48 protein-coding genes (2 of these 48 only partly in view) are annotated in these 57,671 nt (G+C 63.2%); 18 read left to right on the forward strand and 30 right to left on the reverse strand.

Going from position 1 to position 57,671, the window contains the following annotated elements; translation table 11 throughout:
* The 5 genes from P3R38_RS12700 to P3R38_RS12720 all read right to left on the reverse strand — a co-directional run.
* Positions 1-283, reverse strand: the beginning of a protein-coding gene (locus P3R38_RS12700) for an RHS repeat-associated core domain-containing protein (RefSeq protein ID WP_277686194.1). It extends 698 nt beyond the left edge of the window; 283 of the gene's 981 nt are visible here — the first part of the coding sequence; the start codon lies at positions 281-283; its stop codon lies beyond the left edge, outside the window.
* A gap of 97 nt (positions 284-380) precedes the next feature.
* Positions 381-1,673 (reverse strand): FAD-dependent monooxygenase, encoded by a 1,293-nt coding sequence (locus P3R38_RS12705; protein ID WP_027906926.1) that lies wholly within the window; start codon positions 1,671-1,673, stop codon positions 381-383.
* Positions 1,666-2,343, reverse strand: coding sequence for a S8 family serine peptidase (locus tag P3R38_RS12710; RefSeq protein WP_104883885.1), 678 nt, complete (start codon positions 2,341-2,343; stop codon positions 1,666-1,668). Before P3R38_RS12710 ends, P3R38_RS12705 begins: the two co-directional genes overlap by 8 nt.
* Positions 2,333-4,066, reverse strand: coding sequence for an ABC transporter ATP-binding protein (locus P3R38_RS12715; protein WP_277686195.1), 1,734 nt, complete (start codon positions 4,064-4,066; stop codon positions 2,333-2,335). Before P3R38_RS12715 ends, P3R38_RS12710 begins: the two co-directional genes overlap by 11 nt.
* A gap of 3 nt (positions 4,067-4,069) precedes the next feature.
* The gene (locus P3R38_RS12720) at positions 4,070-5,983 is read right to left on the reverse strand and encodes a sigma-54-dependent Fis family transcriptional regulator (protein ID WP_277686196.1); all 1,914 of its coding nucleotides are present in this window, start codon (positions 5,981-5,983) and stop codon (positions 4,070-4,072) included.
* 522 nt (positions 5,984-6,505) lie between these two features.
* Between P3R38_RS12720 and P3R38_RS12725 the strand changes: the two genes are divergently transcribed.
* From P3R38_RS12725 to alkB, 5 genes are all read left to right on the forward strand, one after another.
* Positions 6,506-7,834 carry a hypothetical protein gene (locus P3R38_RS12725; protein WP_277686197.1) on the forward strand — a complete coding sequence of 443 codons (1,329 nt, stop codon included), beginning with the start codon at positions 6,506-6,508 and terminating at the stop codon, positions 7,832-7,834.
* A 32-nt stretch (positions 7,835-7,866) separates the two neighbouring features.
* On the forward strand, positions 7,867-10,101 hold the full coding sequence (locus P3R38_RS12730) for an Ig-like domain-containing protein (RefSeq protein ID WP_104883883.1): 2,235 nt from the start codon (positions 7,867-7,869) through the stop codon (positions 10,099-10,101).
* Positions 10,102-10,116: 15 nt separating this feature from the next.
* On the forward strand, positions 10,117-10,590 hold the full coding sequence (locus P3R38_RS12735) for a curlin-associated protein (protein ID WP_023380642.1): 474 nt from the start codon (positions 10,117-10,119) through the stop codon (positions 10,588-10,590).
* Between the two features lie 16 nt (positions 10,591-10,606).
* Complete coding sequence (locus P3R38_RS12740) at positions 10,607-12,052, forward strand: curlin (protein ID WP_104883882.1); 1,446 nt, start codon at positions 10,607-10,609, stop codon at positions 12,050-12,052.
* Positions 12,053-12,218: 166 nt separating this feature from the next.
* Positions 12,219-12,863 carry a DNA oxidative demethylase AlkB gene (alkB, locus tag P3R38_RS12745; RefSeq protein WP_104881743.1) on the forward strand — a complete coding sequence of 215 codons (645 nt, stop codon included), beginning with the start codon at positions 12,219-12,221 and terminating at the stop codon, positions 12,861-12,863.
* A 161-nt stretch (positions 12,864-13,024) separates the two neighbouring features.
* Here the strand turns inward: alkB and P3R38_RS12750 are convergent, their stop codons facing one another.
* The 19 genes from P3R38_RS12750 to mnxG form a co-directional block, all read right to left on the reverse strand.
* On the reverse strand, positions 13,025-13,876 hold the full coding sequence (locus tag P3R38_RS12750) for a CsgG/HfaB family protein (protein ID WP_023380645.1): 852 nt from the start codon (positions 13,874-13,876) through the stop codon (positions 13,025-13,027).
* 35 nt (positions 13,877-13,911) lie between these two features.
* Positions 13,912-14,325 (reverse strand): curli assembly protein CsgF, encoded by a 414-nt coding sequence (locus P3R38_RS12755; RefSeq protein WP_023380646.1) that lies wholly within the window; start codon positions 14,323-14,325, stop codon positions 13,912-13,914.
* A complete protein-coding gene (csgE, locus tag P3R38_RS12760) occupies positions 14,322-14,714 on the reverse strand; it encodes a curli production assembly/transport protein CsgE (protein WP_023380647.1) in 393 nt (130 codons plus the stop codon). Before csgE ends, P3R38_RS12755 begins: the two co-directional genes overlap by 4 nt.
* Positions 14,711-15,238: a type II secretion system protein gene (locus tag P3R38_RS12765; protein WP_027906923.1), complete on the reverse strand. Its 528-nt coding sequence runs from the start codon at positions 15,236-15,238 to the stop codon at positions 14,711-14,713. Before P3R38_RS12765 ends, csgE begins: the two co-directional genes overlap by 4 nt.
* Positions 15,213-15,587: a type II secretion system protein gene (locus tag P3R38_RS12770; RefSeq protein WP_023380649.1), complete on the reverse strand. Its 375-nt coding sequence runs from the start codon at positions 15,585-15,587 to the stop codon at positions 15,213-15,215. Before P3R38_RS12770 ends, P3R38_RS12765 begins: the two co-directional genes overlap by 26 nt.
* 5 nt (positions 15,588-15,592) lie before the next feature.
* On the reverse strand, positions 15,593-16,066 hold the full coding sequence (locus tag P3R38_RS12775; protein ID WP_023380650.1) for a type II secretion system protein: 474 nt from the start codon (positions 16,064-16,066) through the stop codon (positions 15,593-15,595).
* Positions 16,063-17,937 carry a secretin N-terminal domain-containing protein gene (locus tag P3R38_RS12780; protein WP_023380651.1) on the reverse strand — a complete coding sequence of 625 codons (1,875 nt, stop codon included), beginning with the start codon at positions 17,935-17,937 and terminating at the stop codon, positions 16,063-16,065. Before P3R38_RS12780 ends, P3R38_RS12775 begins: the two co-directional genes overlap by 4 nt.
* A complete protein-coding gene (locus tag P3R38_RS12785; RefSeq protein ID WP_023380652.1) occupies positions 17,934-18,434 on the reverse strand; it encodes a hypothetical protein in 501 nt (166 codons plus the stop codon). The genes P3R38_RS12780 and P3R38_RS12785 overlap by 4 nt, the downstream gene beginning before the upstream one ends.
* The gene (gene pilO, locus P3R38_RS12790) at positions 18,434-18,985 is read right to left on the reverse strand and encodes a type 4a pilus biogenesis protein PilO (protein ID WP_027906922.1); all 552 of its coding nucleotides are present in this window, start codon (positions 18,983-18,985) and stop codon (positions 18,434-18,436) included. Before pilO ends, P3R38_RS12785 begins: the two co-directional genes overlap by 1 nt.
* Positions 18,972-19,514: a PilN domain-containing protein gene (locus P3R38_RS12795; protein ID WP_023380654.1), complete on the reverse strand. Its 543-nt coding sequence runs from the start codon at positions 19,512-19,514 to the stop codon at positions 18,972-18,974. The genes pilO and P3R38_RS12795 overlap by 14 nt, the downstream gene beginning before the upstream one ends.
* A 1-nt stretch (position 19,515) precedes the next feature.
* Complete coding sequence (locus P3R38_RS12800; protein ID WP_023380655.1) at positions 19,516-20,295, reverse strand: hypothetical protein; 780 nt, start codon at positions 20,293-20,295, stop codon at positions 19,516-19,518.
* Complete coding sequence (locus tag P3R38_RS12805; protein WP_023380656.1) at positions 20,279-22,054, reverse strand: GspE/PulE family protein; 1,776 nt, start codon at positions 22,052-22,054, stop codon at positions 20,279-20,281. Before P3R38_RS12805 ends, P3R38_RS12800 begins: the two co-directional genes overlap by 17 nt.
* 60 nt (positions 22,055-22,114) lie before the next feature.
* On the reverse strand, positions 22,115-22,651 hold the full coding sequence (locus tag P3R38_RS12810; protein WP_027906920.1) for a response regulator: 537 nt from the start codon (positions 22,649-22,651) through the stop codon (positions 22,115-22,117).
* Positions 22,652-22,888: 237 nt separating this feature from the next.
* Complete coding sequence (locus P3R38_RS12815; RefSeq protein ID WP_023380658.1) at positions 22,889-23,530, reverse strand: SurA N-terminal domain-containing protein; 642 nt, start codon at positions 23,528-23,530, stop codon at positions 22,889-22,891.
* 12 nt (positions 23,531-23,542) lie between these two features.
* A complete protein-coding gene (locus P3R38_RS12820) occupies positions 23,543-25,060 on the reverse strand; it encodes an ABC transporter substrate-binding protein (protein ID WP_277687212.1) in 1,518 nt (505 codons plus the stop codon).
* 149 nt (positions 25,061-25,209) lie between these two features.
* The gene (locus P3R38_RS12825; RefSeq protein ID WP_277686198.1) at positions 25,210-25,875 is read right to left on the reverse strand and encodes an SCO family protein; all 666 of its coding nucleotides are present in this window, start codon (positions 25,873-25,875) and stop codon (positions 25,210-25,212) included.
* Positions 25,872-26,537 carry an SCO family protein gene (locus P3R38_RS12830; RefSeq protein WP_023380661.1) on the reverse strand — a complete coding sequence of 222 codons (666 nt, stop codon included), beginning with the start codon at positions 26,535-26,537 and terminating at the stop codon, positions 25,872-25,874. The genes P3R38_RS12825 and P3R38_RS12830 overlap by 4 nt, the downstream gene beginning before the upstream one ends.
* Positions 26,534-28,510, reverse strand: coding sequence for a cytochrome D1 domain-containing protein (locus tag P3R38_RS12835; RefSeq protein ID WP_023380662.1), 1,977 nt, complete (start codon positions 28,508-28,510; stop codon positions 26,534-26,536). The genes P3R38_RS12830 and P3R38_RS12835 overlap by 4 nt, the downstream gene beginning before the upstream one ends.
* Before the next feature lie 16 nt (positions 28,511-28,526).
* Positions 28,527-34,382: a manganese-oxidizing multicopper oxidase MnxG gene (gene mnxG, locus P3R38_RS12840; RefSeq protein WP_027906918.1), complete on the reverse strand. Its 5,856-nt coding sequence runs from the start codon at positions 34,380-34,382 to the stop codon at positions 28,527-28,529.
* A gap of 322 nt (positions 34,383-34,704) precedes the next feature.
* On the opposite strand from mnxG, the gene P3R38_RS12845 reads away from it, so the two are divergent.
* Entirely contained in the window at positions 34,705-35,568 is an 864-nt protein-coding gene (locus P3R38_RS12845) for a GGDEF domain-containing protein (protein ID WP_104881739.1), read from the forward strand.
* Between the two features lie 106 nt (positions 35,569-35,674).
* Entirely contained in the window at positions 35,675-36,010 is a 336-nt protein-coding gene (locus tag P3R38_RS12850; protein WP_023380665.1) for a hypothetical protein, read from the forward strand.
* Positions 36,011-36,067: 57 nt separating this feature from the next.
* Here the strand turns inward: P3R38_RS12850 and P3R38_RS12855 are convergent, their stop codons facing one another.
* Both P3R38_RS12855 and P3R38_RS12860 read right to left on the reverse strand, forming a co-directional pair.
* Entirely contained in the window at positions 36,068-38,875 is a 2,808-nt protein-coding gene (locus tag P3R38_RS12855) for an amino acid adenylation domain-containing protein (RefSeq protein ID WP_277686199.1), read from the reverse strand.
* Positions 38,876-39,073: 198 nt separating this feature from the next.
* A complete protein-coding gene (locus tag P3R38_RS12860) occupies positions 39,074-39,265 on the reverse strand; it encodes a DUF1289 domain-containing protein (RefSeq protein ID WP_023380667.1) in 192 nt (63 codons plus the stop codon).
* A 442-nt stretch (positions 39,266-39,707) separates the two neighbouring features.
* Between P3R38_RS12860 and P3R38_RS12865 the strand changes: the two genes are divergently transcribed.
* Positions 39,708-40,724 carry an IS30 family transposase gene (locus P3R38_RS12865; RefSeq protein ID WP_277686200.1) on the forward strand — a complete coding sequence of 339 codons (1,017 nt, stop codon included), beginning with the start codon at positions 39,708-39,710 and terminating at the stop codon, positions 40,722-40,724.
* Between the two features lie 149 nt (positions 40,725-40,873).
* Here P3R38_RS12865 and P3R38_RS12870 read toward each other — a convergent pair whose 3' ends face one another.
* The 3 genes from P3R38_RS12870 to P3R38_RS12880 form a co-directional block, all read right to left on the reverse strand.
* Positions 40,874-41,353, reverse strand: a complete 480-nt coding sequence (locus tag P3R38_RS12870; protein ID WP_277686201.1) for a DUF4265 domain-containing protein — start codon at positions 41,351-41,353, stop codon at positions 40,874-40,876.
* Entirely contained in the window at positions 41,343-46,040 is a 4,698-nt protein-coding gene (locus P3R38_RS12875; RefSeq protein ID WP_277686202.1) for an RHS repeat-associated core domain-containing protein, read from the reverse strand. The genes P3R38_RS12870 and P3R38_RS12875 overlap by 11 nt, the downstream gene beginning before the upstream one ends.
* Before the next feature lie 229 nt (positions 46,041-46,269).
* Positions 46,270-46,746, reverse strand: a complete 477-nt coding sequence (locus tag P3R38_RS12880) for an isochorismatase family protein (RefSeq protein ID WP_023380672.1) — start codon at positions 46,744-46,746, stop codon at positions 46,270-46,272.
* A 197-nt stretch (positions 46,747-46,943) separates the two neighbouring features.
* On the opposite strand from P3R38_RS12880, the gene P3R38_RS12885 reads away from it, so the two are divergent.
* The 5 genes from P3R38_RS12885 (at position 46,944) to P3R38_RS12905 (ending at position 51,023) form a co-directional block, all read left to right on the forward strand.
* Complete coding sequence (locus P3R38_RS12885) at positions 46,944-47,342, forward strand: hypothetical protein (protein WP_104883874.1); 399 nt, start codon at positions 46,944-46,946, stop codon at positions 47,340-47,342.
* A 102-nt stretch (positions 47,343-47,444) separates the two neighbouring features.
* Complete coding sequence (locus tag P3R38_RS12890) at positions 47,445-47,783, forward strand: hypothetical protein (RefSeq protein WP_023380674.1); 339 nt, start codon at positions 47,445-47,447, stop codon at positions 47,781-47,783.
* 200 nt (positions 47,784-47,983) lie between these two features.
* Positions 47,984-49,225, forward strand: a complete 1,242-nt coding sequence (locus tag P3R38_RS12895; RefSeq protein WP_104883873.1) for an MFS transporter — start codon at positions 47,984-47,986, stop codon at positions 49,223-49,225.
* A gap of 359 nt (positions 49,226-49,584) precedes the next feature.
* A complete protein-coding gene (locus P3R38_RS12900; protein WP_104881731.1) occupies positions 49,585-50,205 on the forward strand; it encodes a LysE family translocator in 621 nt (206 codons plus the stop codon).
* Positions 50,206-50,369: 164 nt separating this feature from the next.
* A complete protein-coding gene (locus P3R38_RS12905; protein WP_023380677.1) occupies positions 50,370-51,023 on the forward strand; it encodes a tetratricopeptide repeat protein in 654 nt (217 codons plus the stop codon).
* Positions 51,024-51,026: 3 nt separating this feature from the next.
* Here P3R38_RS12905 and P3R38_RS12910 read toward each other — a convergent pair whose 3' ends face one another.
* Entirely contained in the window at positions 51,027-51,797 is a 771-nt protein-coding gene (locus P3R38_RS12910; RefSeq protein ID WP_023380678.1) for an IclR family transcriptional regulator C-terminal domain-containing protein, read from the reverse strand.
* Between the two features lie 220 nt (positions 51,798-52,017).
* On the opposite strand from P3R38_RS12910, the gene P3R38_RS12915 reads away from it, so the two are divergent.
* The 5 genes from P3R38_RS12915 to P3R38_RS12935 form a co-directional block, all read left to right on the forward strand.
* Positions 52,018-52,827: a shikimate dehydrogenase gene (locus P3R38_RS12915; RefSeq protein WP_277686203.1), complete on the forward strand. Its 810-nt coding sequence runs from the start codon at positions 52,018-52,020 to the stop codon at positions 52,825-52,827.
* 4 nt (positions 52,828-52,831) lie between these two features.
* Positions 52,832-54,565, forward strand: a complete 1,734-nt coding sequence (locus P3R38_RS12920) for an FAD-dependent oxidoreductase (RefSeq protein ID WP_277686204.1) — start codon at positions 52,832-52,834, stop codon at positions 54,563-54,565.
* Positions 54,550-54,870, forward strand: a complete 321-nt coding sequence (locus tag P3R38_RS12925; RefSeq protein WP_277686205.1) for an NIPSNAP family protein — start codon at positions 54,550-54,552, stop codon at positions 54,868-54,870. The genes P3R38_RS12920 and P3R38_RS12925 overlap by 16 nt, the downstream gene beginning before the upstream one ends.
* A 119-nt stretch (positions 54,871-54,989) precedes the next feature.
* Positions 54,990-56,702, forward strand: a complete 1,713-nt coding sequence (locus P3R38_RS12930; RefSeq protein ID WP_277687213.1) for an FAD-dependent oxidoreductase — start codon at positions 54,990-54,992, stop codon at positions 56,700-56,702.
* A 130-nt stretch (positions 56,703-56,832) separates the two neighbouring features.
* Positions 56,833-57,671, forward strand: partial view of an MFS transporter gene (locus P3R38_RS12935; protein WP_277686206.1) — the 5' portion only. It continues 487 nt past the right edge of the window; the window shows 839 of its 1,326 coding nt (coding positions 1-839); its start codon is at positions 56,833-56,835; the stop codon falls past the right edge of the window.

The following is a 57,671-nucleotide window of genomic DNA, read 5'->3' on the forward strand; positions in this document are numbered from 1 at the left end:
CTAAAAGATCACATGCCGTCATTGAGTCACGGACCTGGCCATTGAATGCCAGTATGGCCCCATGCTTTAACACATCAAAATGGCCATAAGGGGCGTACACGACTGCGCGTGCTGCATGCATGATCGAGTTTGTGGCGCTGGTAGAAAGTAACAGGGTCTTGTCAAGCGCACCCGCCCGCTGCTCAGCAAGGGGGGAAGAATCACTTCGAAAGATTACGCTAATCTGGCCAATGGAACCGATAGCCGAGAGCCGGCCACCTTGGTAAAAACAGTGCTTTTTCATAACGGTTCTCGAAAGATCGGTGTCATATCTGAGCATTGCGAGACCGCTGTCCACAACTGGTAGTTCTGATAGTTTTCCGCGGTATTCCCCAGAAAGGTCAAATGAACCCCTGCTCCCATAGCCAGCGCCTCACCCTGGTCTGCTGCTGATCAGGGTGGCCTTGCAACACGCTCTCAAGTGGTTGGCCAGCCTGCAACGCACTCACCACCGGCGCTAACTCAATCCCCTGCAAATGCCACACCCCCAATGGCTGATCCGCCGTTACCACCACCTCGGTTTCGTCCACCAGCCCATCACGCAGCACTGGCCGCCGTTCGACCCGCACTGCATGCCAGTCTGCCGCCATGTGCAAAGGCTGCGCATCCGGCCAATCTTGCCGCTGAAGCCAGAACGGTTGCCCTGCGCGCCCCTGCTCTTGCCTGTAGAAATCCCGTCCGATCCGGGCAAAGCGCAAGAACAGCTGCTCGACCCGCTGCTGGTGAAACTGCCGCGCCAATCCTGCGCGCTCAGGCTTGCGCAACAATGTATTGATGACCACCGGCGCCTGAAACGCCGAGGACAGTGACTGGAAAATCCCGTTACCCGACAGTGGGTCAACGGCCATCGCTGCATCGCCCACCCGCACCCAGTCTTGACCAACACATGCGCCAGCCAGAATCGCGGTACTGCTACGTGCATGCACCGGTGCCGGAACCAGCGCCTGGACATCGAACAGTTCGGCCACCAGCGCGCTGTGGGACCGCCGCGCCACGCAGTATTCCGCCAATCCGGCCTTGCCTGGCAGGCCGGCCGCGTCAAGGGTGACTTGCCAGTAACAGCGGCCATCCTCTAACCGCGCCATCCACGCCCAGCCATCCTCCAGGCTTTCCACCGCCGACGCAGGCGCCCCTGGGCTGCCTTGCCAGACATTGAGCAGGCTGACCGTCTCCGGTCCGCGCAGCCGGTCCGGGGCCAGTGGAGCCTGACGGCCTCGCGCTTCGACGAGGAAATCAGCCATCAGTACCTGCCCATCGTCCAGACGCACCTGGTGACCGCCCTCATGCGCGACTTCGCGCACCCGCCCCTCGACCACACGCACGCCAGCACGCTGAAGGTCGTCGCGCAGCGCCCGGTCAAAACGCTGTCGATCCAGCAAGAACTCCTGGTTCGTTTGCAGGTGCTGGCCGTTCCAGAGCACCTGTCGGGCTGCGGGCATGGCGGCCTGGCGCAAGGCCCCGCCCAAACCTGCATGTCGCAAGCCGTCCAGCACCCGCTGCGAAACCCCTTCAACTGCTGCGAAACGGCGCCAATCTGACACCACCATCACGGCATAGCCCAGCCGCCGCAGGCCTATGGCCGTGGCGGCACCCGCAGGGCCGGCACCCAGCACCACAATGCGCGGTTCAGGCATGGCCCAGACCTCGTCGCTCGGGGCCGGCATACGCTGCATTGCTGCGCAGCCAGTCGTAAATCTGCTGGCGATCCATGCCCGGTTCGTCGCGCAACAAAGCTGCAATCCTACCGCTCAAGGCCGCGCAGCCCAGGCTCGCGCCCGCCCTGCCGCCCGCGCCCACGTAACCGCCAAAGTCCGCCTGCCGCGTACCCAGCCACGACCACTGACCCGGAGCGCAGCGGGCATCGCCGGTTACCCGAATCACCCCGCTGTAGCTGGCCGGGTACACCGCCCCGCCCTGCGCCGGGCTGGATGCGCATAACAGCACCCCCGCCGCCAACGCTTCAGCGCAGGCCTGGTGTAGCACCGGGCGGTCTTGTTGCAGGCCCAGGCTGAGGTTGACCAGCGTCACGCCTGCCTCCACCAGCCACAGCAACGCAGCAGCCACCTGCAAGGCACTGGTGCTGGCCTGGCTAGCGAATACCTGGGCCAGCAACAGGGGCACCGGCCCGCCCTCGCCCTGCAAAGCGGCAACCACCTCACTACCGTGCCCTAGCTGGTCCGGCAACATCTCACCTTCACGCAACTGGCCGTCCTCCAGCCAGAACCGCCGCCCTTGCAGCAAGTAGCTGGCCTGGTGAGGCGAGCAACCGCTGTCAATCACGCCAACCCGCACGTCAGTGGCCATGCTTGATCACCTCCTGAGGCAGCACCTGCAACTGGCCGTCATCCAGGTACAGGTGCAGGTCAGCATCGGCCAGGGTCGAAGCACGGTGACTGATCAGGATGCGTGTGCGGCCGGCGAACAGCTGGTCGATGGCCGCGATCACTTCGCGCTCGGTGGCTTCGTCCACCGCCGATGTGGCCTCGTCCAGCACCAGGATCGCCGGCGCCTGCAGCACCGCGCGGGCGATGGCAATGCGTTGTTTCTGCCCGCCGGACAGCTGCTGGCCACGCTCCCCCAGCAGGCCGTCCAGGCCCAGCGGCAGGCTGTCGACCAGGCTGTCCAGCCGCGCCAGGCGCACCACACGCTCCAGTTCCTCGCGGCTGGCCTCGGGCACGCCATAGGCCAGGTTCTGTGCCAGGGTGCCGCGGAACAACACGATATCCTGGCTGACCACAGCAATGCGTCGGCGTAGCGCGGCCAAGTCCAGATCGCGCAGGTCGATGCCGTCCAGCAGGATGCGCCCGGTGTCCGGATCGTAGAAGCGCTGCAACAGGTCGATCAGGGTCGACTTGCCGACCCCTGAGGCGCCGCTGATGGCCACTTTCAGCCCACCCGGCAGGTACACCTGCACGTTGTTCAGCACCGCGCCCTGGCGCCCTTCATGGGCAAAACTCACCCCCTCGAGGCGCAAGTCGCCCGGGCCGTCAGGCATCGGCCGCGGGTCGGCCACCGGTCGCACGGCCACGGACTCCTGCTTCAACTCCATGACCCGACCCAGGCTCACCGCCATGCGCTGCACCGCCACGTACAGGCCCAGCAGGCTCTGCACCGGCCCTACCGCCATGCCCATGTAGGTGGAAAAGGCGATCAGTGCACCCAACTGCCAGGTACCCTGGATCACCCACCAGCCGCCGACCAGGAACGCACAAGCGCGGCACCAGGAGGTCAGCGTGCCGGGAATGGCCTGGGTGAAGAATTCGGTCACCTGCACCTTGAGTAGCTGGCGCATGTAGCCCTGGCCCAGCTGGTCCAGGCGCCCCGCCTCGCGGCCTTGCTGGCCGGCTGCCTGGATGAACTTCATCGCCGGCAGGGTTTCGACCAGAAACGACGACACATCCGCCGAGCGTTCGCGCAGGTTGCGTACTTCGCGCTCCACCTTGCGCCGCATCCAGCGCAGCCAGAGCACTTCGATGGGCACCAGCAACGCCAGCAGCAGCGACAGTTGCCACGACAGCATCAGCATCAACGCCACCGCGCCTACCAGGCCGATCACCGCCGACACCGCCGAAAACAGCGAATCCACGGCAAAGCGCTGGATTTCCGCCACATCGCCATCCAGCCGCGAAAGGATGTCACCTATGCGCCGCCGTCCGTAGAACGTCGGCGACAGCTGCTGCAGGTGGCGGTAAAGGTCATCGCGCAGGGCAAACAGGATGCGCCCCGACAAGCGCGTATGCAGGTAGCGGTTGACCCCGGCCAGCACGGTGCCCAGCAGCCCCGCAGCGATCATGATCGCCGCCATGTGCCAGAGGGTCTGGTAATCCTTGGCCAACAGGCCTTCGTCGATCAGGGTCTTGACCAGCCAGGGCTGCGTCAGGGCCAGCAGCGATGCCCCCAGGGACAGCCCCAGCAACACCGCGATGGCACGTCCGTGTGGCCGCACGAAACCATACAGCCAGGCTAACGCCTGGCGCATGAGCACCGGGTCGCTGGACTCCACCAGCCTTGCGAACAATCGCCCCATGATTCAGCTGCGCAACTGCTTGAGCTTGCGGTACAACGTCGCCCGGCTGATGCCCAGCGCTTCAGCGGCAGCCGAAACGTTGCCGTGGTGCCGGGCCAAGGCGCCGCGGATCAATTCCAGCTCGTTGTCCTTCAGGCTGCCCGACGGTGCACCGCCCGTTGCGAGCTCATCGAGCAGGCAGTCGGTGAGGTGATCGAGGGTCAGCACCTGTTCACCCTCCTCGCGCATGGCCAGTGCGGTGCGCACGACCATTTCCAATTGGCGGATGTTGCCTGGCCAGTCGAAACCTTCAAGCAGCGCAGCCAGCGCCGGGTCGAGGCTGACGCCCTTGGCGCCGGCCTTGTGCAGCAGGGCTTCGATGATCCTGGCCAGGTCATCGCGCTCGCGTAGCGCTGGCAAGCGCAGTGACACGCCATTGACCCGGTAGTAAAGGTCTTCGCGAAAATGCTGCTCCTGCACCAAGCGCTTGAGGTCGCGGTGGGTCGCACAGATCAGCGCGACGTCGATCTCTTGCTCATCGCCCGCACCCAGCGGCGCCACCCGGCGCTCTTGCAAGACGCGCAGCAGACGAGCCTGCAAGGCCACCGGCATATCACCGATTTCGTCGAGGAACAACGTGCCGCCGTGGGCCTGCATCAAGCGTCCGACCATGCCGCCTCGGCGCGAGCCGGTAAAAGCGCCCTCGCGGTAGCCGAACAGCTCCGACTCGATCAAACCCTCGGGAATGGCGGCGCAGTTGACCGCCACGAATGGCTTGTCGGCCCGGGGGCTCGCCTGGTGCAGTGCGCGGGCCACCACCTCCTTGCCGGTGCCGGTTTCGCCCAACAGCAGCACCGGCAGACCATTGCCCAAACCCTGGCGCGCCATGCGCAGGTTGCGCGCCAGGCGCGGGTCGCCACCGGCCAATGACTCCAGCGCCTGCGAGCGGGCGGCCGGTGCAGGTTTGTTCGTCGCCACGCTGCCATTGAGGTGCCCATGTCGCGGCACCTGCAAGGCACGGAAAAAGAACTCACCCTTGGCGGTCTGTACGCTGCTCACCCCACCCTGCCACAGGCGCGCGATGAAGGCTGGCGAACGCTCCCCCAGCAGGTCGCTACTGCGCCGGCCGATCAGTCCCTGGCGCGGCAACTGCAGCAGTTGGCAGGCGTTGTCGTTGGCCGCCAGTACTTCGCCGTCCAGACTCAGCGCCAACAAGCCATGCCAGGCGCTGTTGAGGTATTGCGGACGGCTGTGGAAGGCCAGGACAAGGTGTTCGGGGTGGCACAGGCCGAACATTCGGCTTTCGATGTTGCCTGCCGCCAGCATCAGGGTCGACAAGCTGTCCTGTGGCTGGGCCATGACCCCCTCGCGGGTGATGTCGAGCACACCGATCACCTCGCCACGCGGGTCACGCAGCGGCACCGAGGTGCAGGAAAACGGGCTGAGTCGGTCCAGGTAGTGTTCGCCGCAATTGATCAAGGTCGGACGGCCCTCCACCACGGCGGTGCCGATGGCGTTGGTGCCGCGCAATGACTCGCTCCAGCAGCTGCCTGGGTGCAGGTCGCGCAGTCCTTCGCGCTGGAGCACATGCTTCTGGCCTTCGATGGCCAGCACATTGGCCTGGGCATCGCCGAGGATGATGATGCCAGCTTTGCCCTGGCGGGATACCAGGTAATCCAGTTCAGGGGTGACCGCGTCCAGCAACAAGCGATTGCGTTCGAGCAGTGCCTGCAGGTCGTGGCCGTGTTCAAGGCCCAGGCCGACTTGTTCGCCCTGTAGGCAATCGAGGCCATGGCCAAGGCTGCGCCGCCAGGAAGCGTCGATTTCGTCGCGCAGCATGCCCAGTGGCAACTCGCCTTCGCTGGCCAGCTTCAAACGGGCCTGGCGGGATTCGTGAAGCGTGTCCTGGGCGTTTGTTATGGGTATGTGTCGCGCCATCTTTTGCTCCAGCTGTTCCCCCTGCCGGGGGTCGCATGCTTGGTATTTTTTCCGCAGTGTGCGGGAGAAATTTCTGGGCGTCGAGGTGATTGTCTTTAGGAGGGCGGTGCGGTATGGATCGAGCGCCGCCCGCGCGGCGCATCGCGAGCAAGGCTCGCTCCTACGTCTGTTTCGGTCCAATGAGTTCTGCGGGATTTGCGCATGGCGCACTATCGAGTCGTACACTGGCGTTACTGGCCGGAAACCGATGTAGGAGCGAGCCTTGCTCGCGATGCGCCCGCGCGGGCGGCGCTCGATCCATACCCCACCCCCACCCCATAGCCATCCACCTCCCGACCCCACCCCTAACCCCAACCTTGGGGAACCCACCCCACCACGCCATCACCCCCCACCCTGCCGCGATTCAGCAGAACCCAGGCCCCACGGGCCCTCCAGCCCGATTTAGGAGACTTGGCACGGCTGTTGCCGACTCCTGCACAGACGCCCCAAGTCCATGGGCTCGTTCGCAGGAGGAATTGACTCATGCTCCGACCGATACCCCACCCGCTGGCTGTGGCGATCTTCGCCGGCATGCTCCAGCTTCCCGCACAGGCTGCGCTCAACGCTGTCGATACCGGCACCTACACCGAAAACAACGGCAAATTCCCCGCCTGGTACCAGGACAGCCATGGTCGCACCCTCGACCTGTGCCTGACCAAGGCAGTGAGTTCGCGGGTTGCCGGTGCACCCGGCGCGCCTTCGTACATGTGCACGCTGTTGCCGACACCCGGTGTGTTCGACGACACACAACCCATCGCCTTCCCGACCAACTTCCCGGATGAAGCCTTCTGGTTCACCGCCGACGCGGCTATCGTCGATGCTGCCCGTGGCATCGACCTGAGCTATGGCACAGCGATCGAAGCGGCCTTCGGTGCTGGAGGTCCGCTCGATGGCGACCAAGTCAGCTTCGCCCGGGTGCGTATCCGCGTCGACGTACCCGCGGCAGGTACCTATGTGATCACCCATCCCTATGGCGTCGAGGTGTTCGATGTACCTGCCGCCGGGCGCCGGGCAATCAACATGACCCGCGATATCGGTATCGGCAGCCCAGGCGACTTCAGCGGTGCGCTCAAGGGCGATGTCGGCCCGTTCCTGCGCAGCGTCAACGGCCCCTACACCGAGGGCAGCGAGCGCTTCATCGGCGACCCCAATATCGAGGAACGAGTCACCGGCAGCCCGTTCAACACCAACTTCGTACGCATCGAAGGCCCCAACGGCATCGACTTACGCACCGAACTGTTCGCCGTGTCGGGCAAGCTCTCCGACGTCAGCCTGCCCACGCCCTTGATGCCCCAGCGCAGCACGTATTCGCGGCGTACCGAGAATGGCGACCTGCATGCCCAGCAGGACATGTTCGTGCTCGCTCCCCCGCCACCGGCCACCGTCACACTCACCAGCCAGGACCCTAACCTGCCGCTGACCGAGGCCAATGGCACCGGCACCTGGTACGCCCAGTCGGTGGTCAACCCGGCGCCTGGTACCAACCTGCTCATCCACGCCGACAACAGTGTGGCCATCCCCACCAGCACCGTAACCACCGCCACCCTGCCGCTGATCGACCTGGTGACCATCGCCCGCGCCGAGTACAGCCTGTCCAATGGTCTCTTGACCCTGGTCGCCAGCAGCAGCGACGAAACATCGCCACCCGTGCTCACCGCCCACACCGGCAACGGTGCATTGATCGGCAACCTCAGTGGCGATGGATCGCTGAAGTCGCTGACCACCAACCTCTCGCCCATTCCGCCAGCCAAGGTGCAGGTCACCAGCGCCCATGGCGGCAGCGACAGCGAAGACGTGGTGCTGGTGCCATGAACAGACAAAGGTTTCGCCTTCAAGGAGGCACCATGAACACTTGGTCTCGCCGGGCGCTGTGCGCCGCTGGTTTCACCCTGACCATCAGCAGCGCGGCCTGGGCCGCGCTGTCCGAAGTCGACCCCGGCCCCTATACCTTCGCCACCGGCGGTTACCCCATGTGGTACAAGGACGCGGACGGCCTGTCCCTGGAGTTGTGCCAGTCGCGGGCCACAAGTTCGCGGGTACCCAGCGCACCGGGCGCGCCTTCGTATATGTGCACCCTGCTCCCGGAACCGGGTGTCTACGATGACGCACTGCCGTTGGTGTTCCCCGATAACTGGCCGCCAGAGATGTTCTGGTTCCTGGCCGAGGCCACCATCCCGGCAGTCGGCAACAGCGGCTTCGAGCTTGAGGCTTACGTCGCCGGCGTCGAGGCGGCCTTCGCCGCCGAAAACCCGGTCGATGGCGATCAGCAGAGCTTCGCCCGCATCCGCATCCGCGTATCGGTTCCCACTGCAGGCACCTACAAGATCACCCACCCCTATGGCGTCGAGACGGTCAACGTGACCGCACCCGGACGCCGGGCGATCAACATCACCCGCGATATCGGCATCGGCGCGCCAGGCAACTTCACCGGTGCGCTGAACGGCGCAATCGGGCCGTTCCTGCGCGGGGCAGCCGGGCCGTACGTCGAGGTCAACCCGGACACCGGAGCCAGCGAAACCTTCGTCGGTGATCCGAACCGGACCGAGACTGTGCTCGGCAGCCCGTTCAACACCAACTTCATACTCATCGAAGGACCGAACGGCCTCAGCATCACGACCAATCAGTTCACCGTCTCCGGTAAAGTGCTGGACCAACGCGCACAGACCCCAGTGAGCCTGGAACGCGCCACCTACTCGCGCGACGGCTCCGGCACGCGCGTCGCAGTGTTCGCCAAAGCGCCAGGCGATGCCAACCTGTGCATGCGAAATGGCCTGGCACTGGTCGGTACGCCACCCTCGCCCTGCGAGTTCAACCTGTTGGCGGACAACAACGGACTGTTCTTCGCCCAGCAACTGAGTCAAGCAGCACCGCCTCCGGTAGTGGTGGTCACCGCCAGCAGCAGCACAGCGGCGACCCAACCCACGGCCCTGTCCAGCAAGCTGTCCGATATGGTCAACGTCAGTACTGCACGCTATGACTGGGCCAACAAACGCCTGGTGATCGAGGCGCGTTCCAGCGACGAAGTGGTGATTCCCGATCTGGTTGCCCAGGGCTACGGGCGCATGTCCAAGTCCGGAACCCTGCAGACGTTGACGGTCAACGACCTCAAGCAGCCACCAGCCACCGTCACGGTGAAATCCGCCCACGGCGGAAGTGATGTCGAGCCCGTGCTGGTGGTCGGCAATGCCCCGGTCGAAGCCGCCAACCAGCCGCCGCTGGCCCAGGCCGACACCGGCGCCACCAGCGTCGGCGTACCGATCACCCTCAACCTGCTGCTCAACGACAGTGACCCAGACGGCAACGTGCCGCTGACCCTCAGCGACCTCACCCAACCCGGTACGGGCCTGGGCGGCGTAGTCCTTAACGGCACGACCTCGGTGACCTACACCCCGCCAGCCGGGGCCACTCAGCCGGTGGTGGCCACCTTCACCTACCGGGCCATGGACGCCAAGGGCCTGAAGTCCGAGCCTGCCACTGTCACCATCAACGTTGCGCCCAACCAGGCCCCGACCGCCGTGGCCGACACCGTCAACACCCTGGGCGTCCCCATCACCATCAACGTATTGGCCAACGACACCGACCCTGAAGGCAACTTGCCGCTCACTGTCGCCAGTGTCAGCCAACCCGCTGCTGGCAGAGGCACAGTGACCACCGACGGCGCCACGGTCACCTATACCCCACCCGCCACCGTCACCACAGCCTTCCCGGCCACCTTCACCTATGTGGTACGTGACTCCATCGGCGCTACATCCACCCCTGGCACGGTCACGGTCAACGTGTCGCCACGGCCGGCTGCGGAGACTTTCACGGTCACCACCGCAACGGTCACGGCCCGCTCGAACAACCGTTACAACTGGGACTTCAGCGGTACCTCATCGGTGACCACCGGCAATGTCGTTACTGTCCGGGCGACCACCACCACCGGCGTGCAGACCCTAGGCACCGCCACAGTACCGGCCAACGGTCGCTGGCGTCTGTCGGTCAGCAACAGCACCACGGCGGTGCCGACGGCCAGCCCGACGGCGACGATAACCACCAGCCCCGGCACCACGCGCACCGTCAACGTGGTGGTGCAGTAAGGCAGGGAGAACGCCATGAAACGCCTGTACCTACTGCTGCTGTGCCTGGCCCTCGGCGGCCAGGCCAACGGCGCCGAGGACCTGATGGACAACGCTGACCTGGCGGCCGGCAACGACCTGGGTGACCCGGTGATCATCCGCCTGCTGCCGGCTGGCGCCGGCCAGGTAGCGGTGATCGAGCAGCAAGGCGCGGGCAACCGCGCCGCCCTCGACCAGAACGGCCAGGCCCTGCTGGGCCGCATCGTCCAGGGCGGGGGTGCGCAGGAGGCGTTCATCCTGCAGGAAGGCAGTGACCTGATGGCCAGCATTAGCCAACAGGGATATGGCAACAGCGCCTCGATCCGCCAGAGCGGCAGCAGCAACAGCGCGACCATCGAGCAGATCGGCAACAACAACAGCGCCAGCATCGAGCAGTCCGGCTCGGGACTCAGCAGCGCCGTGACCCAGGCCGGCAATGGCCAGCATGTTCAGATCACTCAATATCGATAGACCTGGAGGCACCACCATGTACAAGCTCGCCCCTTTAAGTGCCGCTATCGTCCTGGCCCTGGCCGGCCAGGCCATGGCCGACGACAGCAACTCGAACCAGTCCCAGAACGGTAACCAGAACATCGCCGAGGTGAGCCAAACCCTGGCTCCCTTCGCCTCGGCGACACAGAACCAGAGCGGCAAGGGTCACAATCACATGGCCCTGCAGGACAGCAGCACCAGTGACATTCAACAGAGCGCCACCGGCTCGTACAACGCCGGATACGGTGAGCAATACGGCGAGAACGGCAGCCAGATCCAGCAACAGGCAGGCGGCAACTACAACGATGCCTTCGCCAGCCAGTCCTACGGCGAAGGCAATCAGACGCTGCAGGTGCAACAAGGCAGCGAGAACCGCTCGACCATCTGGCAGGACATGCAGATGGGCAGCCAGGCCATCACCGGACAGACCGGCCAGCGCAACGAAGCGTTCGTCGAGCAAATGTTCGGTGGCACCAACAACAAGAGCGTGATAACCCAGGACGGTGCCGACAACTATGCGGCCGCCGAGCACCTGAACTACCTCGACGGCAACGTCCAGATCTATCAGGAAGGCAAGGAGAACTGGGCCTACGGCGACCAGCGCGACGGCACCGGTGGTGCCATTGGCATCAACCAATATGGCACTGGCAACTCCGTGGAAGTCTGGCAAGACAACCAGATCGGCAGCCAGGCCAACGTCAGTCAGAGCGGCCAGCTCAACGAAGGCTATATCGACCAGAGTTTCGGCGAGGGCAACGTGGCCAACCTGTATCAGAACGGCAAGGGCAACGCCAGTTGGTCGGATCAGTTCGAGACCACCAACACCGTCGCCACCATTTCCCAGACAGGTAACAACAACCTGCACTTCACCTACCAGGAAGGCGACAGCCACAGCCTGAGCGTGACCACCAACGGTAACGGCAACAAGATCCAGGCGAGCAACTGGAAAGGCGACAAGCTCGGCGGCCAGTTCGGTGCCCGCCAACGCGCCGAGATCAACCAGAACGGCAATGGCAACACCGTCAATCTCACCCAGAACGACTCGGACAACCTGGCCCGCCTGAACCAGAAAGGCACCAACAACTCGATGACGACCGACCAGGCCGACACGTACAACGAGTTGTACTTCGAGCAAAACGGTACTGACAACGTATTGATCGCGTCCCAACGCGGCACCGACAACTATGCCTACGGCGAGACCAAGGGCAACACCAACACCATCACCCTCGACCAGTCGGGTACCGGCAACCAGAGCTACACCTATCAACTGTATGGGAGCGGCAACGAAGCCACCATCAAACAGACCGACACCTACAACGTGGCCTACGTGACCCAGGGTGGTCAGAACAACAAGGCCTTCGTCGACCAGAGTGGCGCTAACCAGAACGCCACCATCAGCCAGTTGGGCAGCGGCAACACGGCTACCGTGAACCAACACTGACCCCTTCCCCCTTTGAACCGCGGTGCTTCCTCTCCCTGGTGCCGCGGTTCCTTTTTTGCAAGCCACCCACACAGCGCCCCCAAGTGTGGGAGCGCGTTTACCCGCGAATGGTCCAGCCGCACCAGCAGCGTTAGAATGACCACTCCCAACCGCCGATACCAGCGTAATGATCCAGTCCGATCTCGACCTGTTCGGTCCCCAGCCGCAACGCCTGGCCGCCCACACCGTGCTGCTGCCCGGCTTCGCCTTGGCCGAGATGGAGCCTCTGCTCGACGCCTTGCGCCCAGTGCTGCGTGCCGCACCCTTCAGGCACATGCAGACCCCAGGTGGCCAGCACATGGCGGTGGCCCTGACCAATTGCGGGGCGCTGGGTTGGGTCAGTGATGCGAAGGGGTACCGTTATACCCCGACCGATCCGCAAAGTGGCGAACCCTGGCCGGACCTGCCCCAGGTGTTACTAGGCCTCGCCCGGCGCGCAGCCGAGGTCGCGGGGTTCGAAGGTTTCGTACCGGATGCGTGCCTGGTCAACCACTATTTGCCCGGCACCCGGCTGAGCTTGCACCAGGACAAGAATGAACGGGATTTCAGCCAACCGATCGTGTCTATTTCACTGGGATTGCCCGCGGTGTTTCTGCTGGGCGGCTTGCTGCGCTCGGATCGGACCCAACGGGTACCACTGAGCCATGGCGATGTGATGGTCTGGGGTGGGGAGGACCGGCTGCGGTTTCACGGGGTGATGCCGGTCAAGCCCGGGGTTCATCCGCGAATGGGCGAGCGGCGGATCAACTTGACGTTGCGCAAGGCGGGTTGACGCCGCTGGTCGAACCCCGCTTTGGCAGACCTGTGGAAGGATTGGCACTGCTGGATGAAGCGGCACACACCCGGGTCGGTGCCAGGGTCAGCGTCATCCCTGTGGGTGCGGCCTTGGGCCGCTCCACAGCTGCAGTGCACGGCACTCGCCTGCATGCCGGCTCACTGCTGCTGATACTGGCTCAGGTACTTGTCCACCTCAGCCTTGCCATTGCCGGCCTCCCCCGCCACCTGCCACAAGCGCCGCTCGATCCCTTGCGCCAGCAGGTGCCCCACCGCCGCTTCGATCGCCGACAACACGCACAACTGCGCCGGTTCGTTGGTGGTGTACCCCACCTCTGCCTCGAGCAGCTTCTTGAATTCGATGAACTTGAACACTCCAGCATTGCGCCCGACCGAATAGATCGTCTTGCTGGTCATCACATTGGCCAACACTTGCCCGGTACGCACATCCACCGCCCGCAGGTTGACGGTCACCTGGTCGACCCGGTACTCGCGGGAGATGTCGATGCCCAGGTAGCGCGCGCCCTCGCCGCCGCTGCGCACGTTGGTGTCGTAGGCGATGATGCCGCCTTCGAGCATCAGGTTGGCAGCCTGCAGCGGTGGCAGCTCACCCTGGATGTTCTCGGGCACGTCCGCCTTTTTCTGCGAGGCGCGAATGATCTTGCGCTCGGTCAGCAAGTTCTGCAGGCCTTCACGCTCCAGCACCACGAACCAACCACTGGCATTCAGGGCATCCATCAGCATGCTGGCGGCTCCCTGGGTCACGCTGGTGGAGAACGAACTGGCCGGGGTTGGCTTGTACTGGCCCGTCTGGTCACGGAAGCCGTATACCACAGCCATCAGCCGTCCTTTGGGGCGCGGCATGTTGATCAGATCGTAGTAGGTCGAGGCCCTGGGCGTCAGGGTCGGGGTCTCGGAGTCCTGTTCGGCCGGCATCGGCTCGCGCAGGCTGCAACCTTGCAAGCCTTGCAGGGCGGCGAGAATCAGCAGTGTGCTCAGAAATCGTTTCATGATGCGCTCTCCCCAAAATCGAATACCTGTCCCTCTCAGGGGTTCAGGCCGCTGACCTCGATGATCGACGTCTCTCCCGTGGCGCGGTCGGTGACCTTGATGCTCAGGGCACCCGAGTCGTCGATCACGTCGATCAGGAAGGAATCGGTGGACATGCTCCCGGTCTTGCCGTTGCTGATGTTGTCCAGCAGTTGCGACAACATCCGCGACTCCAACTGGTTGCTGAAGCGTTCCAGGGCCGAGGTACCGCCGAAGGCTTTGCTACGGTCCTTGAGGTCCGGGTCTTCGTAGTCGTTCTGGGCCTGGGCATTGTTCAACAGCCAGGTGCCGTTGAGCGGGTTGCCGCCGAACGCGGGGTTGACCGGGGTGTACACCAGCTCCGTGGCCTGGCTGGCCAAGGCACAGGCCGCCAGGCACATGGCGACGCAACGGGGAACATGGGTGTTCATAGCTCATCCCTCTCCAGATCAGTGGTGTCCTGCAGCAGGCGTTGCAACTTGCGTTGGATGATCTGCTGCTTGACCAGGTCGGCGGCCGCGACGGCCTCTTCTTTGAGTTGGGTGGTATTGGGTGGCAGAAAACGCCGGTACAGCACCTCCCGTTCGTACTCCACCGTGACCAGGCTGCCCCACCGGGCATCCGGGCGTTCGCGCACCACCAGGTTGAAATCCAGGCGGCTGGTAGCGCGCAGCCGGTCGGTGAAGTCGTTGTAGAAGTTGTGGCCGATGTGCGAGATGGTGTTATCGACGATGAACCCCATCATCTCGTCCTCACCACCGGCCTGAGCCAGCGGGCCTGCCAGCAGCAGACTCAGGTACACGGCTGCCAGGCGGGTCATGGCGCTTCTCCCCCACCGGCGTGGGTACGGCTGCCGCCAGCGCTTTCACCGAAGGACTGTTCGGCGACGAACTGCCAGTCGCTGTAATGTTCCAGCCCTTCGAAGGCTGACCATTGGCTGTCGAAGCCCGAGCGCTTGAAGGGGGTCGCATCCGAACGACTGAACACACCGGTGATGCGCCCATCGATCGAGCGCAGCAGGCCCCAGTCGGCGGTGCCGGTCACTGGGTCGGGGTACAGCTTGCGGATGTGCCGCTTGGCTTCGGGGAAGCGGTTGTCCTGCAGCAGGTCGGCCAATTCCTGTGGGTACTGGGCCAGGCCAGGAGACGCCCGGTAGTAGCTGCGCAGGGCCTGGGCGTATTGGCCACCGACCCACAGCAACTGCCGTTCGCGCTCACGCTGGGCGGCGCTGGACCACACCGTGCCGGTAGCGGCCAGGGCCATGCTGCTAACGGCAATCAGCAACAGTACGCCCAGGTAGGTGAAGCCTGCGCAGGCTTTACCATTCGGCATAGAGGCTGCCATCACGCGCCCTCCCTGTGGCACCACTCTTGATATCCGCCACGCCGCCCGCGACGCCCTCCGGAGGGGGCACTAGCTGCCAGGCATCGCTGCGTTCGGTGATCGGGTCGACCGGGGTGTTGCGCAGGTAGCGTTGCTCCACCAGTTGCTCCAGGGATTCTGGGTAGTGCCCTGTATCGCCGTAGTAGTGATCCAGCGCCTCGCGGAGCACCGCCAGGCTCTGGCGCAATGTTGCCTCGCGGGAGCTCTCCAGGCTGTTGAAGTAACGCGGCATGGCGATGGTCATCAACGTGGCGATGATCGCCATCACCACCAGCAGTTCGATCAGGGTGAAGCCGCGGCTGCGTTTCATGGCGTTCACCATTGCCCGTAGGGGATGTCGTTGAGGCCTTTGCCACGGGCCTTGGAGTACACATCGAACACGTCCTCGCCTGGGCGGGGGTTGTCCGGGTCGCTGTCGTAGGCTCGCAGGCCCCAGCCACCTTGGTCCTGATCCTTTGCCGCGAGCATCGGGTCGTGGGGGATGCGACGCAGGAAGTAGAACTTGGCCCCTTTGGCGCTGCGCACATCGCGCACGCCGTCCACCAGCACCTGCAGGCTCGGCGGATAGCCGCTGGCATTCAATCGCTTCTCGATATAGCCGGCATCGAAGGCGCGCTTGTAGGCGTCGATGCCGTCGCGGATCTGGTACAGCGCTTCGCGCAGTTGCTGCTCCTTGCCACGGCGCACCACGGTTTCGGTCAAGGGCGCCGCCATGCTGGCGAGCAGCCCGAGCAGTGCCAGGGTCAGCACCACTTCGATCAGGCTGAAACCTTGCTGATGGCGTTTCATGGCCGTGGGCTCGCCTTGGTTGGCATGCCTGCCATTTGGCTGTCGACCACTGGTGCATCGTCATCCTCGGCCGGGGTCTCGCTCGGCGCTTCGCTGGACGGCAGTGGTTGGCGCATCTGGCGAACCTGCATCGCCGACTCAGTGCCGGTGCCGAATTCCATGTCCGAGGGGCTCTGGTACGGCAGGTTGCGTACGATGCGCGGGGTGATCGCCAGCACCAGCTCGGACTTGCTCATGTCATCTTTGTTGCTGCCGAACAAGCGGCCCAGCCCCGGAATGTCGCCAAGGCCCGGGATCTTGTTACCGCTGGCGTTGTGGTCGTTGCGCACCAGACCGGCCAGCACCTGGGTTTCACCGTCGTGCAGGCGCAAGCTGGTCTGGGCGTTACGGGTATCGACCTGGACCGGAATGGTGCCCTGACGGGTGGCCTCCAGCGGCGTGGCGTTGCTGACCTCGAGCGCCACCTTGATCGCCACTTCGTTGTTCAGGTGCACTGTCGGCTGGACTTCGAGCTTCAGGCCCACATCCAGGTAGGTAACGCTTTCGGTGATGACCGGGCCTTGGGTGGACGGCACCGAGGTGGCGCTGATGATCGGTACCCGCTGGCCGATGTGGATACGCGCCTGTTCGCGGTTGCTCACGCGGATCACCGGGCTGGCCAAGGTGTTGATGTCCTTGTCCTGGGCATTGATCTTGGCCTGGGGCGCCGGCGAGATACTGATGCGGCTGGAGTCGATGCCTCGCAACTGGTCCAGCACGCTGACCGACTTGCCGTCATCGGTCAGCACGCCGAACGTGTTCGGCCATTGCAGGCCGAGATCGAGGATGCGTGACCGGGCCACTTCCATCACCTCCACTTCCAGCACCACCTCTGGGTTGGACTGGTCCTGGGACTGCAGCAGCTTCTCGGCCATGCGGATGGCGTCCGGGGTGTCACGCATGGTCAGGGTGTTCAGGCGCTCGTCGACGAACACGTCGCGGGTCTTGAGCATGGTCTTGACCATGTTCAACGCGGTGTTGGCGTCGATGCTGGTCAGGTAGAAGGTGCGCATGACCAGTTCCTGATAGTCCTTGGTCTTTTGTGGCGAGTCGGGATAGACCAGCAGCGTGTTGTCGTTGACGATCTTCTGGCGCAGCTGGTTCTGCTCCAGCAGCAGGGCCACGGCATCCTCGATGCGCACCTCACGAACGAAAATGGTGGCTTTGATGTCCGGGCGCAGGTCTTTGTCGAAGATGAAGTTGATGCCCGCTACCTGCGACAGCACCTCGAAGATGGTCTTGAGGTTGGCATCGCGAAACTCAAGGGTCACCGGGCGTTCGAGCTTGCTGCGCAGCTGCGGGAACGGCTGGGCGGTGCGGGCCTGGACGTTCTCGATGTCGCTACGCAGCATGATGCCCTTCTGGTTCTGTGGGTCGAGGCGCAGCACTTCACGCATGTAGCGCTCGGCGCCGAACAGATCGCCCTGGCGCAACGCGGCCTGGCCCAGGGCCACGCGGTCATCGAGGGTACGCATCAACTCCAGCTGGCGGATGCCTTCCTGGGCGCGGCGGTTGTTCGGCTCGATGGTGAGCACCCGGCCATACCCCAACCGGGCGCCAGCGAAATCGTGGCGGATGCGGTCGGAATCGGCCTGGCCAAGCAGCGCCTCGACCGCGGCCTGGCGCCCATGGGCCAGGGCGATGTTCAGCTCGGTGTCGCGCGGGTCTTCGCGCAGCGCCTCTTCCAGGCGGGCGATACCCGCCTCGTACTGGCCTTCCTTCATCAGCTCGGCGCTGTCCTTGCGTACCGCACTGGAGCCACACCCTGCGATGGCCACGCACAGGGCCAACAGCAAGAACGGAGCAGGCTTGCACGACTTCGATGGCTTCATGGTGCGCTCCCGACAGACAAGGTCTGCGACTGATGCAAGGGCAGGTAGACCAGGTCCAGCTCGTTGGCCGAGACCCGATCGAGGCGGTAGGTATCGTCAATCACGTCGCCCTGGCGCACGACGTAGAGTTTTTCGCCGCGCTGCAGGAAGATCTGCAGGTCGTCGCGGTCGCCAAGGCGTCCAACGAACTGGAACGGCAGCTCGGGTGCGGTCGGGGCAACGGCCACGACAGGCGCTGCCTGGACAGGCTGTTCGGTGACAATGGCCAGGGCCTGGGGTCGGGTCCATTGCTGGCTGGGGAACAGATCTTTGGAAGCGTGTTCTGGTGTGATCGCCACCCTTTCGGTTGCGACCTGTTTCGTGCCCGTCGTTGGCGCCGGCTTGCCAGCGATGGAGTCTGACGCCTGGTCTTCGCCGAACCAGTGCCCAGGCGCCCAGGCCAGGGCCGCCGACACCCCGAGAAAGCCGATCCACATCACTGCGCGCTGAGTGTTCATCACGACCTCGACAGATAAAGGGTCATGCGCAGGCGGCCATTGAGCTCGCGGTCGCCAATGCGTTTGCGTTGCAATTCAAGGTCTTCCAGCACCAGGGTCGGCAGTTGGTTGAGCAAGCCTTTGAGGAAGCCGCGGATCTGCAGGTAGCTGCCACGTACCGGCAGCACGATCTGGTAGCGTGCCAACTGGGTCTTGGGGTCGATGCCCAGCGCATATTCGCCTCGCGCCAAGCTGATGTGCTCTGCGCTAGCCAGGTGGTACATGCGCTCGATCAATGCGCTGGCCTGGGGCTGCCCTGGCAATTGCTGGCGCAGGCTGTCGAGCGCCTGTTGCTCAGGCTTCACGGCGATTTTCAGTTCGCCACGCTTGACCCGTTCCACCTGCGCACTGGCATCGGCCTCGTCGGCGCGCAGCTCGCGCACGGTTTGCCATTGCGGCAACAGAGCGCCAATCGCCATCGCCAGGGCCAGTGTGCCAAGGGTCATCGCAGCAAGTCCCACAGGACCGAATCGGCGCAGCTGTTCGTGAAGTATCAGACTAGGGACGCGCATGGCCGGTCTCCCAGGTGGCGGTCAGGGTGAAACGCACGGGGTGCTCCGGCTGGCCGGATACCACTTCGTGGTTGAGCAGCGACACGTCGCTGAGCTCGGCGCTGGCTTCCAGGCGCTGGTGGTACTGCAGCATCGCCTCCAGGTTGCGTGCCTCGGCGGCGATGCGCACCTGGCCTTTGCGGGCGTCGGGGGTCAGGGTCAGCAGCGCCACGTCTTCCTGCGGCTGCGCTTCGAGCATGCTGAATAGCTGCTGCCAGGGGCGTTGCAGTTGCTGTGAGACGCTGCGCATCTGCGCCAGGCGTTCAGCCTGCTCGCGGCTGGCGGCGCTGTTCTGCGGGGCGGCGGTGGCCGGACGGCGGCCCAACTGCAGCTCCAGGTTGTGCACCTGGGCCTCCAGGGCGATCTGCTCGGCCTGAAGCTGTTGCAAAACCAGCAGCAGTGCGCTCAGCAGCACACCGCCCACGGCCAGTAGCGACCACGCCAAGGGCCCGCTGCGCCGGGGCTGGAACTCCAGGTCGAGGCGGCGCATGTCAGGCCACCGCCCGCCACATGGCGCACAGCGGGTCGGCCTCGCTGGCCGGCTGGCACAGCTGGACCGCCTCCAGTTGCGGCACGTCGCCCCGCCCCGGCGCGTGCAGGTAGACCCGTGGCGGATGCTCGCCGTACAGCTCGCAAGTGCGCTCGATCAGCGCTTGCAAGGCCTGGTCAGTGTCGGCGCAGCCTTGCGCGAGCACCTGCTGCCAGGCGCCACCTGCGGCCAACAGCAGCACGCTGCGGCGCGGTTCGGCCAGCACGAACAGAAAGTCCCCCTGTTCCAGCCGCGCCGAGCAGCGGTTGTAGGCGGCCATCAAGTAAGGTTGTACCGAGCGCAGGTTCAGGCGGCTTTCCCGACCGAGGGCCTGCAGTCCTTGCAGCAAGGCCTCCGGCAGCGCGGTGGCGATACGGGCGCTGCCGGCTGGCTCTGGCGACAGCACAATGCGCCAATCCTCTAGCGACTGCCCGTAGAGGTTCTCGAAGCACGCCCGGGCGTAGGCATCGAGCTCACGCGGATGGTGGATGGCATCGCTCCAGGGCACCAAGCAGAAGCGGCTGTAGCGGGCCGACAGCAGTACCCGTAACGGTGCTCCACGCACCGCATGCTCGGCCACCAGCCCGGCCAGCGCCTCCAGGGCAGGCACCCAGTTCGGTTGGGCGGCGTCGCAGCTAAACTCGCGGCTGCCGAGCCATTGGTGGTGGTTGGCGTGCCAGCGACCCAGGCCGACACCTTCGGCGCCAAGCACGGCGCAGAAACGATCAGATGAATGTGACACGGTTGATCTCCTCAAGGGTGGTACGGCCCTCGCGGACCAGGTCCAGGGCCGACGCCCGCAGCAGGCGCAGGCCGCGCTGGCAGGCCAGCGACTTGATCTGCGACACGGGGCGGCGTTCGACGATCATCTGCCGCAGGTCGTCGTCCAGGTGCAGTAACTCGGCGATGGCGCTACGCCCGCGATAGCCACTTCCACGGCACTGGCCGCAGCCCTGGGCGCGCACGAACGACCAACCGACGACCGCTTCCCTGGTCAACCCCGAGGCGGCCAGTGTTTCGTCATCTGGTTGATGGGCCGTGGCGCAGTGGGGACAGGCCAGGCGGATCAGGCGCTGCGCGAGCACGGCATTGAGTGCCGAAACGAAGCTGTACGGGTCGACCTGCATCTGGCTGAAGCGGCCGATCACATCGAAGACGTTGTTGGCGTGGATGGTGGTGAACACCAGGTGACCGGTAAGCGCCGATTGCACGGCGATCTGTGCGGTATCCGGGTCGCGAATCTCTCCGACGAGGATCTTGTCCGGGTCATGACGCAGGATCGAACGCAGCCCGCGGGCGAAGGTCAGGCCCTTTTTCTCGTTGACCGGTATTTGCAGCACACCCGGCAGCTGGTACTCGACCGGGTCCTCGATGGTGATGATCTTGTCCACCCCGTGGTTGATCTCGCTGATCATTGCGTACAGGGTGGTGGTCTTGCCGCTGCCGGTGGGGCCGGTGACCAGTATCATGCCGTAGGGTTCGGCGGCCAGCCGGCGCAGGGCGCGCAGGGTTTCGTCGGCAAAACCCAGGGCCTGCAACTGCACGCCGCTGACGTGGTCGGACAAGTCTTGCTTGTCGAGTACCCGCAGCACCGCGTCTTCGCCAAAGATGCTGGGCATGATCGAGACCCGGAAGTCGATCTGCCGCTCGCCCACGGCGACCTTGAAGCGGCCGTCCTGAGGGACGCGCTTCTCGCCGATATCCAGCTCGGCCATGACCTTGATCCGTGAGATGACCTGGTCGGCGAACGCACTGCCGCTGGCTTTGCCGGCGCCATTTAGCACGCCGTCGATGCGGTACTTGATCGTCAGGCCCTGACCGGTCATGCCCAGGTGGATGTCACTGGCATGCTGCTTGAGGGCATCGTACAGCGTCGAGTTGACCAGCTTGACCACGCGACTCTGGTCTTCGCTGATGCTGGCCAGCGACAGGCGTTGCAGCGGGTCGCTCTCGTTGCTGGCCTCGTTTTCGTGGCCCAGGGCGTCGACCGCGTGGAAGCTTTCTTCATGGCGGGCCAGAAAAGTGGCCAGGTCGGCAGCGTGGGTCAGGTACAGTGGCGCACCTTGCAGAATGTCGTCGATCCAGGCCAGCCGGGCCGGTTCGAAGGGGTCGGCGAACACACCCAGGCGCTCCCCGCCCTGCTCAATCAGTACGAACTCGCGTTTCAGGCACTGGGCCAGGCTGACCGTGTCGAAGCAGGCGGTGCTGGCCAGCAGCGCCTGGCTGCCCAGCACTGGGTAATGCAGGGTGGCGCCAAGGCGACGGGTGAAGGTATCGGGGGCATCGTTGGCCAGGCGTTCGAGGCAGGTAAGCAGGCGTTCACCGCAAGCTTGCTGGCGGGCCTGGGCCAGGAGCTCACGGGGGTATGCAACCCATGCCGAGGTGTCCGCCGATTCGGCGCCGTCTCGGCGTGCAAAGCCGTCCTGTGGGAGGGGGGTTACCCGCGAAAGGGCCGGTGCAGGCTCAGAGGCTTCCTTGGCTGTATCGACGACATCGGTCATGGCCTGCGACTCCGCTCAGGGGCGCGTCGCTGGCTGCTTCAGTCAGGGCCGCGGGCGCCGCTATTCCCCGGTGAGCAGTTGATCGTCGTCAGGTTCTGGAGGCTTGGCGCCATGACGGCGGCGATCGGCCAGTACCCAGCTGCCATCGTACAACTGCAAGGGGAACGATTCGTTCCTGTTCTGGCGTCGTTCGACGAACCCTTCGGCTGGGTGGTCCGTAGCCCTGCGCTGGCGTTGCATGCCCATCAGGTCGAAGATCACGCGGGCCAGTTCCGCCAATGGGAACGGCTTGAACAGGACATGGGTCACTCCCAGTTCGGCGGCTCGCTCACGGACCTCAACGGTCGGGTGGGCGGTGATCAGCACGAAGTGGCATTGCCTGTTCTTCTCACGCGCGCTCTGCAGAACCTGAAAACCCTCCATATCGGGCAAGCGGTAATCCAGCACGATCACATCCGGCGCCAGGCTCTCAGCCAGGCCAATACCGCTGGCACCGTCGTGGGCAACATGGACTTCCAGGCCTTGCGCCTGCAAATACGACTGCAGGTTCTGCGCAAGGGTCTGTTCGTCATCGACTACCAATACTCTGTTCACCAAGGTCGACTCCCAAGAACTACCCGGTTACCCAGTCTGCGAAGTGCGGCCTCGATAAGGCTTGAGCAGGCTTCGTGCCAGGCGTGAAGGGTCATGTTGCACCACTGTAAGTCATTGATTTGGCAGGCGTGTTTCGAACGCTTCACGCCAAGGATGTGCTCGGTTCCCCACTTCCGGGGGAGGTGATAGCACATTGCCAAGCCGGGTTTCCCCAGCATTGGGGAAACGCTACTGCCGGGCTCAGTCGGCGACCTCCACTGTAGCGGAATCTCGCAAACGTTGGCGCACGGCTTGCCGCGCCTGAGCTTGCAATTGCTCGATGAGCGCGGCCCTGGCCAGTTCCAGCCCTTGTTCCGGTATGACAGAAGGGTTATCACTTTGGTTCTGCGTTCCTTGCAGTCTTTGTCGATTGGCTCGGTAGAACGCCTCTACTTCGGGCTTGCCAGGCTCATCGACGACGCTTAGCTGGGCATAGACCTGCTGCGCGGCCAGTTCGTGACGCACGTAATCAGCGTAATTTGCCCTATCGAACCCCGCCTCTGCCAGCTTTCGTTCGAACACCGCCGGGCTGCCGAACGCCGCTTCCAGCTGGCTGACCTGAGCCGATACCTCCTCGTCGCTGATGACGATGCCGCGTCGTTGGGCTTCCTGCCAGAGCAGTTCCTTATCGATCAATTCATCCAGCGCCTGGTCGCGAAGGCGCTTGTACAGGCCCGGATTGCGGATACTGGTCACAGCCCTGCCCTGGGCATCGAGGTATTCGCTGAAGTAGCGCTCCAGGCGCATTACACCGATTTCCACACCATTGACCCGCGCCGCTGGTTGCTCTGCCCAACCGGTGCTGGAAAGCAACCATAACAGCGCCAGCATCAGCATACGCATGGCCACCTCCACTCAAGGCATTTCCGGCAACGGCCGGTACGGGGCAACGGCGGTGAAGCGCGGCCCAGGCAATGACACGGCCACCACATGAGCGCCCGCCATGCCTTGGCGACGACCGGGGCCGAAGTTGAGGGCCGGAGTGAGGCCCGTGTTGACGTCATGCAAACCTTCCAGCGCCACCACCAGTCGTTCGCGACTAGCGTCGCGACCGATTTGCTTCAAGGCGTCGGTCAACAGGCGCAAGGCGCACAAGGTGTTGACCTGCAGCGAAGCCTGGCGCGGGTCCAGTCCCTGGCGGCGTTGTACGCCGGCCAAGGTCGCCAGGCCGTTCTCGGTCCAGTCATCGGGCACGAACGGATAGGCCAGGAATACACGCTGCGACCATTGCGCTGGCAACTGCGCCACAGCGCCCGCCACCTGACTGGAGGCCGCCAGCAAATAAGGATCGCGACCGGCTGCCTGCAGTGCACTGGCCAGTTCGGTGAAGGCCTGCGCACGACCGACGAACACAACGCCCTGCGCCTCCAGCGCCTGGCCGGCGAACAACTGCGCAGGCCTGGTAGCCCAGCCCTGCTTGTGCAAGCGTTCACGTACCTGCTCGGCCAACGATGCCTGTTCGGCGCCGGCGTAGACCACCTGCAAGCCATCGGCAGGCACACCCAGGGCCGTCCGTGCGTGCTCGGCCAGGCTCAATAACTGCGCGGGCAACCCTGGTAGAGGGTCGAATATCTGCGCGCTGCCGCCGCTGCGTGGTGTGCTGCCCACCAACGGCACACCACGCTGCTCGAGCGCAGCCACCAGCTGTTCATCGAGCATCGGTGCCAAGGGTGAAATCAACGCGAACACCTGCTGCTCGTCCAGCAGGCGTTCGAGTGCCTGGCTGGCGCTGGAGGGATCATTGCCTGGGTCCCGCACCACCAGCTCCAGACGCCGGCCGTGGATGCCACCCTGCTGGTTGAGCTGTGCCAGGCCATCCTCAATGACGGCGCGCACCACATGGCCAGCGTCGGCCAACGGCCCGCTGCCGGGCAACAGCGTGCCCAAACGCAGCACGTCCTCCTCGACACCAGGGTCACGATCGTCGCTCAGCCGCTTTAGGTAGGCGGTCAGGTTGCGCTGGTCGGCCAAGGTCAGTTCGAAGCGTGGCATTGCCGCGTCCAGGCGGTTGCCAGCAGGGTCGATACCCTGCTGGATCGCGCGCGCCAGGGTGCTGTCGGTGTAGGCAGGGTAGCTACGGCCATTGGTTTGGCGCTCGCCTTGGCCAAGCCCCAGACGCGACCAGTCCAGGCTTGGTGGACGAACTCCGCCTTCGGCGCGGCCACGCCCATCGGCACCGTGGCAACTGGCGCAGGGCAGCACGTGGGCCGGCACGGTCAGGCCACTGGCACCGACCCGCGCCAACAGCTGGGCTTCGCTGCTGGAAATGCCTTCGCGGTAAAGGCGCTTGCCGGCCTGCTCGTGCTCGGTCAGATCCAGGGCCTGGGCGCAGAAACTCGATAGCAGGCTCAGGCACAGAACGCCTCCTCGCATCGCGCTGAGCGCGGATGTGGGAGTCAGACGGAACGAGAGCGCGCACTGCGGCCCCTTCGCGGCACAACGCCGCTCCCATAGGGAATGCGCAGGCGTGGCGACCATGAACAGTCGGCGCATGGCCAAGAACACAGGGCCGCACATGGTGTTCACCGACCTGCAAGGGGTTGGGCCAACAGCTGCATACGCTGGGCGATGGCCTCTGGCGGTGCGTCCGGACGGATCTTGCTCCACCGTTTGCCTGCCACATCCCCGGCAATCAACTGGGTCGAATGCTGTTCGGGGCTAGGCAGGAACTGGCCGATACGCCCCAGCACCAGGTCGACACTGGCCTTGTCACCGGTCAGGAACAGCCAGTTGGGGCCATCGACACCTTGCTTACGGGCATAGGCCTTTAGCGCAGCAGGCGTGTCGTTTAGCGGGTCGCTGCTGATGGAGATGAAAGTCACCTGGTTGGCCAGTTCCGGCCCCATGGCGGTTCGTACCTCCTGCAACTTGCGAGTGATCAGCGGACAGGCGTCGTTACAGTGGGTGAAGATTACGTTCAGCATCACCACCTTGTCCTTGAGCACATCACTGTAGAAGCGCAGCGCGCGACCGTTCTGGTCCACCAGCAGGGTGTCGGTGAACCAGGTGTGGGCGTCGCGGGTGCCGCCGCCACTGCTGTACGCGTACGGTGCCGGTTGTGGCGCCGGGGCATCCGGCGCATGGCCGTCGTGAGCCAACGCCACCGAGGTGAGGATCCACAGGCAACCGACAAGCATCAGCCAGTCGAAACTACGCATGCCGCAACGGCGAGAGGTCAGGCTGCTCATGGTTGCACCTCGGACTGCTCAGGGTTGGCGGCGATCGCCGTGCTCTTGGCGTGCACCCGGCGGGCGCTGAGGCGGTTGATTTCCTCGATCAGCACGGCCGGGTCGGTAAAGCCGTAATAGCGCGTCCAGTGGCCGCTGCGACCGTCGCCTACCAGAATCAGGGGCGGATGCTGGCGCAGGTCGGCGCTGAAGCTCCCCAGGCCCTTGAGGGTTTCGCTGATGGCATAGGGCGAGCCGGTCAGCCAGCTCCAGCCAGGCCCATGCTGGAAGGCCTTGGCATAGTCGCGCAGGCGCTTGGCGTCATCGCGCTGGGGGTCGACGCTGATCGACACCAGTTGGATCTCCTCACCTACGCGGCCGCCCAGTTGCTGCTGCACCTTGCCCATGATCGAAGACACCACGGGGCACACCGTGGTGCAACGGGTGTAGATGAAGCCCATGACCACCAGACGCTCGCCCACCAGGTCTGTCTCCAGGCGCACCGGCATGCCGTTCTGGTCCAGCAGTGCCACATCGGCAAAACGAACGCTGGCCTTCTCCTGACGCGCAGCCGGAGGTTGCTCGGCGGCACCGCTGTGGTCGTGGCCGGCGTGGGCCTGCGCGAGGTTGCTGGCCAGGACCAGGCTCAGGGCAAGCACTTTGCAAGCATGCAGGCTGTTCATCGCACACTCCTAGTTTCAGCTTCAGGGGCTTTTGACACGGTGGCCGGCAGGACACGCAGGCTGGTGTAGTTTTCCTCGGCGAACTTGCGACCCAGCGAAGGCGACTGGACATGCAGGTACCAGGCGCCCGCCTCGGGCAGGTTCAGCGCAGCCTGGTAGACCCCCTCGCCCACTTCCTTCAACGCCTCGGTGCGCGGCATTGAAGAAGGTGCCAGGAAGTAGCGCAGGCTCAGGTCGCTCAACCCTTCGCGTGGCTTGCCGTCATCGCCGAGAATGCGTACCCGAGCGGTGAACGCGCCCTGTTGCGCCAGAGGTTGGTCGGTGCCGATGAATTCGGCATGGGCACCCTTGCGTCTGAGCGCATTGGGAGCGCTCGTCACATCGGTACTGAAGCAGTGGATGATCTGCGGTTGGTTGAGCAGGAAGGCGACATCGAACTTGCCGGCCGCCGGCAGTTTCACCGTCGAACCATACACACCCGGCGCCAGTTCGCGCAGACTGCGGTCGATGACGATGGCGGCGCGGGCCTGGTGGCCCCGGTTGTTGTAGCCGGACATAGGGGCATTCATGCCCTCGGCATAGAAGTAGGTGGTGTTGTCTACCGGGTTGACCACGAACACCGAGTTGTCATCGCGTGACACCGACAGGCCTTGTGCGAGCGGCAAGTCACCCGCCTGGCGCGGCGCGGCGGGGCCGGCTTCGAACCCCTGGGTGATTGGCTCACGTCCCTCGCCCAGGCTGCTGAGGTTGATCATGCTGACTTTGGGCGAGGCCAGGCCGCGCACATAGGCATAACCTTTGGTGAAGGTCAGCTGGTACGGTTCGGCTGCGACTGGGATGCGGTGGATCAAAACGTCGGTACTGGCATCGATGACCAGGGCCTGGCTCTCCAGCGTGTTCAGCACGATGCCGTAGCGACCGTCGCTGCTAAAGCGCATCGGTCCCAGGCCCTGCTCTGCCTTGATGATGTGGCGCAATTGATGACTGCGGGCATCGAACACCCGCACCGAGCCCTCCTTGCCATCGACCACATAGATCGCCTGGGACAGCTGCGAATAGGCCACCGAAAGCGGGTGCGGGCCTACCTGCAGGGTCTTGAGCAGGCGCATTTCGGGGATATCGATGATGCTGAGCGTGCCGCCATCGCGGTTGGTGATGAAGGCGTAGCGCGAGTCGCCGCTAAACGCGATTTCGTGGTGGCCGGAACCGGTGGCGAACGATTTCAGCGTCGTGCGTGCGGGTATGTCGATCACGGTCACCCCGCCCTTGGCCGGGTCGTCGCTGTTGTTGCCGACCCATAGCCGATGCTGGTCTGGCTGCAGCGCAACGCGCACAGGCTGATCGCCGGCGTCGAGCGTTGCCACGCGGGTGAAGGTTTCAGTGTCGATCACCGCCACCTTGCCGCGCTCTGGGATCGACACGAACACCTGTTTGTCGTCACCCGTGGCAGTCCAGTCCATCGGCCGCCCTGGCAGTTCGATGCGCGCCAAGGTACTGGTCACGCCGCCGACCGATACGGTAGGGTCGATCACGGTCAGGCTGGCGTCCTTGTTCAGCACGAGGAGGAAGTAGCTGTTGAGGTCGAGCAAGGGCCTGGCACCGATGCTGCTTTTGAGGAACAGCGCCACCCTCGCCTTGCAGCTGTTGTCACGCTCGCCGCTGGGTGCCGACTGGGCCGGGTCGATCCAGGCACCCGGCGCCATGCCCGACAGCGGCTGACCGCTGGTCTGGTCGCTCACCTTGAAGCGGATGTTGGCGAAATCGCCCTCGCGCAACTCGCCACCGGCCAGTGGCCGCGCCTCGAACTCCACGGTCACGCCGTCCCGGCTCATCCGGTGCAGGGCCTGCTCGTCGGCAGCCTCTTGCAACAACTCGCGAGGGTCGCACCAGAGCTTCTCATACGCAACGCCCAGGCCGATCAGCGCAACCCCCAGCATTACCCCCATCAAAGCAGGGCGAGTCTTCTTGTTCATGCTCGCGTTCCCCTCGTCACTGCGCTGGCGCCGTCGTCGGCGGTGCTTCGTTGGTTACCCGCAGGATGCCCCACAGCCCGGAAAGGTTGCCGTAAGCGGCATAGTCGCGGAACAGGTAGTCGCCTGGTATGGCATTGGCGCCCCCGGCACTTGGCAGCATGAAGCTGAAGTGCGCGGCTGGCAGCACACTCTCCTGGGCACCTATGTACATCGACATCGGGTTGTAGCCGAAGCGGACCGATCCGATCCCCGGCAAGCTGCTCGGGTAGCCATCGACATCGTTCTTCTCTGCCTGGTACGCGTGCAGTGGCCACAGATGCCCGTCCAGCTGGTAGGTCATGCCTCGGCTGCCCCCACTGGGCATGACGATGTGGTTGCGCACCGCCTGGCCAGGCTTGGCATACAGCACCGGGGTCAGCGGGTCGCCACCGACCAGGGCGTTGCTGTAGGCCATGTGGGCATTGGGCACGTCACCAAAGCCCAGGCCATCGGCGCGGCCGAACGGTGAGTCCGGGGCCATGCCGAAGCGCAGCCACAGCGGTTCGGTCTTGTAGTTGACGGCCATGTTGCCGTTGTCCTGGGGATCGCCCGCCGCCCCATTGCCCTCGGTGTTGATGCCTTCCACTGGACGGCCATCAGCCCAACGCATGTTCAGCGCTCGTTGCCAGACCGTGACGAAGTCGCGGTAGTCCGGCTGGCCAGAGACCTTCACCGTGGCCTGGGCGCGGCTGGCAGTGTCCTCGGTCCAGGTCGCGGTTTGCGGCAGGATGCTCATGGCGCCCACCAGGCCTTTCTGCGGCTGTTTGATGACGTCCGAAGGGGTCAGGTTGAGGCCACCGAACTCGATGGGGGTGGTGTTGATGTTGTCCACCGTGCGCCCCAGTTGCAGCGCCGGCTTGCCCTCCCGTTCCAGATGCCCGGCGTAGTACTGGTACACCTTGGTCGGGTAGGCACCACTGGTACCAGTGCGTGGTGGAACGGTCTGCACCGGGTTCAGGCCCACGTTCACGCCATCGGACTTGGTGATGTCATAGGCCAGCAGTTGCGCGTGCAGGCCCACATGGCTGGACGGACGCATCAGGTTGTTGGCGAAGGCTGTGGAACCTTCGCTGTCGAAGCGGTCGCGCTTGACCACGTTGTGCATCACGGCGGTACTTGGCAGGTCTGGCATCACCAAGGGCAGACGGTTTTCCAGGGTGATGCTGATGCAATCGCCTGCGTTGGCGCGCAGAATCAGCGGCTCCACCGGCACCCCCGCCTTGAGCTTACCGGTGGTGGCGTCCAGGTCGGCCTTGCGCACATACAGCACGGCGGTGGGGTCATGCAGCGGTGCGCTGTGGCCACCGATGGTGAAGGTCCCACCGTCCTCCGGATCGACACCCGAGACTTGCGCGATGCTGGTCCTGCGGCTGTTGAACACCAGCGTGCCGCCATTGGCCTTGAGCGGTCCGCCGACATGCTGGCCAATACCGGCAGGGTCGTTGATGCTGACCCCGTTGCGGTTTTCCAGAATGTCGTTGGCCAGCGCCGCAACGATCTCGTAGTTGCGCTTGACCGTCGTACGGGTGCCGATGCCATTGGGGTTGGCGGTGGTTTTCGGGCAGATACCGTCAAAGTTCACCGTGTTACGCATCGCCACCGGCTGTGGGTTGTTAGGCAGCGGGTAGAGGTCGGCGCGTTGGGCGGTATAGTTGCGCATGATGCCCCAGATGCCGTTCCAGTAACCCTCGAGTGCCGCATCGAGGGAGTACAGATAATCGCCATTGGTCGCGGCAGAACTGGAGATCATCGACACCGGCGCCATGAAGCCCAGCTGCTCGGAAATACCGATCATCTGCGAGGACTTCCAACCCGAGTTGGAGCTGTTGCCGAAGCCGCTGCCGTTCTGCAGCCACTTGACACCGTGCAGAGTGACGTTGTGCTCCTCTTCATGCCCACCAGCGTGCATGCGCAGGCGGACGTTGTCGCCCGAGTAGGTGCGCAGCATTGGGGTGAACGGGTCGCCTGGCTCGCTGCCAGCCTTGTTGATGTGCGGCGGGAACAGCGTGGTGCCACCGGTAGGCCCGACTGCCGAGGTGATCGCCGAAGGCGCCAGGTTCATTGCCGGAATCGCGCGGTCGGTCCGGCTTTGCAGGGCATAGCTCAGGTCGCCGCCGAGGCCGTCGGCCTGCATGCCACGCTTGCCGTCCGGACCGACCTTGTTCGGGTCGAACACACGCAGGGCAAGCGGCTCGTTGCGATAGTTGACGACGAACATGCCGGGGTCGTCCACGGAGATCGCCTGCGGGCATGGGCGGGTCGGGCAGCCAGGGTTGATGCCGCCGCGTTCTTCGACGATCGCTTCCAGCAGGTTCGACGCCTTACCCCGCACTGGCGGGTTGATGGCGTAGCGGAAACTATCGCCGGTAGCCGGATAGGCCTGACCATTGGGGATGCCGTCGGGACCGGCACCTACATACACGCCGGCTTCATAGGCATGCTGGAAGTCGCTGTACTCCAGGAAGAACTCGCGATAGCTGTCGTTCTTGCCGTCCCCATCGTTATCCCCCGTCTGGATTACTGCCTGCCACGAGGTTGGGCCGCCGTCCTGGCGCAGGGCCGGGTTGTACAATTGCTCGCCGGTTTCGGCGTGGTACCAGGTGGACCCTGCGGGTTCGGCCAGCACGGTGGCGTACAAGCCCAGTTGCTGGTGGGTCGATGGGCCGAGGTGGTCGTGGGTGAAGATGGTGCCCAAGCCACGGTCGACGTTGTACACGTTTACCAGTGGGTCGGCGAACCAACGCTGCATTGCCGAGCGCGCGCCGAGCCAGTCGGCCCTGCCGAAGCGACCGAAATACGGATGTTGCTTGGCTTTCGGGCAGGCAGCGGTGCCGTCCCGCGCGTCGCCTTCACTGCAGTTGTTGAAGGAACGGATGGCAGCTATGCGCTCGACGACGCTGCCAGGCGAGAGAATGCCGTCTTCATAGTTCCAGCCGTTGGCCGAACCATCGGCCGCCGTGAGATCCCATTTCGGCAAGTGAATGTGCTGCCCGATCACATCGGTCGGGGTACGTACCTGGTAGTCGTCCATTTCATAGAACGACGGGATCAGGTTGGTGTGGGTGTACATCGTGCAGTCGAAGGTGTTCATGCGCATCACCAGCGGCTCGGGTGGACGCTGCTTGGTGATGACCGGCCAGGCGTCCTCCCAGAGTGAGAGAATACGCGCCTGCGGGAAGTGGTAGCCGACCTTGTTGTACACCGCGTCGAACTGGATGTTGGCAGCTTTGTAGATACGTGGACGGTCGGCGGTGAAGGTGGACGAGCCGCGGAAGCTCATGCCCATCAGGCTTTCACCACTGAAGAAATCACCGGGGCCCGAGGTTTGGGTCAGGCGTTTGCCTCGGTCATCCATGCACGGCTCATAGAAGGGTGCACCCGCGGTTGGCAGTGCACCGTTGGTGCGAAACGCCTTGGCAACCGGCTGGCTACCGGGGATGAGCGCATAGCTTGGGTGTTCGGCCTTGGCGTGGAACTGCATGGCCGCCTGCTCGACGTCGGTACCTTCTTCCGGCAAGTAGATGGGCTTGGCCTTTTCAACCACCTTGGAGAAGTCCAGCTTGGTCATGGTGGTGACAGCCTCGCCACCTGCGGATACGCCGTCGAGTGCATGGCGGCCCAGCCCCCCGTCCCAGCCATCGACCTGGTTCGGGTCGAGGTTGGCCCACAGGGCCTTGCCGCTGTCCTTCAGTTGTCGGGCCAACGCCGGGTCGAGCATGTCCAGCGGTGGGGTCGGTGGCCGTTGGCCCACACTGCTCTCCATGCCGCCGATCCAGAACGGATAGCCGGGGTTCTTCAGTGTGCCATCGGCGTTGCGGTTGGCCTCGGTACGGTCCACCAGTGCCAGTGAGCCCACCGCCTTGGCTACTGCAGGCTCATGACCATGATCGTCGTCACCCTCCTCTTGACCCTCGTTTTCTTCCTGCCCAGCCACCAGGGACTCGGACAGCTTTGGCACCACCACGACCTTGCCTGGCATCGGCGCCATTGCCTTGCCCGGGAGCGGCACGATGGCCGGAATTGGCGTACCGGCGACAATCTCGCCGTCAGGCAAAGCACGGGCGCCCGCAGCGGGTTTGCCGCTGCGCAAGGCGAATGGCGTGCTGTGGTAGCCGCTCTCGCCCTGCCCGCTGACCTCCAGGCGCGTGCCTTCCTCGAACACATCGTGCACCCGCCACATTGCCCACATGCCTTGCGCGAAGTGTGGGTAGAAATGGCAGTGGTAGATGGCATCGCCTGCCACACGGTTACGGTTGCCCGAGCCACCGTTGGCGATTTCGTAGGTGTAGCCGATACCCGGCCCGATACCTTGGGCATCGATGTAGTCGGAGTTGTCGTCATTGGGGTTGAACAGCCACTGGTGCCCGTGCAAGTGGAAAATGTGCTGTTCATGACCATTATGAGTGTTGCGGAATTTGGTGAAATCACCGATGTAGCTGTGGTGCACGTTGGCCGGCTCCGCCGGGTACAGCGCCATGCTGGCCTTGACGCCGATGGCACTGGCCGGTGGTACTTCGCCTGGGCGGATGTGCTCCAGGCCAACGTTGGCCGGGACATCCACCAGGGTACCGATGTCTCCTACGGTATGGGCGCTCAGGAAGAACTCTTCATACGCGCACGACAGGCAGTCGTGCATCGGCCCAACGCCCAGGCGATTGGCCACCACCTCCGCGCCCATGCCGCCAGAGCCATAGTTGATCATGAACGAGTCGCGGGCCGGCTCCAGCACATGCCCCATCACCGGGTCGGCCCAATAGCCAGGAAACGCCTGGGTGCCTGCGACTTCATCGGCAAACTGCGAGGCGAAGTCGCGGAAGGCTTCCAGCCGGTTGGGCAATGCCGGGTTGCGTTTATTGATGCTTTCCAGCGGATAGGTCGAGCGCGGGAAACTGCCGTCCGGGTTGGGCCCCATGACGATCGCATCGGTGTCGCTGCTGAGAATCTCGTTGCCGTCGACCATGGCGATGATCGGCTTGCCGGCCTTGCCTTCGGCGATCCAGGGTTCGACCTGCGGGTATCGCGCTTCGTAGTCGATTACCGGCTGGCCAGTGGCAGTACGCCCCGTCGTGGCCAGGCGCATTTCCTCTTCAGTCAACGTGTTTCGGTAAGTACGACCCAGTTTGGGTACCACCACCACCTGCCCGAACAAGCCGTTGGCAACATTGCCAGCGGCACCTTCGCCGCCAAAGGTCGCGGCCTTGCTGGTGGCTGCAAATGCGCCTTCACGCTCGGCATACAGGGTGTAACTGCGAGTACTGCCGGGCGCAACCAGGAAATTGCCGTTACGACCGGTGTTGGCAGAGATGTCGGCAATGCTGTTGACCGCCTGCATGCCATTGACCTGGAAGCCGACCAGTCGCTCGGCGACCTGCTCATCGGCAACGAAACCTTCGCCGCCTTCATTCTCGACCTGGTTCTCGACTTCCGCCTCCCCCTCGCCTTCAGGTGCTTCCACATCGAAGCCATGTTTGTTGGGGTTGGCCTTGTAATCGAGCAGGTTGGTCAGGTTGACGGTCAGGCAATCACCGGCAGCCACCCGCAGCACGATCGGCCGCGGGCGCTTGTCCGGGCGCAGGGTGACCTTACCCGGTACGGCCGCACCGCCATTGCTGAGCGGTACGAGGTTTTCATCCACCACATCCTGGCGGAGTGCGAACATCATGCCGTTGGCGTTTTGTGCGCCGAGGCGGTTGAACATCAGGGGCTGGTCCAATGCCACCACGTTGGCGACCAAGGTGCGCTGGCACTGCACCGCCGCTTCGCTGGTAGCCTGCCAACCGAGGACGGCCAGCACGAGTGAGGTCAGGACAGAGCCTTTGATCGGGGTCGACATGCTGCACCTCCGGGACACAGGTAAACTGCGAGGAGACGGAGCAAGGTGTATGCCATTTGGTAAAATGGCAGTATTTTCAATTACTTGAACAATCTACCGAACGGTATTGGGGAGGATTCCCCACCCCTGTTCCCCCAATTGGGGGGACCCACTGGCAAGCGCCAGTTGGACTCAAGGTGCTTTCGCTTCCTATTCAGTACATATCGCCGCTGGCAAATCTTGCGTCGGCCCTTGCGCAAGCCCCCCGGAAATCTGCAGGATTACACGCCGCCCTTCTTCAAGAACGGGCAATGATCAAGTGCCGCACAGGACACCGTTGCCGATGCCCGTCGACCTGCAAACACTCTACCCAAGACTGATCCACCTGATGCTGGACACTGTGTTCGTAGTCGACCGGGACAACCAGATCGTTTTCGTCAGCGATGCGTGCGAGGCCCTGCTGGGTTACCGCGCTGAAGAGCTGATGGGCACCCTGATCACCGACTACATGCATCCAGATGACCTGTCGGCGACCCGTGCGTCGATCATCAGGGTGATGAACGGTCAACCCCATTTCGATTTTCGTAACCGCTACCTGCGCAAGGATGGCGAAGTCGTGCACATCCTGTGGTCGGCCTTCTGGTCCGAAGAGATCGGTGCTCGCATCGGCGTCGCGCGGAACGTGTCGGCTCTGACCAAGGCTGAGGAGGATCTGCGCTTTCTCGCCCACCACGACCCATTGACCAAGCTGACCAACCGCTCGATTTTCAACGACCGGCTCGAATCGGCACTGCGGGCTGCTCAACGTCACGGCCGCAGTCTGGCGTTGCTGTTCCTGGACATAAATGATTTCAAGCACATCAACGATGTCCATGGGCATGCGATGGGCGACCGCGTGCTGTGCATGATCGCCAGGCGTCTGGAAGGCTGCGTGCGCGAGACCGATACGGTGGCGCGCATCGGTGGGGATGAATTCACGGTGCTGATGACCGATGTCCAATCGCAGACCGCCGTGTCAGAGAAGGTCGCGCAGATACTGGCGGTGATGTCCGAGCCGTTGGGGACCGAATTCAATGGGCTGAACATGCCGTCCTGCAGCGTTGGCGTGGCCTACTACCCCGAAGATGGGGAAGACGCCGATACCCTGCTCAGCCGTGCCGATGGCGATATGTACCGGGTCAAACGACAACGCTCCACCACGGGCTGAATTTTTTAGGCAAAATGCCACTACTCTGACTTTCAATCCCTGAACCCTGCCGCTAGAGTGTCGCCGCCGGGAATTGGATCCCGGTCCTCGTGTCATGGAGAAGTCAGTGAAGTACCTCAGCAAATGTGCAGCAGCAACCGTTCTTGGCTTGGTTCTGGCCGGTTGCACCGGAGCACCGATCCAATCTCGGCACTATGACAGCAACGAATACACCGTGCTCGGCCACAGCCAGGCAAGCGCTACGGGTATCATGCTGTTCGGCATCATTCCGATCCGCCAGAACAACCGCTTCGTTCGCGCACAGAACGCGGCCATCAAGGCCAAGGGTGGCGATGCCATGATCAATACACAAGTGCAGGAAAACTGGTTCTGGGCTTGGGTCCTCAGTGGCTACACCACCACCATCTCCGGTGATGTGATCAAGCTCAACAACGTGCAGTAACCCTTTCGCGCCACCTGTCGAGCCAGCTCGGCCGGTCGCGCAGGCCTGATCGCTGCGTCAGGCCACCGGTTCCGCGGTGTCCACACGGCGTTTCTGCCCGGAGCCATTCCAACGCATCACGACCACACGTACCGCCCAGTTCCAGCAATACCCCACCAGCACCCCGCCGACAATGGCCAGCACCACGGCAAACGCCTGGTGATCGAAAAGACGCCGCGCCACGGACTGGAATTGGAAGTGCGTCAGGTAGATGTACAGGGTCGACGAAGCAATCGCCGCCGCCGCTCGAGCGATGATCGCCGGCACTGCGACCGGCCGCAGCCAGATCAACGCGAGAATCGCCGGCAGTGCAATGTCGATAAACCCAAGTTTCGCGACCTCCTCCCCACCATGGCCCGCCAGTGCGACCAAGTCCAGCTCACCGATCACCAAGACCGCCACCGCGCTGACGACCCATTTGCGTACCGTCGAATCGGCAAAGTGCACGGCCATGCCCAACACCATGATCGCGAGGAAATGCTGTGGTACTCGGTTCAATAGCACCGTGGCGTCGAAGACGAAGGACCTCAGCAGCACATCGAGCACCACCAGCGCACAGGATGCCAGCACCAGGTTGCGGAACGGGTTGGCCATGACTCGCCTACGAATCCGGTCGACCGACAGCAGCAGTCCGATGATCACGATCATCTGCAGCAGCACCTCGATGTACCAGGAGTTGAACACGCCGACCTCGGACGTCGGGAACCAGTTGTTGATCAACAACAGCGATTGCCAATGGAAGGTATCGAACACCAGCTGAGTCAGTACGTTGTAGCCGATAGTCGGCACCGCGATGGTAGCAACGGACTTCACCAGGGTTCGGGCGTCGCCACGTTCATCGATGGCCCGGAGTTGAAACCTGGCCAGGCTAAGGCCAGAGATGAGGAACAGAACCGAGGTCTCTCCCACCACGCGCCAGTTCTCGAACACATGGAAATGGCCGATGACGATGAGCAGGATGCACAGCACCCGGAGCAACACCGGTATTTCCATGGCCCGGGTTGCCAGCCCGGATGCCTTGGCCTGCCCGGCCATTTCCGCGAGCTCGCGCACCGCAGTGGTCTCCCACCGATCCGGTAGATGGCCAAGCAGTGACTCCAGCGCCATGGAGGCCTGGACGAAGGACAGCGAATCGCCGCCCAACTCGACGAAGGTCAGGTTGGCATCGACGTTCGGCACCTGGAGGATCCGCGCCCAGGCCTCGCTGAGCTGGACCGCCAGCGGGGATAGCTCATGGCTACCGAGCGCTGCCGTAGGTGCCTTGTCGAAGGCCGGGGGCAAGGCCCGCTTGTCTATCTTGCCGTTGGGCGTCAGGGGGATGGCATCGAGAAACACGAACAGCGCAGGCACCATATAGTCTGGCAATTCACTGCCCAAAGCATCACGCAGTGCAGCGGCCGTTACGGGCTGCGCAGGGACACAATAGGCCACCAGCCTGACCATCGGACCGTCGTGATTGGCCAGTACGACGCACTGTTTGACCTTCGGGTGGCGGGCGATGGCGTTTTCGATCTCTGCCAACTCGATACGATGCCCGCGAATCTTCACTTGACTGTCAGCACGCCCGAGGAAACTGACGCTGCCGTCTGGCAGATAGGTCCCCAGGTCGCCGGTGCGGTAACAGATGTCGTTCGCGGCCCCTGTGAAGGGGTTCACCACGAACTTGTCAGCGGTCAACTCGGCATCGTGCCAGTAGCCCAGCGACAGGTACGGGCTGCGGATGTAGATCTCCCCCGTTTCACCCTCGCTGACCTGTTGCCGGGCCTCGTTCACTAACAGCAACTGCGCGCCATCGATCCCCTTGCCAAGCGGGATCTTGCCGCTTTCGGTTCTAGGATCGACCTGGTGGAACGCCATGGCCTGTGGTGTTTCGGTGGTCCCGTAGAAGTTGACACTGACCGTGAGCGGAGCGATGGCCCGGATCTGCTGGTACAACGCCGGACTCAAGGCGTCGCCGCCCCAGAACAAGTAGCGCAACCGCTCGAACACCAGTCCGTTCATTCTGGCGCCGGTTTCGATCAGCTTGCCCAAGGGCGGCGTCAGGTGCATGACCGAGATACCCTGTTGCTCGATCCAGGCGGCCAGCGCCGCCGGGTTGGTCAAGGTAGCCTGGGCTGGGCAAATGACTTTCGCCCCGATCGACAAGGGCGTGAAGACGTCCCGATATACCGGGTCGTGGCCCAGGCCCGACAGCATCGAAAAGCAGTCGTCGCGGCTGAAACCATGATGACGGACATGCCAGTCGATGAAGTGCACCAGCGGTGCGTGGTGGGTCACGACTCCCTTGGGTACCCCGGTGCTGCCGGAGGTGAAGGTGATGTACGCTGGCTGGCCAGGGTCGACCTCGGGTAACGGCAGGTAGTGGCCGGCGAATCGCCGCAGGGCCTCGCCGGGCGCCTCGGGCACTTCGATCAGGCCTGGCTGCGGGCCTGAGGGGTCGAGGTCGAGCTGGGCATCACCGCACAGCAGGACCTGCACAGGTTGAAGGGTGCGGATGATCTGGTTCACTCGCGCCGTCGGATAGGCGGCGTCGGCAATGGTGAACGTCAACCCCGCCCGCAGGGCGCCGAGCATGGCGTAGACCATGCCGGCACAACGGCTGGCGACGATCACCACCCGATCGCTGCCCTGGGCACCTTTGGCCAGCAACAAGACCGCCATGGCTTGGCTGATCGTTTCAAGTTCGTGGTAACTACAGTGGGTATCGTGGGCGATGATCGCGGTGGCATCGGGCGTTTGCCTGGCCTGATGCAGGAAGTCCAGGAAGATCGGCCGCTCGGCACGGTATTCCAGGAACAGTGTCGGGTCCGGACGCGAGTCCTGCATGGTGGGTGTCTGCTCCGAGAGATCGGGACGTGCCTTGCGTGAAAACCGCAGGACGATGACAGAACGTTAGTGCACGCTGGCCGTTATCGCCAATGGACGGCGCAACGACACATCACTGGCTGATGCTGCAAGCCACTATGGAAGTGGGCTTACCCGCGAACAGGGGCAAAGCCCGACTTTCCGCATGCCTGTGGTCTTTCACTTGGACTTGGCATTTTTCTTGTTGATGGCCTTCATACGGGTGGCGGCCCGCTGCACGGTGGCCATCTTCTCCGGTCGTTTCATGCCGCGCCACTTGCGGATCTCTTCGCGCGTGCGGCCACAACTCACGCACAATTCGCTGTTGAGCTGGCAGAGTGAGACGCAAGGGTTGTCGATGTCTTTGGCCATGGGTTGCTCCGTAATCGGGCGGAAATCATACAGCAGATACCCGTGACAGTTTGCATGGCGAGCCATGCGTTCGGGTGCAGGGTGTCGAGTTGCCACTGACTCTTCCACTTGCACCCACACTCCTCACATCCCCCCCGCGGTATGTAATGTGGCGCTTGGTGCGTTGCCTGTCGTTCCAGCCCGCGCTGGATTCGTGTCCTTTCCTATTCGTTCATGTGGCATTTTGCGTAGTCAGGGTATCTATCAAGAACGTCATTCCAAACATTTATTGATGCCTCTTCGAAAGCGGACCCATCACACTCTGCCTTCTCTTCGCTGCCGCGTAACGCAATAAAATCTTCCGCTGTGTTAATCATAATAACCACTGCACGCAAGAGATTTAAAATCAAGGGCGGCGGCAAAAACTGAGTGCAACACCTGACCAACCCGGTACAGTGTGCCTATGTCCTATCAAGAACTCAGCATCGAAGAGCGCATCACGATTCAATTTGGCCAACTCCAAGGCATGAGCCAGAGGGCTATTGCCAGGCTGCTTGATCGCAGCCCCTCGACCAATAGCCGAGCGCTTCGTCGCAACGCCCCTGAGGCGGGCCGGTACTCGGCGAGTCAGGCTCATCAGCACATGCGACACCGGCGCCTGGCTTGCTGCCCCAAGCGTAAGCTGCTGCCCGGAAGCCAACTGTTTGACCTGGTGCTTTATCTGCCGCGTAAATGCTTTTCTCCCCAGCAAATTGCCGGCAAGCTTAACGCCATGGAATTTCCGAATATTGAAGATGCATACGTCTGTCGCGAGACGATCTACAACGCCATTTATGCGCTGCCGGTGGGCGAGCTTCGCAAGGAGTTGATCATCTGTCTGCGACAGGGCAAAACCAACCGCCGCCCACGTTCTGGCGGGGTGGATCGCCGTGGTCAAATACCCGACTTGGTCAGCATTCACGTTCGCCCGCCCGAGGTGGAAGATCGCCAAATGCCAGGCCATTGGGAGGGCGACCTCATCAAAGGCAAAGCCAATGCTTCTGCGGTGGGTACGCTGGTCGAACGCAGCACAGGTTACTTGATGCTTGTGAAAATGAGCGACGCGACGGCAACCTCGGCAGTCGAAGGCTTCAGTGCTGCCTTGAACCGTATGCCAGTAGTGGCCCGCAAAACGCTGACCTACGATCAAGGTAAAGAGATGGCGCGCCATGCCGAAATCACCCAGCGAACTGGAGTGGCGATCTATTTTTGCGACCCTCATAGCCCGTGGCAGCGCGGTAGCAATGAGAACATCAACGGCCTGATTCGCCAGTATCTGCCTAAAGGCACTGACCTTTCGGGCTATAGCCAAGAGCAACTGGATGCTATTGCGTACGAACTGAACATCCGACCACGCCAGCGCTTTGATTACAAATGCCCTATCGAAATGATGACGGCAATGATAGCCAAGCACCATGAGAGCCCATCCTTAACTCAATAGTCGGGTGTTGCACTCAGCCTCTGAAACCGCCCTGCAAAAAAAACTCGCGAAAAGCTCCACCACTATTGCATTATTAGCCTAACCCAAACGGCGCCCCAAAGTCTCTCAACCTAAAAAAATCGAAAAAATGGGTCAATTAAATTAACTACTCAGTCATCAATCCACCAGTCCAACAGCGCATCATCATCAAGGTCGTTAAAGTTTTTATAGATATTGGAATAGTACCAGTCAATCCCAGCCTCCTCCTTGAAACCATTGAATACAGACTCTATTTTATTTATGTCGTTTTTCGAGGGTACACTAAAAGCCAAATTACCCTTGTAAACACCATCTAGCGTCCCCCCCAACAACTCACCGACTTCAGCCTCAAGCTTTTCGATTTTTCCTCTAGCCACCCCCCCTGCATATATATTTATACAGAAATTCCCCCCCCTTTTGACAACCACAGCAGGCGAATTTGTATCCTTAATTTCAATCAAATCCCCTTTCGCCAAATTAAGCGCCAGTCCAGGAGATGATAAAAGCTCATAAGTGAATTCGCCTTTATGTATCGCCGGAAGCTCCTCGTACACGGGCCCTCTATCTGACACGAAAACCTTGATCAAACATACATTTCCTTTATCGTCCATAGGGCGCTCCACAGCCTCCTCGTTCAATACAAGACATTCCTTCCTTAACATAACCGCTATTCCCAGCACTCAAGTTGCAAGATGCCCCTTCCAACGCGGTATTGCACGGAGCTAGATTCCCCCCTTTAGAAGTAGGGGCGTTGGTGTGACCGAGATGCATATCGTCAGCATTTGTAGAGTTTTGACCGCACCTCCAGCATGTATAAACACCATTATTATTTTTGTTGGCATCATCGATAAGCTCATTGCGCACTTTCTGCTGCCCTCTACGGCTGCCGCCATTCAATACACTTTGTGCCATTATATCTTGACTAACCCCTTGACCATCTATCCTAGCAAATGCTGATGGAGGCTTTTTAGCCAGTCCGAGCGGGTCGATCCATTGAACGGGGTTAGCCACATACGCAAAAAGATTCAGCCCTCCTACGTAGCGTATCGGATCCTGCCCGATGAAGCGCCCAATCCTAGGTTCATAGTACCGATGTCGATTGTAATGCAGCCCAGTCTCGTGATCGTGATACTGCCCCTGAAAGCGAATCGGGTTACTCATCCCGACCTGCTTGGCCCACTCCGAACGCTCCTCCCGCACCTCGCCCCACGCCTTGTACTGCCCCGCCCACGCAACGTTGCCGTGCGGATCGGTCAGCTCCATCGGCGTGCCGAGGTGATCGCAGTGGTACCAGGCAATCGCATCGAACGCCTGCGGTGGCATCGTCGTCTGCCACAACGGATCCTGATCGAAGTCGTACTCCCGCTGACGCCAATCCGGCTGCCTGTGGAGCACGATCGGGCGCTTGCGCAGGGCCTGGGCCACCGGCACGAAACTGCCCGGTTCATACAGATAATGCACGGTACGCCCGGTATCGCCATCGTCCCTTGGCGGTGAGCTTTCCCAGGCCAGGGTGTCGCCGTCCCAGCCGAACAGGGTGAATCCGCAACCCAGTTCACGTTGGCGCTTGGCCCGCTGCATCTGGTTCCAGCCGGTACCCGCTTCCGGCCTATCCCAGTAATGTGCGACCGCGTTCTTGTACAGACGTCGACCCAGGGCGTCGTAGGCGAAGTCGACCTTGAGCTTGTCGTCGCTGTAGCTGGCCAACCGGTCGAACAGGTCCCAGGTGAAGTGGGCGTGCGCGCCGTTTTGTAAGCGGTGCACCAGGTTGCCGCGTTCGTCGTACTTGTAGTGGGTGCCGGCATATTCACGCAGCAGGTTGTCCATCAACTTGTTGCGACGTGGGTCGGCTTCCAGCGGGCGGTTCAGCTCCTGGGTCTTCTGGTCCAACAGGTTGCCGGCGGGGTCGAAGGCGAAGGTTTCGATGCCCAGGCGGCTGGTGGCTTTGAGCAAGCGGCCGACGGGGTCGTACTGGTACTCCAGGCCGCGTCGGGTGTCGTGGATGTTGGTGAGCTGGCCGGCGGCGTCGTAGCGGTACTGGCGCTTGAGCAGCGTGGATTGGCTGTCGTGGCTGCCGAGCCACTGCTCCTGCAAACGCCCGACCGGGTCCCAGGCTTGGGTCTGCATCAGCTGGTTGCCCTGGTGCCGAACCACTTCGCGGTGCAGGTCGTCGCGCTCGTAGGCGAGCATTTCGTGGTGGTCGAGGGTCATGCCCAGCAGGTGGCCGCTGCCGTAGGTGAGCCAGCTGACTTTGTGGCCGTCCGGGCGGAGGGTGCTGGTGCGCTGGTTGAGGGCGTCGTATTCGTGCTGCCACACGGCGACCATCGGCGTGCCGGTGGCCAGATAGTGCTGGTGCTCGCGGGTCAGGTTACCGGCTGCGTCGTGGAACCACTGCAGCTTGCTGGCCGCGTTGATGGCCTGGATCAGCTTGCCGTTGCCGTCGTAGGCGAAGGTTTCGGTCTGGCTCTGATCGCCCAGGCGTGCGGTGCGTTCGACCAGCCGGTTCATGCGGTCGAAGCGCAGGTCGAGGCGGCGTTGGCCGACCTGGGTGGAGGCCAGGTGACCGGAATACGGGTCGTATTGGTAGCGGGTCACCAGACCATCGAATCCGGTTTCCTGGAGCAAACGACCTACTGGATCGTAGAAGAACGTCGCCTTGCTTTCGTTTTCGTTCTCCAGGCCGATCAGGCGTCCGAGCTTGTCCCAGCGGTAGCGCAGGGTGTGCTCGTTGGCGTCGATGCGCTCAGCCAGCAGGCCGGCGGCGGTGTAGGACCAGGTGGTGCAACGATCAAGGCCATCGGAGTGAGCCAGCAAGCGACCTTCGGCGTCGTAGTCGAAACGCTCTTCGGTGTTGTCAGGGTGGGAGACCTTGGCCAACTGACCGGTCTTGTACTCATAGGCGGTTTTGTTGCCTAGTGCATCGGCGAACTCGATCAACTGGCCGAAGGCGTTGTAGGCCCAAACACTGGTCTTGCCTGAGCAGTCGGTGTACGCCAGCAATTGCCCGGCGTCGTTGTAGGCGAGTGTCTTTTCGTTGCCGTTGGCGTCCTTGATCGCCTTGACCAAGCCCGCCGGGGTATAGGCAAACTCGGTCTTGTTGCCCAGCGGATCGGTGGTCTCGACCAGGTTGCCGCGCGCGTCGTAATCGCGCAGCCACAGCCCGCCCTCGGCATCGCGAATCTTGATCAGTTGGTCGTGGTCGTCGTAGGCATAGTGCTCGACGCTGTGATCGGGGCGGATGTGCTGCAGCAGATTGCTGCGCTCATCGTAGGCGTAACGGTCCTGGCTGCCGTCGGCATGGACGTGGCGGATGACGTTCTTGCGTGCGTCGCGGAACAGCCATTCTGAACGCCCGTCAGGATGTTCAATGCGGTAGGTGTAGCCGAGGGCGTCATGGTAGTGGCGGGTCTGTTGGTTGCAGACGTCGGTCACGGTGGTCAGGCGAATGTGTGGATCCCACGCCAGCCGCAGGTCAAAGCTGCCGTCGTCGGCCCATTCGCGAATGACCTTGGCCTTGGCGCCAGAGCCATCCCACTGCAGGTTCATCCCGCGACCCGTACGATCGGTGTAACGGGTGATCAGGTGATGGCGGTAGCGGTAGTGCCAGGCGGCGCCGTTTTCATCCTGGGCGCCGATCAGGTCGCCCTGGCCATCGTAGTGATACCCGCACAGCTGACGCAGCGGCTTGCCGTCGACCACCTGCCACAAGCCTTGAATGTGGCCGTGATCGTCGAGCAGGGTGCCCAGTTGCAGGTGGACCTTGTTCGGGTCGTTGTCGAAGTAGGTGTTGATGTCCGAGAGCACCGGCTGGTCGTGGTGACGATGCTCGTAATGCAGCATCGCCCCCGCGCCACTGCGCAGCTGGATATGGGTCAGGTAGAAGCGGTCACCGTGACGGGCGTAGGTTTCCCGGCGGCCCAGGCCGCGCAGCAGCACCAGTTGCTGCTCACCGGTGCGCACCCAGGTGAAGTACTCGACTGCGTCGTACTGCGGCTTGCCCTTTTTCGGCAGCGCGAAGGCATGGCTGCGCCCGTCCATGTCGTGGAACAGCAGGCCTTTGTCGACCACGTCGATGCAGGTGGTGAACTCGGTGATCCAGCGGGCGCCGAGGATGCCGTGGTCCAGCTTGTCGAGGCGCGAGTTGTAGGTGCGAGTCCACGTTACTGGGAACGGGCCGGACAGGCTGAAGTCGGTGTGCGACAGCAGCTCGTTACCCAGTGCATAGCCAATGCTGTGCGCCGTGCACGGGCATGGGCCGTTCTTGCGGGGATTGGGCGCCTGGCGCACCGGGGCCTGCCGGGACAGCGACTCGTTGTGCCCCTCGCTGAGCACGTGACGGGCCTGCCGGGTGGTGTCGGCCTTGACCGCCGCTGCCATCCCTCGCTGGGGCGGGTGGGCGCGCACGGTCTGCAGCAGGCGTTGCAGCAACCAGGCGATGCTCTGTTCGCGCTCGGCCTGGCCCAGCATGTCGAGGAAGCGCGGAACACGGGCGGCCAGGCGCTCAAGGGTATCGATCAGGGGCTGCAACAGTTTCGGCAAGGCTTCGTCGAACTGTCGCGCAACGCCGTTGTAGGCGCTCTTGAGCAGGCCTTCTCCAGCATTGGCGAGGGCCGCGGCGGCCAGGGTCCAGGCGTCGACTTCGAACAGGGAGTCGTACAGCGCCACCTGGGCCAGTTGCTGGCGGGCCCGGGCATGATTGACCTCGGCGTCGAGGTTGCCGCTAGCGGCGTCCTTGAGCAGCCCGGCCAGCCCACCGAACAGTTGGCTGGCGGTCTGGCCGGCGGCTTCGAGCATGGCAGGCAATTGCTCGAGGGCGCCGTCGACGTAGTGCTCCAGTTCGCCGCGAAGGTTGGCGTGCAGGTGGCCTTCGAGGATTTCCAGGAACACCGCGCCCAAGTTGGCCCCGGGGTTGCGCCGCAGCTTCTGCCGGGTCAGGTGCAGCACCGGCCGCAGCACCATGCGCGCCCGCGCCAGGCCGAGCGGAACCGGCACCACGCCAATCAGGTTGATGCCCAGGCTGACCCATTGCAGCGGATCGTTGCTGGGATTTCGTACCAGCTCGGCGATATCGAGCAGCGCATCCACCAGGGCGAAGGCGTTGGCCACAACCGGCACCGAAGCTTCGAGGTGATAACGCACCGATTGCAGGTCGAGCAGACCGCAGCTGATGTCCTGCAGCCACTGGTCGACGGCGGCGGCAGCGGCACCGAGGTCTTCGCGCAGCAGGGTTTCCAGCGGGGCGATGGCGATCTGGACCTCGCGCTCGGACAGCGCGGATCCGGGGGAACCTTGGGGCATTTGGCAGGCCTTCCTAGCCGGGGGATTACCCCGGGAAATCCGAGAAGGCCAAAGGGTATGGGTGGGGTTACCTGACTAGATGCCAGGCAAATTCGATCCGCACTGTAGGAAAGTTCGACACGCCCCCATCAAAGCATGTCTATCAATCTTTGTTGGATCGTCGTTCTCCCAGCATCCATGCCGTGTTGGCCCCCTGCGGCCAACGTTTCCGCCCCGCCAACCTATCAAGTCAGTCCAGCAAGGCATCCACCTCCGCCCGCGTGGTGACCTGGCCGAAATGATGCTTCCACAATTCGATGCCCAGTTGCCCTGACCGGTCCAGGGACGAGCCGACGGTGAGGTCGGTGACCAAGGTCGGCGTCAACCCTGCGTCGAACAACGCAAAGCCGGCCGCGAGCACGCAGGTTTCGGTCTGCATGCCACACACCAGCACCCGTTCGACGCCCAGTTGCCTGATGTATTCGACGGTTTCGACCGGTAGCCCGTAACCATGCTTGACGAACACGGTGTCGGCTTCGACCAGATGCTCGTCCTGCGCCGCAGGGTGCCAGCCAAGCTGGCGTTGAAACGGTGTGACCTGCTCGTCGTGAGTCACCACCATGGCAATGGTGAAGATCTTCGCCGAAAACGCTCGCAACCGGTCGACCAGCCATTCCGGGGGGTTGAACGTCGACTGCACATCGACAATAAGCAAGACCTGCTGCATGAAACGCTCCTGAAGACCGACGGCGGCCATTGCCATCAGTTTGAGCGTGGAGTGTGCCAAGCGCCGGAGTCGTTGGCTATTTGTGCGCTGTGCACTTAGAACTTTTCTTTATTTGTCGGTCTATGTGAATGGCCCAACTGGAAGGTTGCCAGCCGCCAAATGCCTACACGTCCCAACATCAGAGGTTGTCTTCGATCATGAAATTCCACGTCCCACGGATGGTGCTGTTTGGCCTGTTCGCCTTCGCGGCAGTGGGCTCGGCATCTGCAACAACCATGAAGACCACGCCCCCTGTTGCCACGTCCCAGGTCGAGGTCCTTCAGGCGCCCACCCAGGGTGGTGGTAACCCCTGGCCGAGCCTGGCCAGCCTGGCCGATCAGCGATCAGGGACGCTGCTGGCCCACGACGACCGTTACTACCACGATCACCGTGACCATTACCGCCGCGATGACTGGCGCCGGGAACAGTGGCGTCGCGACCAATGGCGCAGGGAGCAAGCCCGCCGCGAAGCAGAGCGCCGCCGCTACTGGGAGCGCCACCATGATCGGGCGATGCACCACCGCTACGACGACGATCACCGCTACTATCGTCGCTGATACCGCCAAGACCGCGACCCCAGGGAACAGGAACGACTGATCCGGCGTCGCGGTCAACATCCTCGAAGGTGACCAAAATCGGTTACAGCACGAGGATTGGCCATGAGTACCCTGACGATCGAAGGCTGGTGCAAACGCGATCCCACGCAGAAGTCCACGCCACTGGGCGAAATACACTTCGACATCCAAGGCGCTAACCACAGGCGATTGGAGCAGGCCGAAGAATACCTGCAACAGAGCCATGAAACCGAAACCATGGTCGATGTCGACCTGGCGAGCATGAACCTTGTATTGCCGCCAGGGTGCGGCCCCCTGGCTGACTGCCGTCTGCGTGTCTACTTGAGTGAAGAGCAACGCGGGCAGTTTCATCTCGTTGGCCATCGTGCCAGTGATGGCAGCCTTATCTACAGCAATGCAGTGTTGATTGCTCAACTGAGTTGAGCCTGGTGAACGAACCTGCAGGGGCCGGTGATCGCCGGCAAGCCGGCTCCTACATGCTGCGGATCCATCGAATGCGTTGATGATTACTATCGAGACACCCGCCTGTCGGGTCGGCAAAACCGCCCCCTATAATCGCCCCTCTGTTTCTCCCCGCTCCTCTCGCCTGCTACAGGCGACGTCCGTTCCTGGAATTTAATACCATGCCGACACCCAACCCGTCCGCGCACGTCCCCGAACACACCCAATACAGCGTCAAGCAGCAGTGGCTTGCAATTCTCTCGGTCGCCGTCGGTGCCTTCTCCCTGGTCACCAGCGAGTTTCTGCCGGTGGGCGTTCTCAACGATGTCGCCAGCGACCTGGGCATCAGTGCTGGCCAGGCCGGCCTGATGGTCACCCTGCCCGGCATCATGGCTGCCCTCGCCGCGCCTTTGCTGTCCGTGGGCATCGGCGCCCTTGACCGGCGCTATCTACTGATCGGCCTGACGCTGATCATGATCATCGCCAACGCGGTGGTGGCTTATGCGAGCGACTTCAGCCTGCTGCTGTTCGGCCGCGTACTCCTGGGTATCAGCATCGGCGGTTTCTGGGCGACAGCCATCGCCCTTAGCGGACGCCTCGCGCCCAAGGGGGTGGGCGTAGCGCAGGCCACTTCGATCATCATGGTCGGTGTCACCTTGGCGACCGTCCTGGGTGTTCCGGTTGGTACCTGGCTCAGCGGCCTGATGGGCTGGCGCATGACCTTCCTGATAACCGCGCTGGTGGGCGTGCCGGTACTTCTGGCGCAGGTGTTGCTGCTTCCGCGACTGGCGCCGGACAAGGCCATTCGCATCAGCGACCTGCCGGCCTTGTTCATCAATCCACAGGCTCGGGTCGGATTGATCGCAGTATTGTTGATTGGCCTTGCGCACTTTGCCGCATACACCTATGTCGCGCCTTTCTTCAAACAAAGGGCTGGCTTCGATGGACCTACCATTGGCTCGCTGCTTCTGCTTTATGGCGTGGCCGGGGTGCTGGGCAACATCTTCGCCGGTTTCGCCGCCAACCGAAGCGTGCGTCACACCCTGTTGCTGGTTGCGCTGATGATCGGTACCAGCACTGCGCTGTTCCCTTACTTCGCCACCGGCATGACCGGCGCCGCGATGCTCATCGCCCTCTGGGGCTTCGCCTTTGGTGCGTTCCCGGCCTGCGCCAGCATCTGGATGTTTGTCGTGGCGCCCAAGGACGTCGAGCGCGGCATGCCTTTGTTCGTGGCCATGTTCCAGGTGATCATCGCGCTGGGCTCGTTCTTCGGTGGGCGGATCGTCGACCAACTGGGCAGTTCGGTGCTGCTGAGCCTGGCCACGGCGCTGGTGGGTTGCGGTGTGGCGACGGTGCTGGTGCTGGGGCGTAGCGTCAGTAATCGCATGGTGGCTCAGCCGGAGGGTGTTGTGGATGCGTCGTAAGTGGTGAGAAGTGCAGCGCGTTTGAGATCGAGCGCCGCCCGCGCGGCGCATCGCGAGCAAGGCTCGCTCCTACATCTGTCTCGGGCCAATTACGCCTGTGGGATTTGCGCGCGAACGCTTTGGCGCATGGCGCACTATCGAGTCGTACACACCAGGCGTTCGCGCGCGTCTGTCACTGGCGTTACTGGCCCGAAACAGACGTAGGAGCGAGCCTTGCTCGCGATGCGCCGCGCGGGCGGCGCTCGATCTCAAGACCGCTGCATGCCCCTCGCCATACCACGACTTGCCGCCGCGCAATGACCACCCCGAGCACGCCCATGCTAACCTGCGCTCACCTCCTCCCGCAGGCGCCGAAGCTAATGTCCATTGCAGACAACCTGATTGCCTTCACCCTCGCCGCCACGCTGCTGACCGTGACACCAGGCCTGGACACTGCGCTCATCCTCAGGACAGCAACCGTCGAGGGCCGTCGGCAAGGGCTGCGTGCGGCGCTGGGCATCAACGTCGGTTGCTTGCTATGGGGCGCGGCGGTTGCGTTCGGCCTGGGCGCGCTATTGGCCGTGTCCGAACTCGCCTACAGCATTCTGAAGTATTGCGGCGCGGCGTACCTGGCCTGGCTTGGGGTGAACATGCTGATGCGGCCACGGCATTCACTGGCGCCGATCGCAACGCAGCCGCGGACGCAGTCCAACTGGTTCCTCAAGGGCATGATGGGTAACCTGCTGAACCCTAAGGTCGGTATTTTCTACGTCTCGTTCCTGCCGCAATTCATCCCCCACGGCCAGCCGCTGATAGCCTGGACCTTCATTCTGGTCGGCATCCACGTGGCACTCGGCCTGCTCTGGGCGATGGTACTGGTCAGCGCGACGCATTCGCTGGCGGGGGTGTTGCGCCGCGAAAAGGTCATCGCTGCGCTCGACCGCGCTACCGGGCTACTGTTCGTGATTTTCGCGGTGCGTCTGGCCCTGAGCAGGCGTTGATTGATCCGATCTCGAAAAAGGTGAGTCGGATGCCATCGCCAACCCTCAAAGGTTGCGCAGCCTGGGAACTTCATTGCACGGACTGGGTCGATAGCATCCCTTGCATCCACGGGCAAGGGCCATGTTCCTTTCCGCCAGACCAGGCACTGTCGAGTCAGTACCCGATGCCCAGCCAACGCATGCTGCCGGCCGTTCTCCTGTTGTTCAGCGCCGTCGCAGCCTGTGGCGCGTTCGCAGGCGACCGCTCGATGCCAGCCCATAGCAACAATGCCTCCACCATGCTGATCGAAAGCGCCTCGCAGCAGTACGCCGCCGGCCATCTGGACCAAGCGGCGGCAACACTGGAACGAGCACTGCAGATTCAGCCGAACAACCCTGCAACCTTGCATTACCTTGGCGTGCTGCGCCTGCAACAAGGCCAGTACCAACAGGCCGAAACCCTCGCCGTGCGCTCGAATATGCGGGTCGGCAGCAACAACGCGCTGCGCAACCGCAATTTCCAGTTGATCCAGGCGGCTCGCAATGGCCAGGTTTACGGCGCACTGCCAGCGGCCGACCAGCCCCCTGCCTCCGCTCAAGCGGTGAACCTAACGCCCACCGATCCCTTCACGCCGCCACCGCAGCCTGCGGCACCACAGCGCTTGAGCAACCCGGTAACACAGGCCGAGGACATGGACATACCCCAGGGTCACCGGCCACCCCCGGGCAAGTGCCGAATCTGGTTCCCAGGTGTTCCGCCGGGGCACCAGCCCGCGCCGGTCAAGTGCAAGAAGCTCAAAGGGCGTATTCCGCAAGGCGCCTACCTGATCCGTCACTGACCCTCAGTCCAGCACCGGCTTCAACAGGGCCTGCGCCTCGTACAACGCAGGCAGGTAGCGCAGGCGAATCTCATCGACGCTCAGCCGCGACGCATGGGTAGTGATGGTCAGTGTCGCCTTCAGTTGCCCAGCACGATCCACCAGCGGCACGCCAAGCACGCGCATACCGATTTCGTACTCCTGATCGACGATACAAAAACCCTGCGCTCTCACCTGCTGCAGCACCGCCTCCAGGCGCGCCCTGTCAGTTTGCGTGTAGGGCGTGAGCGGGCGAAGCGGGTTTCGCGAGAAGTAGTCGTCCCGCGCCGTTGCATCCAGCGACGCCAGCCAGATCCGCCCGCCAGCGGTGCAGTACATCGGTACCCGCGAGCCGGGGCGAATCGACAGCGAGGCGACGTGGCTATACCGGCTGCGCACCAGGTGGATGATTTCGTCACCGTCGCGGGTACCCACCGACACATGCTCCTGGGTCTGGCGCGCGACCTGCTCGACGATAGGCCTCAACATGCGCGGCAACTGCGCCGAATCCACATAGGCCTGGCCAATACGCAGCACCTTGGGTGTCAGCCAGTAATGGCGGTTGTCGGTGTCGGCAAAGCCTTCGTGCACCAACGTCAACAGAAAACGTCGAGTGGCACTGGGCGTCAGCCCTGAGAGCCTGGCCGCGTGTGGCACGCTCAAGCGTGGCTGGTCGGCGCTGAACAGTTGCATCAATGCCAAGCCTTTCTGCAGACCGGCGATGAGGTCGCGGGGATGAGTTTCGTGTTTGTCCATGTGTTCGGCTCGTGGGGTGGGCTGGACGGTTGTCGGGCGGCTCTGGGCCAATCGCCGGCAAGCCCGCTCCTAAGGGTGTTCACCCACTCATACACCAATTCAATGCGAATACCGATACATGACTGCGATTATCGCACTAATGGATCGCTAAGCGCATTGCCGTACCCCCACGCCGCGCGCCACGCTTGCCTCCACAACAACGCCAAAAACGGAGGTCAGCATGATTCGGGGTTCGACAGAACTGGTCGCCATCGTCGGTTCACCCATCGCCCAGGTGAAATCGCCCGACAACTTCAACACCTGGTTCGCCAACAACAACCGTAACCTGGCGATGCTGCCCATCGATATGCAGGAAGCATCGCTTCAAGCATTCGTCGGTAGCCTCAAGGGCTGGCGCAACCTGCGCGGTTGCGTGGTCACCGTTCCCTACAAACAGGTGTTGGCCGCGCATCTGGATGAACTCAGCGATCGTGCCACCGCGCTGGGTTCGGTCAACGTGATTCGCCGTGAACCCGATGGCCGCCTGCTGGGTGACAACGTCGACGGCGCAGGCTTTCTCGGTGCTGCGCGCAAGCATGGATTCCAACCAGCCGGCAAACGTGTGCTGGTGATCGGTTGCGGCGGGGTCGGCAGCGCCATTGCCTATGCATTGGGTGAGGCAGGCGTCGCCCAGGTGACCCTCAGCGACCCCAGCACTCCGCGCGCCGCCGCACTTTGTGAACTGCTCGGCAATACCTTCGCCAACCTTGAGGTCGCCACACACTACGAATCGCTGGAGCGCTTCGACCTGCTAGTCAACGCCTCACCCGTCGGCATGGGCGATACCGGCGAGCTACCGCTGCCGGCGAGTCTGCTGGAAACCCTGCAACCCCGGACCCTGGTGGCCGACGTCGTCACCTCCCCGGAAATCACCCCGTTGCTGGCTCTTGCGCGCCAGCGCGGCTGCGCGATCCAGACCGGAGCGCAGATGGCATTCGCACAGCTTGGCCACCTCGGCGCCTTCATGGGCGTCACGCCGCTGGAGATCTGAGGCCATGTCCGCTATCGAACAATCGCAACAAGTGTTTGACCTGGTCGTCCTTGGCAGCGGTGCCGGGGGATTCGCCACCGCCGCCACCGCTGCCCGCCTTGGCCTGAAGGTATTGATCGTGGAAAAGGCCGACACCTTTGGCGGCACCTCAGCCATTTCCGGTGGCGCGGTGTGGATCCATGGCAGTGATCAAGCGAGCGCCGCCGGCGCCGAGGATTCGCCCGAAGCCATCCGCACTTACCTCAAGGCGATCATCGGCGCCGGTTATAAACCTGAGCTCGTGGACGCCTTCGTCGAACGCGGCCACCAAGCGTTGCGTTGGCTGGAGGCCAACACCGAGCTGCGGTACAGCCTGCGCCCGCACTCACCGGACTACTACCCGGATGCACCCGGCGCCACCGAGTTTGGACGCGCACTGGAAATGGTCGAGTACGACGGGCGCCACCTCGGCCCGCGCTTCAAGGACCTGAAGATGCCCCCGCCCGGCATGCTGCTGTTCGGCGGGATGATGGTCAACCGCGTGGACATCCAGCACTTCCTGAGCATGCGCCGCTCGGCTGCATCGCTCTGGCACTGCATAAAGCTGATGGCTCGCTACGGGGTGGATCGGCTGCGCCACCACCGTGGCACCCGGCTGACGACCGGCAACGCGCTGATCGCCCGGCTGGCTTGCAGCGCTTTGGCCGACGGTGCTCAATTGTGGCTGCGCAGCGAGGCGCAGGCGCTGATCGTCGAGCAGGGGGTGGTCCGTGGTGTGGTGGTACTGCGCGAGGGCCGTCGCGAACGGGTTCTCGCCCACGGCGGCGTTGTCTGCGCCATGGGCGGTTTCGCAGCAGGCGCGCTAGCCGCCGCTAACCGGCCCGACGCAAGCGCACCGCACCTGACCATGTCTCCTCCCACCAATGACGGGGCCGCCCTGCGCCTGGGCGAAGCCGTGCAGGCAGCCAAGGGCGAGGACCTGGCCGCCAACTTCTTCTGGGCTCCGGTGTCCGAGCTGCGCCATTCCAATGGCGAGCGCGAACGCTTCCCGCACCTGGTCACCGACCGCGCCAAACCGGGTGTGATTGCAGTCGATCCGACCGGTCGGCGTTTCGTCAACGAGTCCAACTCCTATCATCATTTTGTGCAGACCATGTTCGCCCAGGGCATCAGCAGCTGCTGGTTGATCTGCGATGCTGATGCCATGAACCGCTATGGCCTCGGGCTGGCGCGTCCAAGGCCGGTAGACAACAACGCGCTGATCGAGGCCGGCTACCTGCATCGGGCCGACACCCCGCATGCCCTCGCCCAAGCCATCGGCATCGACCCGCAAACACTTGCGCAAACACTTGAGCACTTCAACGCCGATGCTCGTATCGGCATCGACCGTGCATTCGGGAAGGGAGCCAACAGCTACAACCGCTACATGGGCGACCCACAGCACCAACCCAACCCGTGCCTGGCGCCCTTGGCCAAGGCGCCGTTCTATGCGATCCGAATCCACACCGGCGACCTCGGCTCGGCACGCGGCCTGGCGACCGACGCCAACGCCAACGTACTGAGCGAAGCCGGCGCGCCGATCACCGGCCTGTACGCCGTTGGCAACGACATGAACTCGATCATGGAGGGCACCTACCCAGGCCCAGGCATCACCCTTGGCCCCGCCCTCACCTTCGGCTGGATCGCTGCCAGCCATATCGCCGAACGCCTGCGGGCGCCGGCCACTCACGCGGAGAAAAACCCATGTACTACGAACTGAGAACCTACACCCTCGACCCACTGAAACTCGCTGACTGGCTGGCCCTGTACCAAAGCCATGCGCTGGAGGTGCAAACCGAACACCTGGGCAAGCTGATCGGCTTTTTCACCACCGAGTTCGGCGAGGCCAACCAGGTGGTGCACCTGTGGGGCTACACCAGCCTTGACGAGCGGATGGAGCGACGCAAAGCAATGGCCGCCGACCCACGCTGGGCGGAATTCTCGCGGCGCAACCGCGAGTTGGGTGCGGTGCTCAAGCTGCAATCGAGTGTGCTGCGGCCAACGGGCTTCTCGCCGTTGCAGTGAGGGAGTTAGATCCGCTCACCGGGCCTCTCCCCTCCAGGAAGGGGCCGCAAAGCACCGAAGGTGCCGAGGTGATGGGCCTTGGCAATTGACAACCTGACTGGAATCCCTCGATGTCAACCCTGCCCACTCTGGAATGCGATGTCCTTGTCATCGGCTCAGGTGCCTCTGGCCTTGCCGCCGCAGTCACTGCCGCGCATCACGGCTTGAACGTGATCGTCGCGGAAAAGGCCAGCCAACTGGGCGGCACCAGCGCCTGGTCGGGTGGCTGGTTGTGGATACCCCGTAACCCCCTGGCCGTCGCAGAGGGTTTCATCGAGGCCGACGACGGGCCTGAACGGTACTTGCGCGCACAAACCCAGGTAACCGAACTGGACTCCCGCCAGCACGCCTTCTTGCGCCATGGTCCGGACATGGTGGCGTTCTTCCAGCAACATACCGCCGTGCAGTTCTTCTGCGGCTCGACAATGCCCGACATGCACGAAGGGGAAGGCAGCGCACGGGGCGGACGGTCACTGTGTGCGCTACCGTTCGATGGACGCCAACTCGGGCCATGGATACACAAGCTGCGGCCACCACTGGACATCGTCAGCCTGGCAGGCATGGGCATCGCCGGTGGCGCGGACATGGCCGCGTTCTTCAATGCCACAAGCTCGGCAAAAGCCGCCATGCACGTCAGCAAGCGCCTCCTGCGCCATGGACGCGACCTTCTGTTGCATCGACGCGGCCTGCAACTGGTCAACGGCAATGCCCTGGTAGCGCGCCTGCTGCGCAGCGCTCTGGACCTTGACGTGTGTTTGCTCACCGACCTTGCCGCGACAGGCTTGCTGGGCGACGACGACCGAATCACCGGGGCACGGTTCGCCAACGGCCAACGGGTGCGGGCCCGGCGTGGCGTGGTACTGGCTTGCGGTGGTTTTCCCCATGACCGCCAGCGCATCGCCCAGTTGGTCGGCCATGCACCCGACGGTAATGCTCATCATAGCGCCGCGCCAAGGGAAAACAGCGGCGACGGCCTGCGCCTGGGCGAACAGGTCGGCGGCCAGGTCAGCCCTACGCTGGCCCATGCCGGCGCGTGGGCCCCGGTCTCCCTGGTGCCGCGAGGGGATGGCAGCCCGGGGCATTTTCCCCACCTGATCGACCGCGCCAAGCCTGGCTTCATCGTGGTACGCCGCGACGGCCGGCGCTTCGTCAACGAGGCCGACAACTACCACGACTTCATGAATGCACTGTTCGCCGCAACGCCTGAAGGTGAGCCCCATGAAGCCTGGCTGATCTGCGATCACCCCGCCCAACGTCGATATGGCATCGGCTGGGCCAAGCCCTTCCCCTTCCCCACAGGCTTCTACGAGCGGCGCGGCTATTTGTTCAGCGGCCAGACGCTGGACGCGTTGGCCGAGCACTGCGGGATCGATGCCCGTCAACTGAAAACGACAGTGGACGCTTTCAATCATCACGCAGCCCAAGGCGAGGACCCTGAGTTTCAGCGCGGCGCCACCGTCTACAACCGGGCGCAAGGCGACCCACTGCAATCGCCCAACCCATCACTGCGACCGTTGCGGCAAGGACCGTTCCACGCCGTCAGGCTGTTGCCGGGCAGCCTTGGGACCTTTGCCGGGCTGCGTACGGACGCCTGTGCGCGGGTAGTGGACAGCCATGGACGAGCGATCCCCGGCTTGTTTGCGGTCGGCAATGACATGCAGAGCATAATGGGTGGGCATTATCCAAGCGGTGGCATCACCCTTGGTCCGGGCATGACGTTCGGCTACCTGGCCGGCCTGGCGCTGAGCCAGACTCAGGCAACCTCTCGCTATTGTTCGGTTACCGAACAATAGCCCCTCCCATGAATTGACGCCTCTCCATTCACTACTCACCATTGCCTGGCCTTGCGTGTGCCCCCTGCCTGGGAAACAGCCACGACCGAGACGTACCGCAGTCATTACAATTTCAAGAAATAGCCTCGACATGACCCAATCCAAGTTCGACACCGCCTTGCCACGGCTTGGCCACGGCTCCATCGGCGACAAGCTCCGCGGCGCCTTCGCCGTCGGCAAAACCCGCTGGGGCATGCTTGCTCTGGTGTTCTTCGCCACCACCCTGAACTACATAGACCGAGCGGCGCTCGGCATCATGCAGCCGGTCTTGTCCAAGGAAATGGGCTGGACGGCGATGGATTACGCCAACATCAACTTCTGGTTCCAGGTTGGCTACGCCATCGGTTTTTTGCTGCAAGGCAGGCTGATCGACAACATTGGCGTCAAGCGTGCGTTCTTCTGCGCGGTGCTGCTCTGGAGCCTGGCCACCGGCGCCCACGGACTGGCCACTTCGGCAGCCGGCTTCATGGTGTGCCGGTTCATTCTCGGCCTGACCGAGGCGGCCAACTACCCGGCCTGCGTGAAAACCACGCGCCTGTGGTTCCCCGCAGGCGAACGTGCCATCGCCACAGGGCTGTTCAACGCCGGCACCAACGTTGGCGCCATGGTCACCCCGGCCCTGCTGCCGGTGGTTCTGGCCGTGTGGGGCTGGCAGGCTGCATTCATCGCCATGGGTTGCCTGGGCCTGGTCTGGGTAGTGTTCTGGGGCCTCAAATACTTCAATCCTGAAGATCATCCACGCCTGCGCCAGAGCGAGCTGGAATACATCCAGCAGGACGCAGAGCCTGACGTGCCACGCCTGCCGTTCAGCCGTATCCTGCGCTTGCGTGGTACCTGGGCCTTTGCCGTAGCGTACTCGATCACAGCACCGGTGTTCTGGTTCTACCTGTACTGGCTGCCACCGTTTCTCAACCAGCAATATTCCCTGGG

It is taken from the genome of Pseudomonas sp. NyZ480, assembly GCF_029537255.1.
GTDB classification, from domain to species: Bacteria; Pseudomonadota; Gammaproteobacteria; order Pseudomonadales; family Pseudomonadaceae; genus Aquipseudomonas; species Aquipseudomonas taiwanensis.

Bases quoted from the DNA above. Each gene is read 5' to 3' on its own strand.
- P3R38_RS12705 (WP_027906926.1), bottom strand. From the start codon at position 1,673: ATGCCTGAACCGCGCATTGTGGTGCTGGGTGCCGGCCCTGCGGGTGCC.
- P3R38_RS12710 (WP_104883885.1), bottom strand. From the start codon at position 2,343: ATGGCCACTGACGTGCGGGTTGGCGTGATTGACAGCGGTTGCTCGCCT.
- P3R38_RS12715 (WP_277686195.1), bottom strand. From the start codon at position 4,066: ATGGGGCGATTGTTCGCAAGGCTGGTGGAGTCCAGCGACCCGGTGCTC.
- P3R38_RS12720 (WP_277686196.1), bottom strand. From the start codon at position 5,983: ATGGCGCGACACATACCCATAACAAACGCCCAGGACACGCTTCACGAA.
- P3R38_RS12725 (WP_277686197.1), top strand. From the start codon at position 6,506: ATGCTCCGACCGATACCCCACCCGCTGGCTGTGGCGATCTTCGCCGGC.
- P3R38_RS12730 (WP_104883883.1), top strand. From the start codon at position 7,867: ATGAACACTTGGTCTCGCCGGGCGCTGTGCGCCGCTGGTTTCACCCTG.
- P3R38_RS12735 (WP_023380642.1), top strand. From the start codon at position 10,117: ATGAAACGCCTGTACCTACTGCTGCTGTGCCTGGCCCTCGGCGGCCAG.
- P3R38_RS12740 (WP_104883882.1), top strand. From the start codon at position 10,607: ATGTACAAGCTCGCCCCTTTAAGTGCCGCTATCGTCCTGGCCCTGGCC.
- alkB (WP_104881743.1), top strand. From the start codon at position 12,219: ATGATCCAGTCCGATCTCGACCTGTTCGGTCCCCAGCCGCAACGCCTG.
- P3R38_RS12750 (WP_023380645.1), bottom strand. From the start codon at position 13,876: ATGAAACGATTTCTGAGCACACTGCTGATTCTCGCCGCCCTGCAAGGC.
- P3R38_RS12755 (WP_023380646.1), bottom strand. From the start codon at position 14,325: ATGAACACCCATGTTCCCCGTTGCGTCGCCATGTGCCTGGCGGCCTGT.
- csgE (WP_023380647.1), bottom strand. From the start codon at position 14,714: ATGACCCGCCTGGCAGCCGTGTACCTGAGTCTGCTGCTGGCAGGCCCG.
- P3R38_RS12765 (WP_027906923.1), bottom strand. From the start codon at position 15,238: ATGGCAGCCTCTATGCCGAATGGTAAAGCCTGCGCAGGCTTCACCTAC.
- P3R38_RS12770 (WP_023380649.1), bottom strand. From the start codon at position 15,587: ATGAAACGCAGCCGCGGCTTCACCCTGATCGAACTGCTGGTGGTGATG.
- P3R38_RS12775 (WP_023380650.1), bottom strand. From the start codon at position 16,066: ATGAAACGCCATCAGCAAGGTTTCAGCCTGATCGAAGTGGTGCTGACC.
- P3R38_RS12780 (WP_023380651.1), bottom strand. From the start codon at position 17,937: ATGAAGCCATCGAAGTCGTGCAAGCCTGCTCCGTTCTTGCTGTTGGCC.
- P3R38_RS12785 (WP_023380652.1), bottom strand. From the start codon at position 18,434: ATGAACACTCAGCGCGCAGTGATGTGGATCGGCTTTCTCGGGGTGTCG.
- pilO (WP_027906922.1), bottom strand. From the start codon at position 18,985: ATGCGCGTCCCTAGTCTGATACTTCACGAACAGCTGCGCCGATTCGGT.
- P3R38_RS12795 (WP_023380654.1), bottom strand. From the start codon at position 19,514: ATGCGCCGCCTCGACCTGGAGTTCCAGCCCCGGCGCAGCGGGCCCTTG.
- P3R38_RS12805 (WP_023380656.1), bottom strand. From the start codon at position 22,054: ATGACCGATGTCGTCGATACAGCCAAGGAAGCCTCTGAGCCTGCACCG.
- P3R38_RS12815 (WP_023380658.1), bottom strand. From the start codon at position 23,530: ATGCGTATGCTGATGCTGGCGCTGTTATGGTTGCTTTCCAGCACCGGT.
- P3R38_RS12820 (WP_277687212.1), bottom strand. From the start codon at position 25,060: ATGCGAGGAGGCGTTCTGTGCCTGAGCCTGCTATCGAGTTTCTGCGCC.
- P3R38_RS12825 (WP_277686198.1), bottom strand. From the start codon at position 25,875: ATGAGCAGCCTGACCTCTCGCCGTTGCGGCATGCGTAGTTTCGACTGG.
- P3R38_RS12830 (WP_023380661.1), bottom strand. From the start codon at position 26,537: ATGAACAGCCTGCATGCTTGCAAAGTGCTTGCCCTGAGCCTGGTCCTG.
- P3R38_RS12835 (WP_023380662.1), bottom strand. From the start codon at position 28,510: ATGAACAAGAAGACTCGCCCTGCTTTGATGGGGGTAATGCTGGGGGTT.
- mnxG (WP_027906918.1), bottom strand. From the start codon at position 34,382: ATGTCGACCCCGATCAAAGGCTCTGTCCTGACCTCACTCGTGCTGGCC.
- P3R38_RS12845 (WP_104881739.1), top strand. From the start codon at position 34,705: ATGCCCGTCGACCTGCAAACACTCTACCCAAGACTGATCCACCTGATG.
- P3R38_RS12855 (WP_277686199.1), bottom strand. From the start codon at position 38,875: ATGCAGGACTCGCGTCCGGACCCGACACTGTTCCTGGAATACCGTGCC.
- P3R38_RS12860 (WP_023380667.1), bottom strand. From the start codon at position 39,265: ATGGCCAAAGACATCGACAACCCTTGCGTCTCACTCTGCCAGCTCAAC.
- P3R38_RS12865 (WP_277686200.1), top strand. From the start codon at position 39,708: ATGTCCTATCAAGAACTCAGCATCGAAGAGCGCATCACGATTCAATTT.
- P3R38_RS12870 (WP_277686201.1), bottom strand. From the start codon at position 41,353: ATGGACGATAAAGGAAATGTATGTTTGATCAAGGTTTTCGTGTCAGAT.
- P3R38_RS12875 (WP_277686202.1), bottom strand. From the start codon at position 46,040: ATGCCCCAAGGTTCCCCCGGATCCGCGCTGTCCGAGCGCGAGGTCCAG.
- P3R38_RS12880 (WP_023380672.1), bottom strand. From the start codon at position 46,746: ATGCAGCAGGTCTTGCTTATTGTCGATGTGCAGTCGACGTTCAACCCC.
- P3R38_RS12885 (WP_104883874.1), top strand. From the start codon at position 46,944: ATGAAATTCCACGTCCCACGGATGGTGCTGTTTGGCCTGTTCGCCTTC.
- P3R38_RS12890 (WP_023380674.1), top strand. From the start codon at position 47,445: ATGAGTACCCTGACGATCGAAGGCTGGTGCAAACGCGATCCCACGCAG.
- P3R38_RS12895 (WP_104883873.1), top strand. From the start codon at position 47,984: ATGCCGACACCCAACCCGTCCGCGCACGTCCCCGAACACACCCAATAC.
- P3R38_RS12900 (WP_104881731.1), top strand. From the start codon at position 49,585: ATGTCCATTGCAGACAACCTGATTGCCTTCACCCTCGCCGCCACGCTG.
- P3R38_RS12905 (WP_023380677.1), top strand. From the start codon at position 50,370: ATGCCCAGCCAACGCATGCTGCCGGCCGTTCTCCTGTTGTTCAGCGCC.
- P3R38_RS12910 (WP_023380678.1), bottom strand. From the start codon at position 51,797: ATGGACAAACACGAAACTCATCCCCGCGACCTCATCGCCGGTCTGCAG.
- P3R38_RS12915 (WP_277686203.1), top strand. From the start codon at position 52,018: ATGATTCGGGGTTCGACAGAACTGGTCGCCATCGTCGGTTCACCCATC.
- P3R38_RS12920 (WP_277686204.1), top strand. From the start codon at position 52,832: ATGTCCGCTATCGAACAATCGCAACAAGTGTTTGACCTGGTCGTCCTT.
- P3R38_RS12925 (WP_277686205.1), top strand. From the start codon at position 54,550: ATGTACTACGAACTGAGAACCTACACCCTCGACCCACTGAAACTCGCT.